The following is a 57,671-nucleotide window of genomic DNA, read 5'->3' as shown; positions in this document are numbered from 1 at the left end:
GCCAGGCGGGGCCGGTCGGCGGCGACCCGGCCGAGGAAGGCCGAGATACCGGCGTACGGCCCGTGGTCGCGGTGGCAGTCGTAGCGCTCCGGCCCGCCGGTCATCGCCGGACCCACCGCCGCAGGGGCGGGCGCCCGGGAGCGCCCGCCGTGCCGGCAGTTACCAGCACCACTCGATCCACAGCCGGCGTGCGCCGGACACCAGGCGGAGCGCAGTCGTGCGACGGACGGTCATCTTCCTCACAAGAACCTCCGATGTGATCCACCTCAGGGCTGACCCAGAGCTTAATGCTCATCGATGAAAATAAGAAAGGTGTTCGCGATTCGCGGCGGACCTCCACCAACCCGCCCGGCAGTGCGCCTAGGTGAGCGCGTGCACCAGCGCGGTCGTCGCTCCGATCAGGAGGGTCACGCCGGTGCCGGCACCGACGACGGCGCTGGGGGTGAGGTCGTACCGCCGGGCGACGGCGACGCCGGCGACCGCGACCAGGGTGACGAGCACGGCCCAGATCGCGAGGGCCGGATACCCGAGCAGTGGCGCCAGGGGGAAGAAGTGCAGGCCGACGATCAGGGCGACCCACGCCGGAACCAGGGACGCGCGGCCGGTCCGCTGGAGCCAGATCGCGCCGGCGGCGCAGAGGACCACCTCGATCAGGACGATCACCCCGAAGACCGGCCCCGTCCTGTCGTCCACGGAGCTGCCCTCGTCCCAGGTGCGTACGGCGACGACGCCGCCGGCGATCGCTGCCGCCAGGGACAACACCGAGCCGACGCCGAGCCACGGACGCCACGCCTTCGGCGGCGCCTCCTGCGCCCAGCCGAACCAGGCCATCCCGAAGACTCCGAAGATCGCGGCGGTGGCGGCGGCGTTGGCCGTGAACTCAGCATCCATCGGCGCAGTCTATGGGCGGACGACAAGTCGCTCCGGAGAGTGCCCGCGCAGGCGTCACGACGCCTGGTCCGGGACGCCGGCCCAGGTCCAGGCGCTGCGCTGCCCGCATCCGGTGAGGCCGTCAGCCGGCCGCCGTCCCGGCGGGACGGATCACCGCGTCGAGCCAGCGCAGCTGCCGCCGGACGTGGACGGCCTCCCCACCCTCGTGGCCGTTGAACGGGTACGTGTGCATCTCCCGTGGCGGAGTGGCCGACGCGGCGGCGGCGTACTGGTTGTAGGCGGCGAAGCCGGTGCTCGGCGGGCAGACCTCGTCCCGCAGGCCGATCCCGAAGTGCGCCGGAGCGGTGGCCCGCCGGGCGAAGGTGACGCCGTCGACATAGGACAGCGTGTGCCGGACCTGCTCCTCCGCCTCGCGGTGCACCGCCAGGTAGCGGGCGATCTCGCCGTAGGGGGAAGCCTCGGTGAGCTCGATGGCGCGCTGGATGTCGCACAGGAACGGGGCGGTGACCAGGAGCGCGGCGAGGCCGTCGACGAGGCCCGCCGCCGCGAGCGCGAGTCCACCACCCTGGCTGTTGCCCACCGCGGCGACGCGGGCCGGGTCCACCCCGGGCAGTTCGCGGACGGCGTCGATCGCGCGGACCGCGTCGGTGATCAGGCGGCGGTAGTGGTAGTCGTCCGGGGCCAGGATCCCCCGTGTGGCGGGGCTGGGCCCGCCGGGCGCGTCGTGCGGGTCCGGGGTGTCCCCGCGGCTGAACAGTCCGGCCTGTCCCCGGTTGTCCACCAGCAGGTGGGCGTAACCGGCCACCGGCCAGGTGAGCCGCTCGCCCGGCAGGCCCCGGCCGCGTCCGTAGCCGGGGTACTCCACCACGGCCGGCAGCGGCGCCTGCACGCCCGCGGGACGGGTGTACCAGGCCCGGACGGGTTCGCCGGCGAAGCCGGCGAACGTCACGTCCCACACGTCGACCAGCCGCAGGTCGGTGGGTTCGGGACGGACGCGGACGAGCGGCGGGGTGGCCGCGGCGGCGGTGAGGGTGGCGCGCCAGAACCGGTCGAAGTCGGCGGGCTCCACGACGGCCGGCGTGTAGCGACCGAGCTGGTCGAGGGAGTTGTCAATCGACGCTCTTGACACGCGATAACGATACCCATAAATTTCCGAAAGGCTTACGGCGTATTACCGGAAAGTTCCGGTCGATGGTCAGGCGGGAGGATGAGCTTGGCATCCCCGATCCCGCGCGGTCGCCGTACGCCCTGGCGGCGGGCCCTGCGCCGGGACTGGCAGCTCTATTCGCTGGCCGTCCTGCCGCTCCTGTTCTTCCTGACGTTCCGCTACCTGCCGATGCTGGGCAACGTGATCGCGTTCCGGCGCTTCCAGCCGGGCGGCAGTCTGTTCGGCGAGTACTGGACCGGGCTGCGGTACTTCCGGCTGTTCTTCACCGACCCCACCTTCTGGAACGTGTTCACCAACACGCTGGTGCTGGGCGCGCTGACCCTGGTGTTCTGCTTCCCGCTGCCGATCGTGCTCGCACTGCTGCTCAACGAGGTGCGCAACCGGGCCCTCAAGCGGTTCGTGCAGTCGGTGTCCTACCTGCCGCACTTCCTGTCGATCGTGATCGTGGCGGCCATGGTCCTCCAGCTGCTGTCGGTGGACGGCGCGGTGAACCAGATGCTGCGCGTCGTGGGCGGCGAGCCGGTCCCGTTCATGCAGCAGGCGGGATGGTTCCGGACGATCTACGTCTCCTCGGAGGTCTGGCAGACAGTCGGCTGGGGCACCATCCTCTACCTCGCCGCGCTCACCACCGTCGACGGCGACCTGTACGAGGCGGCCCGCATCGACGGCGCCAACCGGTGGCGGCAGACGTGGCACGTGACGCTGCCGGGGATCCGGCCGACGATGGTGACCCTGCTGATCCTCAACATCGGCACCTTCATGGCCGTCGGCTTCGAGAAGATCCTGCTGCTGTACAACCCGCTCACCTACCCGACGGCGGACGTGATCTCGACCTACCTGTACCGGGTGGGCATCGTCTCCGGGAACCTCAGCTACGCCGCCGCGATCGGCCTGTTCGAGTCCGTGATCGGGCTGACGCTGGTGCTGTCGGCGAACGCGATCTCCCGGCGCACGGTGGGGACGAGCCTGTGGTGAGCACGCAGGACCGTACCCGGACCCCTACGCGGGAACCGGCGGCCCGGCCGCGTGGCCCCCGGCCCACCCGGGGCTACCGGGTCTTCCAGGTGGTGAACGCCGTCGTGCTGACCGGCGTCGTGGTGGTGACGCTGTACCCGTTCCTCACCATCGTGGCCCGCTCGCTCAGCGACAACGCGTACATCGTCGCGGGCGAGGTGAACCTCGTGCCGCGGGGGTTCAACCTCACCGCGTACCGGGTGGTGACGTCCGACCCGACGTTCTGGGTCAGCTACCGCAACACCGTCTTCTACACGGTGGTCGCCACGCTCATCTCCGTCGTGCTGACCACCTGCTACGCGTACGTGCTGTCGAAGCGGCACCTGCGGGGCCGGACCGCGCTGGTCGGGATCGCCGTGTTCACCATGTTCTTCACCGGCGGCCTGATCCCCAACTACGTCCTGGTCACCGGCCTGGGGTTGAAGAACACCGTGTGGGCGATCGCCCTGCCCAACGCCATCAACGTGTTCAACCTGCTGGTGATGAAGGCGTTCTTCGAGAGCCTGCCGGTCGAGCTGGAGGAGGCCGCCGCAGTCGACGGCCTGAACACGTACGGCACGCTGCTGCGGATCGTGCTGCCGCTGTCGAAGGCCATGGTCGCCACGATGGTGCTGTTCTACGCCGTCTCGTTCTGGAACTCCTGGTTCGCCGCGTTCCTCTACATGGACCGTCAGGACCTGCTCCCGGTGACCGTCTATCTGCGCAACCTCATCGCGGGCGCGACCGACGCCACGCAGACCGGCGGTGGCCTCGGCAGCGCCGGCGACGTCGTGCAGTCCGCCGCCACCATCCAGTCCGTGACGATCGTGCTGACGATCCTGCCGATCCTCGCGGTCTATCCCTTCATCCAGCGCTACTTCGTCTCCGGAGTCATGCTCGGCGCCGTGAAGGGATAGCCGCCCACGCACCCCCACCACCGGAAGGAAGAACTCATGGCCCAGCTGTCCCGGCGCCAGGTGCTGCTCGCCACCGGCGCGGCCGCCGTCGTCTCCCTGGCGGGTTGCGGCGACGACACCCCCGACAAGAAGGACCTCGACCGCAACCGTGCCGGCGCGATGGAGAAGTACGGTGTCGGGGACCAGTTCAAGGCCACCGAGCCGGTCACGTTCTCGATCCTCTACAACAACCACCCGAACTACCCGCTCAAGCCGGAGTGGCTGTTCTGGACCGAGCTGGCCGGGCGGACGAACGTCAAGCTGGACCCGGTAGCCGTGCCGCTGAGCGACTACGAGCAGAAGCGCAGCGTGCTGGTCGGCTCCGGCGACGCCCCGCTGATCATCCCGAAGACCTACCACCCGCAGGAGAACTCGTACGTCTCCTCCGGCGCGATCCTGCCGGTCAGCGACTACCTCGACCTGATGCCGCACTTCAAGGACAAGATCGAGCGGTGGAAGCTCCAGCCGGAGATGGACACGCTCCGGCAGGAGGACGGCAAGTTCTACCTGCTGCCCGGGCTGCACGAGAAGCCCTGGCAGGACTACACGCTCGCGGTCCGCACCGACGTGCTGGAGCAGCTGAAGATCCCGTCCCCGACCACGTGGGACGAGGTGTACGCCATGCTCAAGGCGATGAAGGCGGCCCACCCGGACGTCATCCCGTTCTCCGACCGCTTCGGCAAGCCCAACCCGGCCGGCAACCTGCTGAACATGCTCGCCCTGGCACACGGCCTGCCCGGCGCCGGCTGGAACTACCAGCCGACGGCCTGGGACGCCGGGGCCGGGAAGTACGTCTTCACCGGCGCCTCGGACGGCTACCGGCAGGTGGTGGAGTACCTGCACAAGCTGGTCGCCGAAGGGCTGCTCGACCCGGAGACGTTCACCCAGACCGACGACCAGGCCCGGCAGAAGCTCGCCAGCGGCAAGTCCTTCGTGATCAGCACGAACGCGCAGACGCTGGTGAACGACTACCGCCCGGACATCGCGAAGATCAACCCCAACGCACGGCTCGGCAAGATCCTCTTCCCGGTCGGACCGGCCGGCCCGGTCAACGCGGCGAGCCGGCTGGAGAACGGCGTGATGATCTCCAGCAAGGCCCGCGAGGGCAAGAACTTCGTGGCCATGATGCAGTTCGTCGACTGGCTCTGGTACTCCGACGCCGGCCAGGAGTTCGCCAAGTGGGGCGTCGAGGGCACCACGTACACCAGGGACGCCTCGGGCAAGCGCACCCTCGCCCCGGACGTCAACGTCATCGGGCTCAACCCCAAGGGCACCAAGCACTTGCAGAAGGACTTCGGCTTCTACAACGGCGTCTTCGCGTACGGCGGCAAGCTCGACCTGGTGCAGTCGTTCTTCTCGCCCGAGGAACTGGAGTTCCAGAAGGAGATGAACGCCCGCAAGGCCGCGCCCTGGGTGACTCCGCCACCCGCGCCGCTCAGCGACGAGGAGCGGGAGCAGACGACGCTCTGGGCGACCGCGCTGAAGGACCACGTCACCCAGAACACGCTGAAGTTCGCCCTCGGCCAGCGGCCGCTGAGCGAGTGGGACGCCTACGTCTCGGAGCTGAAGGGCAAGAACGCGCAGGCCTACATCGACCTGGTCAACAAGGCGTACGAGCGGTACCGCAAGAGCCACGGCTGAGCGGCGATGCGCGGCACCGTTCCCGAGCGGCCCGTCGGCCGGCTGACCGACGCCTGGCGTACCTGCGTGGGCACCGGCCGGTTCGACCTGGCCCTGCGACGCGACTATCAGGACTCGCTGGCGCTGGTGCAGCGGGACATCGGTTTCCGGCACATCCGCGGGCACGGGCTGCTCAGCGACGGCGTCGGGGTGCACCGCCCCTACGACTACCGGGGCGAGCGCCGGGTGCGGCACGCCTTCACCTACGTCGACCAGGTCGTCGACGCCTACCTCGAAATGGGCATCCGGCCCTTCGTGGAGCTGGGGTTCATGCCCTCGGCGCTCGCCTCCGGCGACCGGACGGTGTTCTGGTGGCGGGGCAACGTCACGCCGCCGGAGTCGTACACCGAATGGGGTGACCTGGTGCGCGCGACGGTGGCCCACCTGGTCGACAGGTACGGCCTCGACGAGGTGCGCGGCTGGCCCGTCGAGGTGTGGAACGAGCCCAACCTGACGGCGTTCTGGCAGGGCGCCGACCAGGACGCCTACCACCGCCTGTACGAGGTGTCGGCGCACGCCGTGAAGGACGTCGACGCGGCGCTCCAGGTCGGCGGTCCGGCGCTGTCACCGGGGGCCGACGAGTGGCTGAAGCCGTTCGCCGAGTTCGTCACCGACCGGGACGTGCCGGTCGACTTCGTCAGCCGGCACGCCTACACCTCCGGCCCGGCGCGGCACCTGCCGTTCGGCACCCGGCAGACCCTGGCCCCGGCCGCGGACCTGCTGGAGCAGTTCGCCGCGCCCCGCCGGCACCTGGCCGGCACCGCGCTGGCCGACCGCCCGGTGCACATCACCGAGTTCAACTCCTCCTACCGGCCGGACAACCCGATCCACGACACGGCCTTCCACGCCGCCTACCTCGCTCCGGTGCTGGCCGGCGGCGGGGATCTGGTCGACTCCTTCTCCTACTGGACCTTCAGCGACGTGTTCGAGGAGGAGGGGGTGCCGACCGCGCCGCTGCACGGCGGCTTCGGCCTGCTCACCCACCGGCAGATCAAGAAACCCACCTACCATCTGTACACGTTCATGGCCCGGCTCGGCGACGAGGTGCTCGCGCGCGGGCCGGACCACCTCGTCACCCGGCACCCCGACGGCCGGGTCGCGGTGCTGGCCTGGGCGCCGGTGGACGTCACCGGCCGGGAGCCGGCACCCGAGCGGCACACCGTGTCGCTGTCGGTGCCGATCGGCACGCCGGGCACCGCGTCGGCGTTCCTGCTCCGCTCGTCGGTGAGTGAGGACGCCGGCAACGCCTGGGCGGCCTGGCGGGAGATGGGCAGCCCGCACTCGCCCCGGCCCCGGCAGCTCGACGCGTTGCGGGAGGCCGCCGAGCCGGCCCGTACCCATCGGGCCCTGCCGGTCGCGGGCGGGCGGGCGGACCTCGACCTCGTCCTCGCCCGGCACGAGGTGACCCTCGCCGAGCTGACTGCGGTGGTGGACGAGACCCCGCCGTGGTGGGACGGCGACAGGTTGCTCGACCCACCCGGGGAGCGATCATGAGCGCCAGCCCGGCCGGCGGGCTGCGGGAGTTCGGCGACGGGCCGCTGTCGCGGGCCGCCGCGACGGTCCACATCCTGCTCGTGGTCGAACTGCTGCTCCTGGTGAGCATGCTGCCCGGCCTGGCCGTGCTCGTGCTGCTCGAACGCGACAGCAGCAACCTCCCGCTGGTCGCCGCCGCCGCGCTGCCGGTCGGTCCGGCGGTCTCGGCCGCCCTGTACACGCTGCGGCACCAACGCCCCGACCTGACCGATCTGCGTCCCGCGGCCGCGTTCCGCCGGGCCTACCGGGCCAACCTGCCGGGCGTGCTGCGCGTCTGGGCGCCGACGCTGCTGTGGCTCGCAGTCATCGCGGTCAACCTGGCGAACCTGCCCGCCGCCGCCGTCCCCGGCTGGTGGGCGGTGCCGCTCGTGGTGGTCGGTGCGGGGGTGGTCCTGGTCGGCCTCAACGCGCTGGTGATCGTCTCGTTGTTCACCTTCCGCACCCGCGACGTGCTCCGGCTCGCCGTGTACTACGTCGCGTGCAAGCCCGGCGTCACGTTCGGCAACGTCGTGCTGCTGGCCGCCGCCGCCGGTGTCACAGCGGTGTTCTCCGAGGCGGTGCTCGCCCTGCTGGCCGTGCTCCTGGTGCTGGCGCTGCTGCGGGTCGGCGGCCCGATGATCGACGACATCCGGGCGGAGTTCACCGCATGAGCGTTCCGGTCACCGGCCGGGCGTCGGCCGCCGCCGGCGAGTCGACCTGGCACGCCGCCTGGCTGCCGCCCGCGGCGTTCCGCGAACTCGGCTCCCGGCCGGTGCTGGTGCACGGCGACGGCCTGCTGGTCGACACCGTCCTCGACGAGGTGAGCCGGGCCTGCGCCCGGTACGGCGGACGGGTCTGGCACGGTCCACCGTGGCAGGTGGACGCCGACCTGGTGCTGGCCCTGCGCGAGGCCGGCCCGGTGCCGAACGCGGCGGCGGAGGCGGCCCGGCTCGGTGCGACACCGGCGGTGAACGGCGCCGGCGACGGCGGCCTCGGCGACGAGGGGTACCTGCTGGCGCGGACGAACGGCGTGACCGTGGTGCTGGCCGACGCGCCGGCCGGCCTGCTGTACGGGATGTTCCACGTGGTCCGGCTCGGCGCGGCGGCCTTCGACGACGACCTTCCGGCGCGCCGGCACCGGCCGGCGCTGGACCGGCGGATGCTCGACCACTGGGACAACGTGGCCGTACACCCGGTGTCGGGCCAGGTCGAGCGGGGCTACGCCGGCGGCTCCCTGTTCTGGCGCGACGGCGCCGCCCGGCGCGAGCCCGCCCGGCTCCGGGACTACGCCCGTCTGCTCGCCGCCTGCGGCGTCAACGCGATCTGCGTGAACAACGTCAACGTGCACGACACCGAGGCACTGCTGCTGACCGACCGGCTCGGCGACGTCGCGGAGATCGCCGAGGTGCTCCGCCCGTACGGCATCCGGGTGCATCTGTCGGTGACCTTCGCCGCCCCGGTGGTCCTCGGCGGCCTGCCCACCGCCGACCCGCTGGACGACCGGGTCCGGGCGTGGTGGATAGACGCCACCCGGCGGGTCTACCAGCGGATCCCCGACTTCGGCGGCTATCTGGTGAAGGCCGACTCCGAGGGCCGGCCCGGCCCGTTCGCGTACGGGCGTGACCACGCCGACGGCGCGAACCTGCTCGCCGAGGCGCTCGCCCCGCACGGCGGCGTGGTGCGCTGGCGGGCGTTCGTCTACGACCACCACCAGGACTGGCGGGACCGGTCGACCGACCGGGCCCGGGCCGCCCACGACCATTTCGCGCCGCTGGACGGACGATTCGCCGACAACGTGATCCTCCAGGTGAAGTTCGGCCCGATCGACTTCCAGCCACGCGAACCGGTGTCCCCGGTGCTCGCCGCGATGCCGGCCACCCGGCTGGCGGTGGAGGTGCAGGCGACGCAGGAGTACACCGGCCAGCAGCGGCACGTCTGCTACCTCGGGCCCTGGTGGAGCGAGGTGCTGCGGTTCCGCCCCCGGGGCGAGGCCGGCGGCACGATCGCCGACGTGGCGGCCGGGCGGGCGGGCGCCGGTGGCGGTCTGGTCGCCGTGTCCAACGTGGGCGACGACCCGTTCTGGGCCGGGCATCCGCTGGCGCAGGCGAACCTGTACGCCTTCGGCCGGCTCGCCTGGGATCCGCTGCTGGATCCCGCCGCGATCCTCGACGAGTGGATCGACCTGACCTGGCTGCCGGTCACCACGGGCGATCCGGAAGCGGTGCGGCGGACGATGCACGCGATCATGGACGATTCCTGGCGCACCTACGAGCGCTACACCGCCCCGCTCGGCGTGGGCTTCATGGTGCGGCCCGGCCACCACTACGGCCCGGACGTGGACGGGTACGAGTACACCCCGTGGGGCACGTACCACTTCGCCGACCGCGACGGCGTCGGGGTGGACCGGACCCGGGCGACCGGCACCGGCTTCACCGGCCAGTACCCGCCGCCGTGGTCGGAGGTGTACGAGTCACGGGAGCGCTGCCCCGACGAGCTGCTGCTGTTCTTCCATCACGTCCCGTACGGGCACGTGCTGCACAGCGGCCGCACCGTCATCCAGCACATCTACGACACGCACTTCGCCGGGGTCGAGGAGGTGGCGGCGATGCGGGAGCGGTGGCGGCTCGTCGCCGGGGCGGTCGACCCGGCCGTCCACGACCGGGTGGCCGAGCGCCTCGACGAACAGTTCCGCAGCGCCGTCGAGTGGCGGGACCAGATCAACACGTACTTCTTCCGCAAGTCCGGGGTGCCGGACGCGCACGGTCGCCGCATCCACTGAACCGGCACGTTCACCAGGGGTGCACGGTGCCGTCCGCCAGCCGGTTCACCGGCAGGTAGGCCGGCGCGTACGGGTAGCGGGCCGCGGCCTGTTCGTCGATGTCCACCCCGAGCCCAGGGGTCTCGGCCGGGTGCAGGTAGCCGCCGTCATAGTGGTAGCCGTGCGGGAACACCTCGTCCGTCTGCTCGGTGTGCCGCATGTACTCCTGGAGGCCGAAGTTGGGGATGGCGATGTCCAGGTGCAGCGCGGCGGCCATGCAGACCGGGGAGAGGTCGGTGGCGCCGTGCGAGCCGCTGCGGACGTGGTGCAGCGCGGCGAGGTCGAAGATGCGTCGCAGGTGGGTGATCCCGCCGGCGTGGACCACAGTGGTGCGGACGTAGTCGATGAGCTGTTCGCGGATGAGCTGGGCGGCGTCCCAGATGCTGCTGAAGACCTCGCCGACGGCGATCGGCGTGGTGGTGTGCGAGCGGATGAGCCGGAAACCCTCCTGGAGGTCCGCCGGGACGGGATCCTCCATCCAGGTCAACGCGTACGGCTCCAGGCTCCTGCCGAGCCGCGCCGCCTCGATCGGGGTGAGCCGGTGGTGCACGTCGTGCAGCAGGCGGAGGGTGGGGCCGAACTCCTCGCGGACCCGGGCGAACACGCCCGGCACGTGGGCCAGGTAGGCCTCCGTCGACCAGGTCGTCTCGGTCGGCAGCGCGGCGTCGGCGGGCTCGTAGAACATCTTGTCGGCGCTGACGCCGTACGTCCGGGGCAGGCCGGGCACGCCGCACTGCACCCGCACCGCGCGGTAGCCGAGGTCGACGAAGCGGGCGACCTCGGCCAGCACCTCGTCGACGGTCTCGCCGTTGGCGTGGCCGTACACGGTCACGCCGTCGCGGGACCGGCCGCCGAGCAACTGGTAGACCGGCAGCCCGGCGACCTTGCCCTTGATGTCCCACAGCGCGGTGTCCACGGCGGCGACGGCGCTCATCGTGACCGGCCCGCGCCGCCAGTACGACCCCTGGTAGAGGTACTGCCAGGTGTCCTCGATCCGGGCCGGGTCCCGCCCGATCAGCAGCGGCACGACGTGGTCGCGCAGATAGGACGCGACTGCGAGTTCCCGGCCGTTGAGGGTGGCGTCACCGACGCCGGTGACTCCCTCGTCGGTGACGACCTTCAGCGTCACGAAGTTGCGGCCGGGACAGGTCACGATGACCCGGGCATCGACGATTCTCATCCGGTCTCCCCTGCGGTCGGCGCGCCGGTCACCAGAGGATTATCCATCATCGTCGATCGACGAGCGGGCCGGACCGGTCAGGCCGGTTCGGGTACGCCCCCGGGATCCCCGTCGTCGGGCATCGGCTCGACCGGCGCCTCGGGCAGCTCACCGGGCGTGTCCGGGAGGAGCTCGCCGGGGTCGTCCGGCACGTCCTCACGCGGGTCGATCGGCGGGTACACCTCGGGATCGAGGTCGGGGTTGGTCATCGGCCCAGTATCCGACGCCACCGCCCGGACCGCCCGCCGAGCGCACTCGCCGGCGTCTCCCCGGGTGACGCGTCCGCCCGCTTGCGCAACCACAGCCACACCCCCGCCGACAGGCACGCCGCGCCCCCGATCGCGACCGCCGTCTCGGCCGGTTCGGAGAGATCGTCGAGGAACGGGAAGGTGCGGGTGGCCGCCATCGCCAGCAGCCCGATCAGCAACAGGAGGCCGGCGGCAACGCGCTGGACAATCATGTGCTTCATTGGATCATGACCTCGCCACAGGCCGCAGGCGCCGTCGCCCCGGTCGTTGCCGCGCCACCGCGAGCAGGCCGCCGTCCCGGCGTCCGCCGGACACCGGGCCGGCCGGGCGGAGAACGTGCGAGCCCGGCCGGCCCGGCGGTGACCGGGCTCGCGCGCAGGTGATCGACGGCGGTCAGCGAGGGCGGGAGCCGGTCAGCGGCGGAACGGCCCGGTGACGCAGTAGGTGATGCCGCCGGAGGATGAGCCGGTCGTGCCGCGCTGCGACGAGAAGTACAGCCGGTCCCCCGCCGGGGTGAACGCCGGCCCGGTGATCTCCGAACCGCTCTGTCCGGTGATCCGCAGGAAGACGGAGATCTTGTCGTCCGGCGTGATCATGCAGATCTCCATGTTGCCGCCGTCCTCGGCGACGTAGAGGTCACCGGCCGTGGACCCGGTGATGTTGTCGACGCCGGTCAGCGGAGCGGTGCCGGGGCTGACCAGGTTGTCGTCGTAGGCGAGTTCGTACGTGCCGGCGGCCAGGTTGACCTGCCACACGCGGTTGTCGCCCTTCGTGGTGAACCAGACGGTGTCGTCCGCGTAGTGGCAGCCCTCGCCACCGTTGAACGTCTTCGCGCCGGACACCTGCTGCCGGGTCGGGGTGGGCGAGCCGTCCGGGTCGGGCACCGTGGCCCAGGTGAACGTGCCGGAGGTGGCCGTACCGGCGCGGAAGACCTGGAGGGTTCCGGCGGACAGGTCGCCCCAGGTGACCGGCACGAAGCGGTAGAACTTGCCGTCGGTCTCGTCCTCGGTCAGGTAGACGACCCGGCGGACCGGGTCGGCCGCGGCCGCCTCGTGCTTGAACCGGCCCATCGCGGGACGCGCCACGGCGGTCCCGCCGAGGGGGTACGTCTCGAAGACCCGGCCCAGGGACACCTCCTCGCAGGAGAGCCAGGTGTTCCACGGCGTCTTCCCCCCGGCGCAGTTGCTGTTGGTGCCGGAGAGGATCCGCGACGCCCCGACCACGGCACCGCTGGAGTTGAAGACCAGACGTGAGGCGCCGCCGCCCGCGCCGGCCGCCACCTCGGAGTTCGACACGTAGATCCAGCCGGAGCCGTTGGGGAACACGGCGCCGCCGTCCGGAGCGTCGTGCCAGGTGTACGACGTCCCCGGCACCGTCCGGCGGGAACGCGCGACGATCGAGCTGGTGAACCCGGCCGGCAGCTGGATGCCGTTGGCGTCGGCGGCCTGGAGCCCACCGTAGGGCCCCGCCGCGTTCTGCGCCGGGGCTCCGTACGCGGCCGACCACGCCGTGAACGGCAGGGCGACAGCGCCCGCACCGAGAACAGTGGCCCGCAACATCGCTCGACGATCCATGGAACCTCCTCCGTAGGTTCCCCAGATCCGACCGTGCGGAGCTTACGCACACCGATCCGTTGGATGAACGTCGATGGGCGGCTCGGTGTGCGACGTCGTGCCGCGCCGCTACGGACGCAGATCCGTCAGTGCCGCCCCGGTCGAGGGGTCGTACGGGTAGGAGAGGTGCTGGTGGGTCATCAGCCATGCCCCGTCGCGCCGCTGGAAGACCCGGGTGCCCCGGGACCAGCTCTCGATCGGCGGACCACCGCTCGGGCGTACCGAGACGCGGTTGAGGCCCCACGCGACGGCGAGGTCGCCGTCGACCACGATCGTCAGGTCGGGCACGTCCCAGGCGACTGATCCGTCGCCCGACGCCGCCAGACCCGCCGCGCAGACCTCGCGGACCGCGTTCACGCCGACGTATCGCAGCGGCTGGTCGTGCTCGTACGAGACCACGTCGTCGGCTACGGCATCCATCAGGGCATCGAGATCCTTGGCCGCGGTGCCCTCGAACCAGCGCTGGTGGAGCCGGCGTACCTCCGCCTCGGCGGCTGCCGCGTCTGGGGCCGGCTCGGCGGCGGGATCGGCCAGCGGGAAGGAGTGGTGTTCGTGAGTGACGACCCACCGGCCCTCCCGCCTGCGCAGGCCCAGGGTCAGCCGCAGGCGGTTCTCCGGACGTGCGGCGAAGTCGGCCGCCGTGCCGCAGCGCAGCAGCGCGTACGCGAGGGCCACGTCCTCGCCGGCTTCGACGTCCAGCGACTCGACCTCGAACGACGCGCCCTGCGCCTGCCACCTGAAGAACGGCGGCCAGATCTCCCGGTAGGCGTCCAACCCGCGCACGCCCTCGTACGGCGGCGGCACGTCGAACATCACCATGTCCTCGGCGTGGTCGGCCAGGACGCCGCCGAGGTTCCCGTCATGAACCGCGGCGGCCCAGCGCTCGACCAGGGCCCGGATCTGTTCTTCGTTGCTCGGCATGTCGACTCTGCCCTTCGTGGCCGGTGAACCCGTCGGGACTAAAACCCCGGCCGGACCGCGAACTCATCGCCTCCGCGCGAACTTTCCGGCAGCCGATCCGGTAGGTCGAAGGCAGGCAGGCGCGCGTCGAGGAACGAGACGACCTCGGCCACCCGGCGCCCCCGCAGCACGAGCAGGTCCAGCCCCGCCGGCAGGTAGGCGGCGGCCGCGTCGTTCCACAGGTACGTCCCGAACGCGAGCTGCCCGCTGGCACTCGTCGGCAGGAACCGCCACCTCCGCCCTCCCGTCACCTCGGCCAGGAAACCGCGGATCCGCTCATGGCCCTCGTACCAGGCGGTCAGCGGCGGCATCGAGTACCGCGCGTCCTCCGTCAGCATCGCCACGATCGTCTCGACGTCCCCGGACTCCCACGCCGCGGCGTACCGCCCGGCCACCTCCCGCTGCCCCGCGTCGCCCAGGTCGGCGAGGATCCGCTGCTGACTGTCCGACGGCGTCAGCCCGGCGACGATCCGGCGGGCGCGCTGCATCGCGCTGTTGACCGCCGCGACGGTGGTGACCAGCATCCGGGCGGTCTCCTCGGCGGAGTAACCGAGAACGTCGCGCAGCAGCAGAACGGCACGTTGCCGCGGTGGCAGATGCTGCAACGCGGCGACGAACGCGAGTTCCATGGTCTCCCTCGCGATGGCGTGGGTCTCCGGATCCGGTCGGACGGACGGGGCAAGGCGGTCCGGATACGGTTCGAGCCAGGTCACCTCGGCCCGGGACACGCCCGGAGCGGTGAAATCGGTAGGCAGTTCACGCCGCCCGCGCGAGTGGAGAAAGGAAAGCGCGCGGTTGGTGGCGATCCGGTAGAGCCACGGCCGGATCGACCCATGACCCTCGAACCGGTCGACTGCCCGCCATGCCCGGTCCAGGGTGTCCTGGACCGCGTCCTCCGCGTCGTGGAAGGAACCGAGCATCCGGTAGCAGTGCGCGCGCAGCTCGTCCCGCAGCGGCGCGACCAGACGACTGAAGGCCGCGCCGTCGCCCGCACGCGCCGCCGCCAGCAGCGCCGCCGTCACGTCCTCGCCTGACGGACCGGCCTCCGCCGATGGTTCGCCCCGGCTCACCCGTCTCAATCTAGTGCCGGGCACCGTCCCGGGTGCGCGGTCTCTGCGCCCGCCCGGCGCAGGCCGGTGGGCCGGAGCGCAGAGGGAACGACCTTGGTCGATGCCTTGACTCTCCGGATGAGACCGCTAACACTTGTCTGCAACACGCACTTAACAATCAGCACACATCTGCCCGCCTCGTCGTGACTGGCTTGAGCGTGATCCGGCGATGTTAGCGCTAACGAACTCGGACCCGGGGCAGCAGCGGCTTCGGCGATCAGCCTGATGCCCGAACCCAGAGAGGCCAGATCGGTGACTCACCACTTCCTGACGCGGACCACGTCGTCGCGGGGCCACACAGCCGGACCACCACGGAGCACCCGGTCGTTTCGCCGGCTGCTGATCGTGCTGGTGGCCGCGACGACGGCGATGGTCGGCGGCATCGTCATCTCGTCGCCGGCCATCGCCGCCACCAACCAGTTCCGAGGCATGAACTGGGCCGTGCTGGGTGACAACTTCAGCACCGGCCCCCTCGTCGTGCAGGGCCTGAGCACCTCCGACAGCAACGCGACGGTGCGGGCCAAGGCCAACGCCCTCTATGACGACATGGCTTCCACCATGGGGGTCAACACCGTCCGGCTGCCCATCAACACCCACACTGTGGGGACGGCGTGGTGGGAGGCCTACCGAGGTGCCGTCGACGCCGCCACCGCCCGCGGGTTCAAGGTCATCCTCGCCTACTGGGAGGACGGCGCCGCCTCCGGCGGCCGGATCACGAACCTCGCCGCGTGGAACGCGATGTGGTCCACGGTGACCAACACGTACGGCTCGAACCCCGACGTCTACTTCGAACCGATGAACGAGCCCCACGGTTACAGCTCGACGGAGTGGCGCAACGTCGCGGCCGACTGGCTCAGCTACCACTACTCGGCGGTGCCCAGCCGGGTGCTCATCGGGGGCACCGGGTTCAGCCAGGACCTGCGCGACATCTGCAACGACACCCGCTTCGCCTCGACGCTGCTGTCCTTCCACCACTACGCCTTCTTCTACGGCGAGATGACCTACGACGCCTTCCGGAGCCACATCCAGACCCGCCTCGGCAACTGCGCGTCGCGGGCGGTCGCCACCGAGTTCGGCGCGCCCATGAACGACGGCCGCAACTACGCCGACGCGAACAGCACCGACAACTTCGTGCGCCACATCCGCGCCATGGCCCAGGTCATGCGCGACAACCGGATGGGCGGCACGTACTGGCCCGCGCTCGGCGGCAAGCCCGGCACCATCGGCTACGACTGGTACTCGATGTACTCGCTCAGCGGCGGCGGCACCGACCTCGACCTGACCGTCCGCAACACCTCCGGCGCCGACCGGATCCGGTACGCGTGGGGCGACACCATCGGGGGCGGCCCCACGACGCCCCCGCCGTCGACGGGAACGTTCTACCGGATCACCGTGCGGCACAGCGGCAGGGCCATGGACGTCCAGCAACCGAACACCGACAACGGCGCGCGCGTCGGCCAGTACACGTACAACGGCAACACGTGGCAGCAGTGGCAGTTCCAGGACGCCGGCAGCGGCTACTGGCGGCTCGTCAGCCGCAACAGCGGGAAGTGCCTCGACGTGGTGAGCGCGTCCACCGCCGACGGCGCCGAGCTGATCCAGTACACCTGCGGCAGTGGCACCAATCAGCAGTTCCAGATGGTCATGGGCGGCAGTTACTTCCAGCTCCGGGCACGGCACAGCGGCAAGTGCGTGGACGTACCGGCCGCATCGACCGCGGACGGTGTGGTCCTCAAGCAGTACACGTGCAACACCGGTGCCAACCAGCAGTGGTCGCGTACGACCGTCTGACGGGCCCGCCGGCTGTCGATGGCCTTCCGCGATGTCAGATCGCCTGCGGCAGCGGGCGGTGGCGGGTCCGCGGCTGCCGGTGAGGCGTAGCCTCCCCCGGTCCTACCGCCCGCTCGCGGCGCCGGCCGACTCCCACAGCGCGGCAACCGCCGTCCGTACCGCCGGGGTGTGCTCGACCGCGTCGTGCACCACTACGTGTATCGACCGGATCGGCGTCGGGCGGACCACCCGGACGCGGGTCACGTCGTCGGGCAGGTGTACTGCCCCGAGCGCAGGGAGCACCGTGAGGCCGATGCCGGCCGCCACGAAGGCGAGCGCGGTCGGGTAGTCGTGCGCCTCGACGCGGAAGGCGGGGCTGAACCCGGCGGCGGTGCAGGCCTCGATGAGGTTGGCGCGACACCAGCCGCGGGCGAAGTCGTTGTCGATCCAGCGCTCGTCGGCGAGGTCGGCCAGGTCCACTTCCTCCTGCCCGGCGAGGCGGTGCCCGGCAGGAAGGACGGCCACGTAGGGGTCGTCGAGGAGGTGACGGGTGGTGAAACCCGAGCCGGGGTCGAAGCCGTTGCCTGCCACGACCACCTGGACGTCAGCGCGTTCCTCGCGGCTGTCCGGAATGTGTTCGCGCAACTGCAGGTCGAGCCGGACTCCGGGGAGCTCGGTGAGGATGCGCCGCACCACGAAAGGCATCCAGGCGCCGCCCACTGATGCGAAGTACGCGATGGACAGCGCGCCGGTGCGTCCGGTGCGCAGGTCGGCGATCAGCGACTCGGCCGCTCCGATCCGAGCGAGCACCCGGTCTGCTTCGGCGGCGAGGGCATGCCCGGCGGCCGTCGGTCGCAGGCCGCGTCCCACTCGGGCGAGGAGGGTCAGGCCTGTCTCGCGTTGGAGTGCGGTGAGGTGCTGGCTGATCGCGGAGGGGGTGTAGCCCAGGTTGGCGGCGGCGGCCTGGACGGACCCGGAGGCCACGACGGAGCGGAAGACGCGGAGGCGGTGGACGTCGAGCACCTCACGACAGTAAAGCCCCACTGAATGGTTGTGAAGAAATAGTCGCTGGTGCTGAACATTCGGGCGCATGAGGATCGTGACATGAGGAGTGCACCGCTGACCGCCGCCCCGAGCCGGCCGACTGCCACCGAGAGCGACCACGCCGGCACGGCGTACCCCCGGCCCTGGCCGACGGTCGGTGCCGCCGGTGTCACCGTGATCCTGTGGGCGTCGGCGTTCGTCGGCATCCGCTTCGCCGGGCACGACCACTCCCCCGGCGCCATGGCGTTGGGCCGCATGGCAGCGGCGTCCGTCGCGCTGAGCGCGTTCATGGCGGTAAACGCCGGCGTCCGACGCCGCAGCACGCGACCGCAGCACGCTCAGCCCGGGCCGGACGCCACGGCTCCCCGCCGGACGGCTCTGCCCCGTGGCGGAACCCTCGCGCTGATCGCGGTCTGGGGCGCGGCCTGGTTCGGCGGATACAACGTGGCGCTCAACGCCGCCGAGCGGCTGGTGGACGCCGGGACGGCGGCACTGCTGGTGGCGGTCGCGCCCATTCTCGTCGCGGTCGCCGCGGTCCTCGTTCTCAACGAGCGGCTCAGCGGCCGGCTCGGCGTCGGGGTGGCGATCGCTTTCGCCGGCGTCGCCCTGATCGCGGCCGGCGGCTTCACCGGACACGCCGACAAGGCCGGCGTCGCCCTGGCGGTGCTCTCCGCCCTCCTGTACGCCTTCGGCGTACTGCTCCAGAAGCGCCTACTGGCGCGGGTGGACGCCGTGACGATGACCTGGCTCGGCGCGCTGGCCGGGACCGCGGCCCTGCTGCCGTTCGCCCCCACGCTCCTGGCAGAACTCGCCACGGCCCCACCGGCGGCCACCCTGGGCATGCTGTACCTGGGCGTGTTCCCGACCGCTGTCGGCTTCCTCACCTGGGGCTACGTCCTGTCCCGCTGGACCGCGGGTCGCACCACCGCCGCTACCTACCTGGTGCCCCCGGTGACCGTCCTGCTGTCGTGGACGCTGCTCGGCGAGGTGCCGGCACCGCTAGCACTGGCCGGCGGCGCGCTGTGCCTGAGCGGCGTGGTCCTCGCCACCCGCCGCTGACGTCGATGCTCTCGCGCCGATCGGCGGCTGTCGGGAGGCGCCGGCGGGTGCCGTACTGCAGATCGCGTCCCGGAATCGGTGACCCGGCGGTCGGCGTGGTCAGAGGCCGGCGGCGGCGTCGTACCGGCGCCGCAGGTCGGCCATCTCCGATACGGGCAACGCTTCCCTGAGTGCCAGTTCCTCGTACTTGTCGGGGAACATCTCCCGCAGCCGGTCGACGAACCTGACGTCGGCGGTCGCCTCGACCACCTCGATGCCGGGAGGCTGGGTGGTCATGTCCATGATCAGCGGGCCGACGAGTTTGACCGCCCCGTCCCACTGGCGCTTCTGCTCGGCGACGCCGCAGAGGTGGAAGCCGTAGACCGTCCGGACGTCGGCCAGTGTGGCGGCCCCGGTGGGCTCGTGGCCGTAGACGTGGACTCCGCAGACGACCTTCGGCGCGGCCTGCTCTCCGGCCGGCGCCTGTGGGGCGGTGTGCCCGGCGTGACCGTGATGTGTCGGGTCCGCCTGCTCGAGGGTCGTACGCATCCGGGCCAGGATCTCCTGGCGGAGAGCTGCCGGGTCCGTCTTCGGGGTGGTCGAGGTGACCACTGCGGCCGCGCCGATCGACGCGGCCAGCAGGCACACCTCGATCCACACGAACGCGCTCCGGTACCAGCCGCTGAGTACCCGGGGAATCATTGTCGTTCCTCACCTCGTCGCGGTTCCTGATGGTGGCGGAGGGCAGCGGCCGACACACTGCCGGCACGGCGATGCCCCGACGGTGGGGTGGCGCAATTCGCGCCACCCCACCGCAGACGCTGTTACCGGGCGGTGCAGGTGAGGTTGGGTGTGGAGTTGGTGCCGTTCCAGGAGGCGTTGAAGCCGAAGCTGGTGGTGGCGTTGGCGCTCAGCGAACCGTTGTAGGCCACGTTGGACGCGGTGACCGACGAACCGCTGGAGGTGACCGTCGCGTTCCAGGAGTTCGTGATGCTCTGGCCGTTGGGCCAGGTCCATGCCACAGTCCATCCGGAGATGGCGGCGTTGCCGGCCCGGACGGTGACCTCGGCGCCGAATCCACCGGACCACTCGTTCGTCTTGCGGAAGGTGGCGGTGCAGGCACCGTTTCCGGCCGGCGGCGGCGTGGTGGGCGGCGGAGTCGTCGGCGGCGGGGTGGTGGGCGGCGGCGTGGTGGGCGGCGGGGTCGTCGGCGGGGGGTTGCCGCCACCGCCGAAGATCACGTCACTGCACAGGTAGTACGGCTGGTCGAGGTGGGACGCCTGCCAGATGGTGTAGACGACGTGCCGTCCGGTGCGGCTGCCCGCGTTCACCTGCGCCTCGTAGAGCCCGGTGGTCGGGTAGCTGCCGGTACGGAGCACCAGTTCGAGGCTGTTCCAGGTGAGGGGCTGGGTGGTCGGGTCGAAACCCTGCTTGGTGATGTAGATCAACATGTAGTCGGCGCCGTGCTTGGCCCCGTCGGTCAGCGTCAGCGTGAAGTTGTTCGGCATCGGCTTCGCGGTCCACGCGCCGACCGCGTCGAGCGAGGCGTACAGGCCACCCTGGGTGCGGCCGCCGCTGCACAGCTGCCCGTCCGGCACGGCGGCCTGGTGGTTGCCGCCGACGTTCTCGCGGTACAGGCCGTTCCAGTTCCACATGGTGTTCGGGTTGGCCTGCCACGCCTGCCAGCACATCGGGTCGGTCTGGGCCATCGTGGGGTTGAGGTGGTCGGAGCCCCAGCGCTCGTAACATCCGTAGTTGCGTGACGGCGGGTTGGTGACCGATCCGTGCGCCGAGGCCGGACCGGCCTGGTTGACGGCGACCATCGTGAACGAGGCGACGAGAACTGCGACCGCGCCCAGTCCCAGACGGCGTACTGTCCGTGAGATTTTCATGATGCTCCAGTGGATGCGCCGGCGCCCAGTGGCCCTCGCTGGGTGCCCACCCCGGAGAAGGTGACGCCGATCGATTCAAGCCGTCCCAGGGGCGGACGGCACTGCTGCCCAGCAGCGCATGGCGACTCCCAGCCACGATGTTAGTAAAGACGGCTGTCAATGTAAATCGACACCGACGCACCGGATCAGACCGCGAGGGCCGCGCGCACCTCCCGCTCCGCGGTCACTCCCCCGTCGCCGTGCGAGGTGACCCGGCCGGATCGTGGCTCATCCCGGCGGCCGGCTCGTCGAGCAGCAGCAGCCGCGCGCCCTGCACCAGCAGCATGCCGATCTCCAGCCACTGCTTCTGGCCGTGCGCGAGCGTGCCGGCGAGCCGGTTGGCCCGGCCGGTCAGCCCGATGGTCTCCAGCGCGGCGGCCACCTCGTCGGGGATCCCCCGCCGACGTCGGGCCAGGGTGGCCCAGCTCCGGCGGGCACCCGCGGCGATGTCGAGGTTCTGCACGACCGACAGCTCCTCGAAGACCGTCGACGTCTGGAACGTCCGGCCGATGCCGAGCCGGCTGATCCGGCGCACCGGGCGCCCCAGCAGCTCCTGGTCGCCGAAGCACACCGAGCCGGATCACCCGGCCGCATCACCGCAGGGCAAGCCACTCCCTTCCGCGCAGGCTCGGTGAGCGCTTCGGCCGGGTGGCAGGCATGCCTGTGTGACGCCGACGGAGCGGTGCGCGACGATCAACCGATGCAGCGTTTCGACAGCCTCGGCGGTGACCTGGTGGTGGGCGCCGCCGTCCGAGCGACCATCGTCAGCCATGAGCGTTGGGGAGTAATGACCGCTGTCCTCGGACATGAGACTGTGGGCTCGTCGGTCGACGCCGGCTTCATCGACAGCCCGTCAGGCACGTCTCGGGCGCTGCCCGAGGAATACCCGCCGATCGGCGAACAGGTCGACGCAGTCGTCCAGGAAATCAGCAGGTACCACCCGCCCCTCTGGGTACGCCTCACGATGCGTGCCTCGGATCTGCGGGAGTTCAGTTGGCCGTGCGGATGCTGCGGTGAGCTCACCGTACTCAGCCCCGGCGGCGACGGCGTCACCGTGGATGTGCGCAGCAGCGAGGGACCCGGATGCGCGTCGTTCGTCGCGCACCGGTCGTGTCTGGCTGACCGCCTCAACCCGGACTTCCACGGCGACCGGGCACGGGTCCAGGCCGTGGGGCGCGACCAACCGCCCGCCCCAGCGACCGAAGATCCACCACTCTGACAGCGGTGCCCGTTGACGGACCCATCCTGACAGACCCGCCAGATCAGACCACGCACGTCCAACGCCTTGTAGATCGCAGCCTGCCGAAGTAAGCACATCTCGTATGCCGTCGCTCGGCTGCCACCACGTGAACCCGCCGCTCCTGGACCCCGACGCCTACGCGATCGACGATGCCGCCTACGGCCGTGATCAGGTCGCCGGCACCTTCGTCCTCTCACCCGGCGACGTACGCGGGACACGCTTCGTCCATGACCGTGTCCGCACGGGCTGCTGGTCGGTGGTGGGATGGATCCCCTGTGTCGCGTGTCGGGGCTGCGGCGCCGTGGTCGCTTCGCGGGCAGACGACTGCAACGTGGCGCAGGAACTGCGCTTCTACCCAGCGATGGTTGTCCGGGAGCGATGTGACGATGAGCCGGACCGCGCCACCGATCCTTTCGGCCTGGTCGCTGATTGGGACCGCCCGGCGCCCGACACCAGACGACACCGCGGGGTGCCCGAGCCGACCCATCCCCGTCCCGAACTCGTCGCCACCCGCTGGGGCGGTCGAGGTGTGAAGGAAGCCCTCTTCCGAGACGATCCCCCGGCCTGACCCAGCCGCGGGTGAATGCGTCGACTGCCGCACGGTCACCAGGCGTCCGTGGTGGGCGCAGGCGGTTCGGGCGTGTCGGTCACTGAACGGGCGCCGACCGGATCGGCCGGCGGGCTGGATCCCCGGGTGCCCGCTCCGGCCCGGAACGGGCACCCGGGGATCGGTACGAATCAGAAGGCCGTCCGTCGCAGGCCGATGATCTGGAGGGCGGCGAATCCGGCGACCACCACCGCCTGTGCGATCACGAGCGCGACGCCGAGGGTGGTCAACGGGAACCAGCCGGCGACGAGCACCTCGACGCTCGCGGCGACCCAGGCGATGTTGATGGCGATCACGACCGCCACGGCGGGTCGGCTCACCGTGGGCCTCGACGCGAGGAGGAGCAGGGTGGCCGCGAAGACGACCAGGAAGGCGCCAACGGGGTAGAGAAGACCGGCGGGAAGGCCGAACAGCCGGCCGAAGATCGCCGCGGCGGCGAGGTAGACGACGCCGTTGGCGCCGGAGCCGATCGCGTCCTGCTTGAGGGCGAAGCGGAGCAGCTTGGCGTCGTCGGCGGTCCGGACGGTACTGGCGATGGTGGCCATCTCGAAGTCCCTTCGTGGTGCTGACGTGCGTCTGATCACGAAGCTACGGAGCTGGTGGCCATGCCGAATCCGTCATCGTGACGGTAGGTTGCCAGTCGTGCTGTACGGGCGGGTCGAGGAACAGGCGCAGATCGACCGGCTGGTGGACGGCGCCCGGGAAGGTCGCAGCGGCGCCCTGGTTTTCCGGGGTCCGGCGGGAATCGGCAAGTCGGCGCTGCTGGAGTACGCCGCGCTGCGGGCGACCGGCATGCGGGTGGTGCGCGGTGTCGGTATCGAGTCCGAGGCGGCGTTGCCGTTCGCCGCGCTGCACCTGCTCCTGCGAACCGGGCTCGACCGGATCCACGCGCTGCCCGACGGGCAGGCGAGGGCGCTCGGTGCCGCCTTGGGGCTGCGCGACGCGCCACCGGAGAGCCGGTTCCTGGTGGGCCTGGCCACCCTCAGCCTCCTGTCGGAGCTGGCCGGGGACGGCGGACTGCTCTGCCTCGTGGACGACGTGCAATGGTGCGACGAGGCGTCCGTCGACGCCCTGGTGTTCGCGGCGCGGCGGCTCGGCGCCGAGGGTGTCGCCATGATCTTCGCCGCCCGTCCGGATCTCCCGGTCACCGGCCTTCCCGAACACCGTCTCGCCGGGCTCGACGACACGGCCGCCACCGCCCTGCTCCCCGCCGATCTTCCGCCGCAGGTCCGGGAGCGCCTCGTCCAGGAGTCGGCCGGCAACCCGCTGGCGCTCATCGAGCTGCCGGCCGCGCTGACCCCCGAACAGCGGTCCGGGCGGTTGTCGCCGGTGGGGGCGATGCCGGTGGCGGAGCGGATCCAGGAGGCCTTCCTCGCGCAGATGGCCGCGCTGCCCGAAGCCGCGCGCACCGCTCTCCTGGTCGCGGCGGCGGAAGGCTCGGGCGAACTCGCGACGCTGGTCGCCGCCGGCGCTCCGCTCGACGGTCTCGAAGCCGCCGAGCGGAGCCGGCTCATCGGGATCAACGGGACGGCCGTCGGTTTCCGTCATCCCCTCATCCGGGCTGCCGCATACCAGAGCGCGTCGGTGAGCCGCCGCCTCGCCGTACACCGGGCGCTCGCCGACGCGCTGAGCGGCTCGGCCTCGCCCGACGCCGCCGACCGGCGCATCTGGCACCTGGCCGCCGCCGCGCTCGGTCCCGATGAGGACGTCGCGCGGCAGCTGGAGGAGACGGCGGGCCGGGCCCGTACCCGGGGCGGTCACGCCGCGGTGGCGGCTGCCTACCAGCGGGCCGCCGAACTCACCGTCGATCCGCTACGCCGATCCGCTCGGCTGGCCGCGGCGGCGCTGGCCGCGAGCGACGCCGGTCTGACCGACCGCGCCGCCGCGCTCGCCGCAAACGCCACGCCCGACGTGGACGACCCGGCGATGATCGTGGCGTTGACCCAGGTCCGCGCCCACCGCGAGGTCGAGCTGGGGACGCCGCTGGCCGCCGGCCGGATCATCCTCGACGCCGCGCCCCGGGTGGCGGCGCGCGACCCCGAGCAGGCGACCTGGCTGCTGGTGGAGGCGGTTCGCTGCGCCTGGTTCGCCGGCGACGCGCCGCTGGCCGAACAGGCGGCGACGGCGCTCCACGAGCTGCCGGCGACCGGTTCGCCGCTGGTCGGCCAGGCGGTCGGGCTGGCCCGGCTGCTCGTCGGCGACCTCGCGGGTGGGCTGCCGCTCACCGGCGGCGCGCTGGACCCGTCCGGGCTCGCCGGGCTGGGCGTTCCCGGACTGACCTTCACCGCCGGCGCCGCCCTCGCGACGGGCCGCGCGGCCCTCTGCGAGGAACTCACCGGGCGGGTCGTGGCGGACTGCCGGACGAGCGGGATGATCGGCTGGCTGGCGTTCGCCCTCCAGGACCAGGGGTTCGCGCAAGGGCTACAGGGCCGCTACGGGGAGGCGAGGGCGACCCTCGACGAAGGGCTGCGGCTGTCGACCGACCTGGGTCACGAGCACCGGGTCATCCACCTCACCTGCTGTCTCGCCTGGGTGCTCGCTCATCAGGAGGACGTGGCGGGGTGCCGCGCGAGGGCCGAGGACGGCGTCCGGCGGGCCGACGACCGCAACCTGGTCCTCGCGGCGACCCTCGGACGCTGGGCGCTCGGCCGGCTCGAACTCGGCCAGGGGAACGCGGACGCCGCTCTGGAGCAGTTGGAACGGATCCCGCCGACCGGGTTCGGGGCGCTCGCCGCCGCCGATCTCGTCGAGGCGGCGGTCCGCAGTGGCCGGCCGGAGCGGGCCGCCGAGCCGCTGGAGCGCTACGTGACCTGGGCACGGCATGTCCGTCAACCGGCCTCGGACGCGGTCGCCCTGCGCTGCCGGGCCCTGGTGGAGCAGGACGAGGCGCACTTCGTCGCCGCCGTTCGCGCCCACGACGGCGACGACCAGCCGTACGAGCAGGCGAGGACGCGACTCGCCTACGGCGAGTGGCTGCGGCGGGCCCGGAGGCGGGCGGATGCGCGCACCCAGCTCCGCGCCGCGCTGGAGGTCTTCGACCGGCTGGGCGCGGAGTCGTGGGCCCGGCGGGCCCGCGCCGAGCTGCGCGCGACCGGGGACGTCCCGGCCGCGCCGCGCCGGGCCGGCGACCCGCTCAGCGTGCTCACGGCGCAGGAACGCGAGGTCGTGCGGCTGGCCGCCGCCGGCGCCTCCAACCGCGACATCGCCGCCCAACTCTTCCTCAGCCCACGGACCGTGGGCTACCACCTCTACAAGGCGTTCCCCAAGCTGGGCATCACGTCGCGGGCTCAGCTGGCGACGCTGGTCGGGGTCGCGTCCACCGGGTGAGGACGGCCGCCCGCGGGAGGTCACACCGGATTCATCGCCCACATCACCGCAGGCCAAAGCCTTCCGTTATGCCCGGCCTCGGTGACCACTTCGGGCGGGCGACGAGACCCCGTCGCTCCATCGCCCGCTGGCCGCCATCAAGACTTCGAGCTGTGGGACCCGCTCCTCTGGCCTTCATCCTGCGCGCCGCATGGACCTGGCCCCGGATCATTCGAGCCACCGCCGGCCGCGACCTCGCCCAGGCACGGGTGTGACGCTCGAGGCAGGTCCGGTTGCGGGGTCGGTGACAGCGGCTCCGGCAACAGCGACCGCGAGCAGCAGCACGATCCAGAGCGGACGGCGCCGACGTCTCGCGGTTCGGGTCAGGTGGTGCCCCGGACGACGAGCGTCGTCGGCAACACGGTCGGCTTGGGCGGGTCGTCGCCGCCGTGCAGCATGGCGACCAGCGCCTCGGCGGCGGCCGTGCCGAAGCCGGGCTTGTTCTGGGCGACGGTGCTGAGCCCGGGCGGGATCAGCGCGGCCACCTCGATGTCGTCGAAGCCGACAATCGCAATGTCGTCGGGGATCCGTAGGCCGGCCGCCTGGGCCGCGCGCATCGCACCGACAGCCATCTCGTCGCCGGCGACGAACACTGCGGTAGGGCGGTCGTCGAGGGCGAGCAGCCGGTCCATCGCGGCGTGACCGCCGTCGAGATAGAAGTCTGCCTCGACGACGTGGCCGTCGGCGAGCGGCAGGCCGGCCCCGGCCAGCGCGGCCCGGAAGCCGACGAGCCGTTCGGCTCCCGGCCAGGTTCGCAGCGGGCCGGTGATGGTGGCGATGCGCCGGTGGCCGCGTTCGACGAGGTGGCGCACGGCGAGCGCCGCGCCGCCGGCATTGTCCGAGGTGATGTAGGTCGACGTCGGGCCGTCGACCCGCAGGTCGAGAGCGACGCACGGCACCTGGGCTTCGACGAGGGCGAGCACGGCCGGGTCCCGGGTGCCGTTGTCGATGATGACCGCGCCGTCGAGGTTGTGCTGGCGGACGGCGCGCACGTATCGCTGCCCGTCGTCGGGCCCCGCCGCGTCGTGGCCGGCGAGCATGAGCAGGTTCAGCCCGTGCGCGCTGAGCGCCGTCTTGAGCGCGACGAGGATCTCCTGCAGGAATGGGTGGCGCCATCCAGGGCGGCGATGGTCGGTGTCCCACACCAGACCCACCATGTTGGATTTCTTCGTGGCGAGCGTCCGGGCCGACCCGTTCGGCAGGTAGCCGATCTCGGCGGCCAGGTCGAGGATGCGCTGGCGGGTGTGCTGGCTGACGACCTCGGGGGTGTTGAAGACGCGGGACACGGTGGCGACGGACACGCCGGAGCGGCGCGCCAACTCCCTGATAGTGGTCAATGTGGTGCCTTATCTGTAACCGGTTTCACGACCGTAGCGCCAGCGATGTCCGCCGGTCAAGCCGCATCGACCGTTACCGTTTCGTAGCTTGACACCCCCTAGCCGAACCCGTTCACACTTCTCAGGAAAGGCGCTCGTCGGATGCCACCCGCAACTCGGCCGACATCCGATCTTCATCCAACTCCACCCACCCCCACCACCATCGCTTCGCCGACAATGTAACCGGTTTCAGGTAACCGGTTACATCGCACGAAAGGGTTCCCTGGCATGCACCCAAACCGACTGTTGCGACTAGCGGCGGCCACCCTGGCCGCCGGAGTACTGCTGACCGCGTGTGGCACCGGCACTGAGGGAGGCTCCGGCGGCGGCGACGAAAAGATCACCCTGAACGTCAACCTGTTCGGCAACTTCGGGTACCAGGACCTGTACGCCGAGTACCAGAAGTCGCACCCGAACATCACGATCCAGGAGCGCACGGCCGCCTACAACGACCATCATCGCGACCTGATCACCCACCTGGCCACCGGCTCCGGCGCGGGCGACATCGAGGGCGTCGACACGGGCTTCATCGCTCAGATGCGCGAGCGGGGCAACCTCTTCGTCGACCTGGGCAAGGACCGCCAGTCCGAGTACCTCGACTGGAAGTGGGCGGCGTCGCTGGCCAAGGACGGCAAGCAGATCGGGTACGGCACCGACGTCGGCGGCCTGGCCATCTGCTACCGGCGTGACCTGTTCGAGAAGGCCGGCATGCCGTTCGACCGCGACCAGGTGTCGGCCGCCTGGGGCAGCGGCTGGGACCAGTACATCGAGTTCGGCAAGCGGTACGCGGCGAAGGCCCCGGCCGGCAGCGCCTTCTTCGATGGCGGAGGCCAACTGTTCAACGCCATCATCGGCCAGGCCCCGGTCGGGTACTACAACGAGGACAACGCCATCGTCGTGAGCAGCAACCCCGATGTCCGAAAGGCCTGGGACCTGACGGTGAAGGCGATCCAGAGCAACCTGTCGGCCAAGCTGATCGGCAGCTCGCAGGAGTGGAACAACGGCTTCGCGAAGGACCAGTTCGCCACCATCGCGTGCCCGGCCTGGATGATGACCAAGATCAAGGACCAGGCGAAGCACGCCGCCGGCAAGTGGGACGTGGCGAGCGTCCCGGGCGGCGGCGGCAACTGGGGCGGCTCGTACCTCACCGTTCCCAAGCAGGGCAAGCACATCGAGGAGGCCAAGAAGCTCGCGGCGTGGCTGACCGCCCCGGAGCAGCAGGCCAAGGTGTTCACCGCGCGGGGCAACCTGCCGTCCATCCCGGCTCTCTACGACAAGCCCGACATTGCCCAGTACAAGGACGCCTTCTTCAACAACGCCCCGGTGGGCCAGCTCTTCACCACCGCGGCGAAGCAACTCAAGCCCCAGCACCAGGGCCCGCGAGCCGGAGACGTGCAGACCACCATCCGCGACGCCCTCGTCCGCATCGAACAGGGCAAGCAAAGGCCCGACGAGTCCTGGAAGCAGATGGTCAGCGACGTCGAGCGCCTCGCCAAGTAACTCGACCCGCGCCGCCGGCGGTCACCCCTGACCGCCGGCGGCGCCCGGCGACGAAGGATCGACGATGGCCACCTACCTCCACCAGGCCCGGCGGGCCGGCCTGAGCCGGCTTGACACCAAGGGCTCGCCCTACCTCTACATCCTGCCGTTCTTCCTGCTGTTCGGCGCGTTCGGGCTGTTCCCGCTGCTGTACACGGCGTACGTCTCGTTCAATGACTGGGACCTGCTCGACTCCGGGTCGCACCGCTGGGTCGGCCTCGCGAACTACCGCGAGATGCTGCAGGACGCGTACTTCTGGAACGCCCTGGGCAACACACTCAGCATCTGGGTGCTGTCCACCGTGCCGCAACTGCTCGCCGCGCTCTGGATCGCCCACCTGCTCAACCACCGGCTGCGGGCCCGCACCGCGCTACGGATGGGCGTGCTGCTGCCCAACGTCACCTCGATCGTGGCGGTGACGATCGTCTTCACCCAGCTCTTCGGCCGCGACTTCGGCATGGTCAACTGGGCGCTCGGCCTCGTCGGCATCGGCCCGATCGACTGGCAGGCCAACACCTGGAGCTCCCACCTGGCCATCTCGTTCATCGTCGCCTGGCGGTGGACCGGCTACAACGCCCTCATCTACCTCGCCTCGATGCAGGCGATCCCGCACCACCTGTACGAAGCCGCCGACCTCGACGGCGCGTCGCAGGCTCAGCAGTTCAGGCGGATCACCGTCCCGATGCTGCGGCCGACGATCATCTTCACCACGGTGATCTCGACGATCGGCGGCCTGCAGATCATGGCCGAACCCCTGCTGTTCGCCAGCTCCCAGACACCGACCGGCGGCTCCGACCGGCAGTTCCAGACCGTCGCCCTGTTCATGTACGAGCAGGGGTTCCGGGAGTTCCGCTTCGGCTACGCCTCGGCGGTCGCCTGGACGCTCTGTCTGGTCATCGCCATCTTCGCGATCATCAACTTCCTGCTCACCCGGCGCATCGCCAAGGACGAGGACTGAGGAGAACGCCGTGACCACCCTCGCGGACCCCGTACAGACCGGCACCACACCCTCGCCGCCGCAACGCCGGTCCCATCGGCGCCGGAGCTTCGGGTACCCACGCAAGGCCTCGGTCTGGAGCTACGGCGCCTTGCTGGCGGTCGTGGCCGGGTCGGTCTTCCCGCTCTACTGGTCCATCGTCGTGTCCTCGCAGACCAGCGACGCCGTCACGAAGGTGCCGCCGGCCCTGGTGCCCGGCGGGCACCTCTTCGACAACATCGCGCGCGTGTTCGACACGACCGACTTCGGCCGAGCCCTGGTGAACTCCTTCATCGTCAGCGGCTCGATCACCGTCTCCGTGGTGTTCTTCTCGACCCTGGCCGGGTTCGCCTTCGCCAAACTGCGGTTCCGAGGCCGAAAGGCGCTTCTCGTCGTGGCCATCGCGACCTCGATGGTGCCGCACCAGCTCGGCATCATCCCGCTGTACATCCTGATGGCCGATCTCGGCTGGACCGGGCGCCTCACCGCCGTGATCGTGCCCGGGCTGGTAACCGCGTTCGGCGTCTTCTTCATGACCCAGTACCTCGGCCGCGCCGTACCCGACGAACTGCTGGAGGCCGGCCGCGTCGACGGGTCCAGCACATTCGGCCTGTACTGGCACATCGTCCTGCCGGCGGCCCGCCCCGCCGCGGCGGTGCTCGGGCTGTTCACCTTCATGCAGGCGTGGAACGACTTCTTCTGGCCGCTGGTCGTGCTGCAGGACAACGCGACCGTGCAGGTGGCGCTCTCCGCACTGGCCAGCGGCTACACCACCGACTACACCCTGACGCTGACCGGCACGTTGCTCGCCACGCTGCCGATCCTCGTCGTCTTCATGCTCCTCGGCCGGCATCTCGTCGACGGCATCATGCAGGGGGCGGTGAAGGGGTGACCACCACATCCGAAGGCGCCGCCGCGGCCGCAACCCGGCCGGACCTGCCCGAGCTGCCCGAGCTGCCGGACCTGCCGGCCGGCTTCAGCTGGGGCGCGGCCACCGCGGCGTACCAGATCGAGGGGGCGGTCGACGAGGACGGCCGCGGGCCGTCGATCTGGGACACCTTCTGCCGCCGCCCCGGTGCCGTCGACGACGGCACCTCCGGCTCGGTCGCCTGTGACAGCTACCACCGCTGGCGGGAGGACGTGGACCTGCTGGCCGGCCTCGGCGTGGACGCCTACCGTTTCTCCGTCGCCTGGCCGCGGGTCATGCCGGCCGGGCGGGGCGCGGTGAACCGGCGGGGCCTCGACTACTACGACCGGCTCGTCGACGCCCTGTGCGGGCACGGCATCCGGCCGTTCGTCACGCTGTACCACTGGGATCTGCCCCAGGCGCTCGAGGACGAGGGTGGCTGGCGGGTGCGGGACACCGCCGAGTGGTTCGCCGAGTACGCCGCCGTGGTGGCGGGCGTCCTCGGTGACCGGGTCCAGGACTGGATCACGCTGAACGAGCCGTACTGCTCGTCGATGGTCGGCTACGCGGAGGGCCGGCACGCTCCCGGCACCACCGAAGGACATGGTGCCCTGGCCGCCGCCCACCACCTGCTGCTCGGGCACGGCAGGGCGGTCGCCGCAGTCCGGTCCGCCGCCGGGCCGCGGTCGCGCGTCGGCATCACGCTCAACCTCTCCCCCGCCGTGCCGGCCGGCGATACCGAGGCCGACCGGGCGGCGGCGGATCGGCAGGATCTCATGCTCAACCGGCAGTTCACGGATCCGGTGCTGGGCGGCGCGTACCCGCCCGGGTTCGAGCGGCTCTACGCCGGGGTGAGCGATCTGTCGTTCCGCCGGGACGGTGACCTGGCGGTGATCTCCACGCCGCTGGACTTCCTCGGTGTCAACTACTACTACCGGGTGCACGTCGCCGACGCCCCGTACGAGCAGCCCGACCCGGCGCTGCGCAGCGCGTTCGACATCGGGGTCCGGCAGCTACGGCCGGACGGGTTGCCCACCACCGACCTGGGCTGGCCGGTGGAGCCGCAAGGGCTGTTCGACACCCTGACCGGGCTCGCGGACCGTTACCCGGGCCTGCCTGCCGTGTACGTGACGGAGAACGGCTGCGCCGACCTGCGGGACGGACCCGAGCCGGACCCGGAACGGATCTCGTTCGTGGCCGGGCACCTGGCGGCGGCGGCCCGTGCGGCCGCCGTCGACGACCGGCTCGATCTGCGGGGGTACTTCTACTGGTCGCTCATCGACAACTTCGAGTGGGCCCGCGGGTACGGGCCCCGCTTCGGTCTGGCCCACGTCGACTACCGCACCGGATCCCGTACGCCCAAGGCCAGCTACCACTGGCTGCGTGACCGCTTGCGGGCGTGGCGGGAACGCACCTCCCCCTGAAGCGCCGCCCGCGGCTCGTGGCCGGAACAAGCTCTTCGATCATGAAGGCGGGGCGTGGGCGCCGGGCTCGCCTGGCGGGGCGTCGAGGGCCAGCCTCAGCGCCGCCTCGACCGGATAGACCGGGCAGTACAGCGGAGTGTCCGTGGCCGGCGGGGCCGCGTCCTTCGCCTCGAACGCCTTGCGGGCCCGGCCGAGGTCCGCGAGCAGGTCGGCCACTGACGGTTCCTTCTTCGGCTCCGGGGGCGCCGCCTCGACGGGTGCCTCCGTCTTCGGTGCCGTGATCGAGACGCCGAGCGCCGCCGCGGCGGCGTTGAGCCCGTCCTTCGGCATCGCGGCGGCCAGCGCCGAGAGGCGGCCGACGGCCTGGTCGGCGTACGCGGCGTCGACCGGCACCGCCGGCAGCTCGAACCGGGTGCCGGTCTGAGCGCCGAACGGGGCGTCGCGGAACACCCGGTCGCGGTTCTCGGCGTCGACGAGCACGTGGCGGCCGTCGTGGAGGTCGGCGTACAGGTTGGCGGCGAGCACGTTCCCGTCGAGCAGCAGGTTCTGGTCGGGCACGGTCGCGCGGACGGCGATGCTGTCGGCGAAGGCGAGCACGTTGGCCTCGACCCGCATGACACCCCGGCCGGAGATGTCCAGCAGGCAGCCGGTCGTGGACTGCCCGGTCGAGGCCCGGCCGGTGGGGTCGGCGGCGAACAGGACCGTGTTGCCGCGGATGGTCCAGGGGCCCGCGCCGGGTGCCTGGATACGGACGGCGGTGCCGCTCGTGTTGACGACCACGTTGTTCTCGAACGTCCCGTACGCCGCACTGAGCTGCACGGCGCAGTACGCCGCGTTGGCGAAGACGCAGTTGCGCACGGTGATGCCGCCGCTGCCGCCGCGCAGGTCGAGCAGCGCCGCCGACTGGGAATGGCCCGCGTCGAGGGCGCCGCTGTCGGCGTACGCGTTGTAGGTCGCCCCGTCGAACATGAACCCGTCAAGGATGAGGCCCTCCCCCGAGTCCTCGCCGGTGAGCACCGGATCGCCGAAGATGCCCTTCGCCTTGGTCTCCGGAGTGAGCACGAAACGCACGGGGTGTCGCCAGGGGTCGCGCGCGGCGAACTCGGCGTCCCACCCGCCCAGCAGCGTCAGGTTGCGTACGGGGATGCGCCACGTGCCCGACCGCAGGCGGCCCGTGTACTCACCTGCGGCGACGAGGATGCGGTCGCCCTCGGCGGCCTTCTCGAGGGCCTGGAACGGGTCGCGGAACGGCGCCTCGCGGCTGCCGTCCCCGCCGGAGGATCCGGCCCGCACGAACCAGTCGCGGCCGGCCGGCCGGGGCGGCTCGGGGGCCGTGACGTCGAGCACGGGCGCGAGGGAGTCGAGGACGATGGTGGCGCTCTGACGCCCGCCGGGCGGCGTGAGGCGATATGTGCCGCGGAGCAGGTACGTGGACTCGACGTCGAGGCCGCGCGAATACCGTACGGCCTCCTCAGTCTGGTGATGGACGAGGCCGTAGCGCGGGGCGAGCGCCCACCACGGGCTGTTGTCGGTGCCGGGCTCGTAGACGGCGACGCCGATGTGCGTCTCCGCGAGCTCGGGGAGGATCTGCGTGTTCTGGTCGAAGCCGACCCCGGCCCGCACCTGCACCGGGGCTCCGGCGAGCGCCGGGTCGGCCTCGTAGAGCCGCGCCCAGTCGACGGCCTGGTACGCCGGACCGGCCGGGAGCTCGGTGAACGGCTCCGGCGCCGCCAGGTCGGCGGGGTGCGCGCCCGGCGCCGCGCCGACCGCGAGGGCGAGCACCTCGGCCGGGGCGAGCCGGCGCATGACGGGCCGCTGAACATCACTGTCTGATGTGGACGGTAGCTCGCCGAGGCCGGCCGATTTCCGCAGCGCGTTGAGGGCGGCGATCGGCGGGCGCTCGTACGTGACGGCGACGTCCACCGTGTACGTGTCGAGCCACGCCGCCGGGAGCCCGGTCAGCTGTGGGTCGCCGACGGTGTTGCCGGCCGCCGACCGCAGGCCGACGTCTTCGAGCTCCGCGGCGTACTCCTCGGTGAGCTCGGCCTCCGCGCCCGACACCCGGCTGCGCACGATGTCGCGCGGTGTGGCGAAGAACAGGTTGCGGTCGATGGCGATCTGCCCGACGTCGCGCAGGCAGGCGACGGCCGCGTTGCCGCAGCCGACGAACACGTTGTCGACGATCGCGGCGGCGCCGTTGACCCGTACGCCGACGGCCCGGTCGGCGCCGGAGCCGCGCGGCGGGTCGGAGTCGTCGTGGGCGAAGGCGAAGGTGTTGCGGCTGACCGCGGCCGGGGTCTCGGGGGCGCCGTCGCGGACGGTGAGCAGGCTGAGGCCGACGCAGTTGACGACGATGTTGTTCTCGAAGACCACGGAGTCGCCGCCGAGCTCGACGGCGCCGGAGCTGCCGTTGGCGAAGCAGCAGTCGCGGACGGTGATGCGCTCGCCGCGCAGGCTCACCAGCGGGCCGTCCCCGTAGGAGGCGCGCTGCAGGCCGCCCTGCTCGTCGTAGTCGTCGCGTCCGGCCCCGTCGAAGAACAGCCCGTCCAGGACGAGGCCGTCGTGGGCGCCGATGCCCTGGAGCATGTTCGGCTCGTTCGGGACGCGCAGGCCGGTCTTTGCCGCGAAGACCGTCGGTGTCTGCCAGGGGGTACGGCGGGCGAAGTCGGGGCTGTATCCGCCGAGCAGGGTCAGCTCGGGGGTGTCGACGACCCACGAGGAGCGCTCGCCGCGCCCGGTATAGGTGCCCGCCGCGATGTGGATGCGGTCGCCGGGCGCAGCCTGCCGCAGCGCGAGCCACGGGTCGTGGAACGGCCGGGCCCGGGTGCCGTCGCCGACCGGGCCGCCCGCCGCGACGAAGAGGTCGGTCATGACTTCTTCACCTCGTCGTCGGCTTCCTCCGTCTTGTCCGCGAGCAGCTTGAAGCCCACCTTGACCGCGTCTCTGACCTGTGCGAACGCGGCGAGGCCCGTCTGCTTGTAGGGTCCCTCGGCCAGATCCTTGACGTATTCCTCCTCGGTCGCCAGCAGCGACTCCAGGGATTCCGAGGCCTTCTCCAGCTCCTCGTTGAACTTCGCCAGCGTGCCCGGATCATCGGTCAGCTGGGCGAAGGCGTTGGTGCTCTCCTCCACGAGCGTGGGGAAGAGCTCGTCGTAGAGCTTGCTGGACTGCTCCTTGGCCGCCTCGGCCCGCGTGTCGAGCCCTCGGTCGAGGACGTTCTCCTTCATCCAGTCCCAGTCGGTGGCCCGGTAGTCGCCGGACGCGCCGATGCCGCGCCAGTTCCCCGCCGCCTCGGCGCCGCGGGCGAAGAGCTTGTCGATCCAGTCCTCGTCGAGCTGTTCGCGGGCCGCGGTCAGCAGCTTGATGTTGTCGACCACCGTCTGCTTCGCGGCACGCTTCTGCTTGGCCGCCATGAGGTTCTCCGCGGTGAGCTTCTCGAAGTTCTTGATCGCCTCGTTGGCGGCTTCCTTGGACGACGGGTCCTTCATGAAGAGGACGATCAGGCGGGCGCCCGAGGTCGGGAGGTATTTGACGAGCAGGCTCTTGACCGTGTCCTGGATGGAGCCGAAGTTCTTGAGGAGCAGCTGCTCGACGATCGCGTCGTTGCTGCGCGCGTTCTTGAGGTCCTCCTCGCACTTCTTGATGAGCGCGAGGTCGGCCTCCAGGACCTTGCTCATCAGCGTGGCGACCTCGGGGACGTCGAGCCGGGCGACCTGCGCCCAGATCTTGCGCTCCCCGGCGAGGAAGTCACGCGGGCCGACCGCGGTCCACCGTTCGTCGACGGACATCGCGTTGGCCTGGCTGTCCTCCAGCACCGACCGGATGTCCGATTCGAGGCGCTCCATCAGCGCCTCGGCCTGCTCGCAGTTGGTCTCCCACCGGTCGGTCAGGCCGTCATAGCCCGGTTGCTCCAGCTTGGAGAGCATCTCCTCGAACAGCTTCTCCCGATCGGTGTCGAAGCGTTCCAGCAGATCCAAGACCTTGTCGAGGATGTCCTCCTCGAACCCCGTGGCGCGTATCCGCTGCTCAACGAGCTCGCGGGCGTCATCGACATCTTCCACAAATTTCAGCGTAGGAGCCCTCGGTCACCCGAGGCAGTCGTGAACCCGATCCCTGCCAGATCAAGGATCCGACCTATGCCGCCGCTCGGTGAAGACCGGGAGTACTAGCGACACATCCAACCTGCGTGCCGGGTCACGCGGGCATGCCGGGTAACGCGATCATCACCGCGGTCGACGCAGAGATCGTTCGTCTCGTGATCGATCCAATAGGTCTGTCCAGCGCCGATGAACGTAGGCTGTCGCAGGTAGAACCAGTGATTCACCACGTCAACGAGGATCAGCCGGTCCGCAGTCGCACACTCGACCATCTCACGTCCCCTTCAAGCCATCGCGCCGCGCCGGCTCGGGTCAGCGTACGCCGAGCCACGGTCCCCGAGGCAAACGCTCCCTCATCGTCTATCGATCACCGGCATGCCCGTACCCGGCTTCGAGACACTGCCTATTCCCGCAACGCCCTACATGACCTCCGCCTTAGCCTGGGTCAGGCTCTGGCGGTATTCGAGCGCCTCGGGGACCTCTTCGTACTGCAGCAGGCTGCCGGCCAGCTCGAGCAGGTGTTCCTTGGCCTCTTGTGGCGTGGCGTAGAAGAACTCGCGTCGCTGGTTGATGAGGTTGACTCGGCGGTCGGCCAGGCGGGCGTGCATCTTGGCTTCGATGCCGACGGCGTCGTCGGAGAAGAACAGGGCGTGCACGTCGAAGTTGAAAGGTACGGAGGCGTCGCTGAGTTCCTTCACCCGGTCGAGCGGGTCGAGGCGTCGGGTCATGCCGACCTTCACCATCTTCTCCCCGAACGCCCCCAGGTTGGAGATGACGTACACGTAGCCGGCCCGCACGTTGGCCGCGCGGTAGTCCACGTCCTCGATCGCGGTATCGATCTGCGCCAGCCGCTCCTGCATCTGCGCGGCGCCGTCAACATCACCCTTGGCCTGCAGCGCGGCCAGGGCGTTCGCGTAGTGCTGACGCTCCTTGTCCAAACGAGCGCGCTCACGTTCGATCTCCTGCTGAACCCGTCGCTCCTCCCGCAGCCGCGCCTTCTCCCCCCGCTCACGCTCCTTCTCCTCGGCAACTTTCGCCAGATAGTCAGCCGTAAGCTCCAACTCGCGAACCCGCAGCCGGTGGTAGGCCTCCGAGATGCGGATGTGCATCGTCTTGCCCAGCTTGGCGATAATCGCCGCCACCTTACCCAGACGCTCCACGGCCGAGTCGAGCTTGTAGGGCTTCAGACCACGGACCAGGTTGTCCGCCTCCGCGTTGTAGGCCCGCAGCATCAGCTTGGAGAAGTCCCGCACCATCACCCGCCCCTCAGCCTCGGAACCGTTCACCGTCCAGCCAGTCGCGGCCAAGACCGCCCCACCTTCCCGCTTGGTCATGCTCTTGATCTGGCCCTGCAGCCCAGCCAAAGCAGCCTGGTAGGCGACCGCATCCGACAGGGGATGCCGATACTCGTAGACGCCGGCCTCCTGCAGCAGCGCCGTCTCCTCAGTCACCACGACCTGCTGACGGAGCTCACGCAACCGGCGATCCAGATCAGCCTTCTGCCCCTGAGCCGCCGCAGCCTGCTCCGCGGTCTCCCGCTTCAACCGCTCTCGATACTGCTCCAGCTCGACCGCCGGGAGCACACCAAGACGGTTCATCTCCCCACGGAGCCGCTCCAGCTCCGCCCGCAGCTGCGTCACCTCCGCAGCCAACTCCCGCGCCTTGCCACGGGCCCCGAACAGCGGAATCTCAGACTCATCGGCACGTGGAGCCGGGACCGACGCAGGCACGGATGCGGCCACTCCAGGCGCGGCGGGCGGCTGCTGTGGCGCGACCGGAACCGCAGGCGGCGCTTCGGCAACCCACAGCTGCCAACCCGGCGGCGGAGGCCCCCACGCCGGATCCGGCTTCCACCCAGGGCCAGGCACCCAACCCGCCGGCGGCGTCGGCCAATTCGGCGGAGCATTGAAACGGTACGCCACAGATCAATCCCCCACGTGTCACCCATGAACCGCTGACGCTAGCCCCGCAACCGCATCTCAACATCGATCACTCAGCCAACAAGTCCCACCAACAGGACCCACGCAGGCACCCGTCCGCTCACCTACAGTCAGGTACCCGACCCAGAAACGGCGCAACGAACAGGCCCGAACCGGTAGCCGCAGTCGAGCCGGCGATCACCCACGCCAGGTCCCCTGCACAAAGGTCGGCGTCCGGTCGAGCACCGACCAACGCGGCTTCGCTCGACCACTTCAGCCCCGCCGAAGAGGTCACCATTGAAGAAGGCCTGACCATAGGCTTACCGGTGGGATTCGAGTCTCAACCGGCGGGATCAGCACCGACGCGGCCACAACGACGCCAGTGCCTCACATCGATCCAACGCGACCGTCCCGATCGCGGCCGGCGAACCCAGCACGACAGCCGACGCGCCAGCGAAGCGGGGAGCATCAACGCCTGACTACTTCGGTCTTCTCTGGGAGGTCACGCCGCATCGCTCGACCGCATCACCGCAGGTCAAAGCGTTTCGCCCGGCACCGTGCATGTGAGCACTTCGGACTCGTTGATCTCTTCGCCAACGTGCGCCCAATCTGCTCCTACTGGCCAGGCCAGCCCGTCCAGAAGCTCCTTACCGCGGCGACCTGCGCATACACCCCCGCCAGGCAACATAGAGAGCCATCGACTGCCACCCAGAACGGCGGAGCACTCCACATGAAGCAGAACGCTGCACCGACTCTGACCTGCGGAAACGAGAAGCCGCAGGCAGGGGTGGGTGCAGTTGCGCACCGTTGGATGCCGTTCGGTGCGGTTGAGGGCCGTTCAGTGCACCCTTTTGCTCCCAACCTGCTCCCCGATCCCGGGCCCGTGACCGGGTTGCTGCAGCCAGGCTGGAACGGCGTCCTACAAGTCGTTCGTCAGAGATCGTGGCCGCTTACCCGAGCGGCCTTGGCTGGCGTCGGCGCCTGGCCAGCGACCGTGAGGCTCAGTCGCTCCTGACCCCCGCTCCTACGGTCCGCTCGTCAACCGGACGTGCTCAGGAATGCCGCGCCTTATCAGCGGCATGAGCGGATGCGGCGTCGGCTACCTCGGGAGGTGTTCGACCGCAGCCGCAGGCACAGTCGCGACTATATAATCCTCGGTCAGATCCGACTGCACGTCGATCATCGGGCCTCGGCCGGCGTAGCGTACGGTGAAGCTGATCTGCCGGAGCCACGTCTCGTCGTATCTCGAGAGAGCTTCCGGCAGTGCGCCCACGAGTCGGACCTCGTCGCCCGGCTTGAACGGAGCGTCTGCCGGGGCCTCGGTGCGGAGGACGGCCGAGATCGCGTGGATGAGGGACTCCAGCGGTTCAGTGTCTGCGCCGTAGTGGACGAGATGGCCGGCGTGGCCGAAAATTTGCTCGGCCTCGGCTCTGCTCAGATCGGCGAGCGCCTCGGCCGCGCCGCCGGACAGGGCCTGCCCCTCCGACAGGGCAAGTTGCGCAGCCAGCGCTGAAAGCAGCCGATCGATGACACCATCTGTAACGTCGGCCTCTACCACCCGGTGAGGATACGGCGAACAGCGGCACTTCTGTCGACCGGTATACGACGGGGCGCCGACATCCGCTCATCGGCATGAGCGGACGTCGTCGGCCTATGAAGCGGAGCCACCGGTGCTGACGCTTTCGGGCGCGCCGAAGATGTCACCGCCCAGGAAGCCCTGGTCAGATGGCTGCCAGTGGGATTCGAGTCTCAACTGCGGGAAGCCCCACCAACTCCGCTATGGCGGGTCTAGAGCCGCACGCCGATGCTGGTTCGTCGCGGCGACTGGCTTCGGCGGGGCGGGCGGCGGGCCCGGGACGACAAGACGGCAGTAGGCAGGCGGAGAGCAGCCAAGGCTGACCACTTCGGTGTTCTCTGGGAAGTCACGCCTATCCAGTCGTCTGTACCGCCGCAGGTCAGAGCACCCGACTCGGCGCGATCTCGATGAGCACTTCGGGCGCGGTGACCACTTCGCCAACGTGCACCCAATCTGCACCCACCTGCAAGGCATCAACGCTTCCGAGGGCCTTACTGATTTGACCTGCAGACACTCTCCTACCAGGAGACATAGAGTGCCGTTGACTGCTGTTCAGTGCCGTTGAGTGCAGTTGTGTGAAGCAGGACGCCGCACCGACTCTGACCTGCGGAAACGAGAAGCCGCAGGCAGGGGTGGGTGCAGTTGCGCACCGTTGGGTGCCGTTCGGTGCGGTTGAGGGCCGTTCAGTGCACCCTGTTGCTCCCAACCTGCTCCCCCAATCCCGGGCCCGTGACCGGGTTGCTGCAGCCAGGCTGGAACGGGCGTCCTACAGGTCGTTCGTCAGACATCGTGGCCGCTTGCCCGAGCGGCCTTCTGGCGTCGGCGCCGGTTAGCCGCGCCCCGCGTACCGCTCAGACCAACGCCGGCTGGGCTTCGGTCGCCACCCTGCCGACCAGCACGATCCGCTGCGGGTCGAGCAGGAGGCAGCACGTGACGAGCCAACGGGCCAGTTCGTCGACGCGCTGGCGAAACTGCTCGCCGGGCGTCCAGATCGCCTCGGTCGTGACCAGCGAGCCGTACACCGGTAACCGGATCGAGGTCAAGATCCCGTTCAGCGTGCTGCCCGACAACATCTACTCCGGAGGACGGGGGCGCGCCGGTCAGAGCGTCGCAAGCACCCCGGCCAGAACGACCAGGCAGCAACCGATCTCGATCATCCCGACCTGCACAGGGCGGAGCCGGCGTGCCGGCAGCAGCGCGGCCCGGAGCAGGAGCAGCAGGAAGACCGGACCGAGCAGCACATCCAGCAGCCAGACCACGGCGGCCAGGGCGAGCACGTGGTATCCGACGGAGAGACGGAGGAAGCGGCTGTCACCGCGTTGGCGGATCATCGTCTTGACATAGAGGACAGTGCCGAACAAGTAGAGCAGGAGCACTGCGAAGGCCGGGGCGACCCGGGTGACGGACACACCGGCGATGGTCGCCGCGACGAAGACCAGCAGGCAGCTCTGCGCCACCGAGGCCAAGTCGTTGAGCAGGGCCCGTTCCCGGCGACGCCAGGCGTATCCGGCGTTGACCGCCAGCAGCGCGGCGTAGCCCGGGGCGTACCAGAGGACAGCGGGCCGGGCGAGCGCCACAGTCGCCGCGAGCGGCGCCGCCAACAGGCCGTACACCAGCAGCTGGGGGGTGAAGCGGCTCGGCCGACGGCTCTTGATCGCCTGGAAGGCGTAATACGACAGCAGGTAGCCGGTCAGCCAGGCGCCGAGCAGCGGCAGGTGCGGCCAGCGCGGGCCGGCCAAGGCCACCCCCACGGTGTACGGCAGCAGGAGCATCGCCCACGCGCCGTGCTGGGGTGGGACGAACTGCCGCACGCGGCGGCGGCGCGTTACCGGGCGGTCGGCTACGACAGCGGTGTTCATGGTGGTCACCGGACCTCGAACAGGCCACGGGCGCCGCGCTCGGCGTCGACCATGGCGTGACTGACGAACGGGTAGTGCCCGGCTGCGGGGAAGACCGTCTCCACGAAGCCGCCGCCGGCCGGGGTGAGGGACAGCACCTGTGCTCCACCGGGGTCGGTCGGCCGGTTCTCCCAGTGCCCCTCCCGGTAGACGGTGTCGAACTGGGCGCCGACGATGTGGAACGAGCTGTCTCGGTTGGGGCCGGCGTCGAGCAGCCAGACCCGGACCCGTTCACCGGCCCGGGCGGGCAGCGGACGGTGCGCGTACTGGGCGGGGTAGCCGTTGAAGACGACGGCGTCGGGGCGCTCCGCCTGCATCGCGGCCAGGTCGCCGGGCTCGCCGTCCGGGCCGAGGTAGAACTCGGACTGGACGAGCACGAACTCGCGATCGACGCGGGGCAGGTCGGGCGGGTCGACGATGACCGCACCGTACATCCCGTTGCCGATGTGGTGCAGCATCGGCATGGTCGAGCAGTGGTACATCCAGATGCCGGCGCGGGTCGCGGTGAACCGGTAGGTCAGCCGCTGCCCGGGGTCGATCGGGCGCATCACCTCGTCCGGGGCGACGGCACCGGCGTGGAAGTCGATGCCGTGGTCCAGGGTGCCGTCGTTGACCAGGGTGATCTCGAAGGTGTCGCCGACCCGGCCGCGCAACACCGGGCCGGGCACGGTTCCGTCGAAGGTCCACAGCCGCTGCCGTACCCCGGGCGCGACCTCCCGGACGACTTCCCGGACGTGCAGCTCACGCCGGTGCAGCCGGCCGGGCGGCGCGGGCGGCGCGGTGGCGTCCCGGGCGACGAAGGCCGCGCCAGGGTCGGCCATGGCATCGAGGCGCGGCCTCGTTCCCTCCGTCGCCGCGGCCGTCCCTGTCGGAGCGGCCACAGTGGCCCCCGTCGGGACGATCCGCAGTGTCATGCCGGCCTGCCGGTGGGCGGGCAGGGAGCACCAGCCCTCCACCGTCGCCCCGATCACGCCGGCGTCCAGCCGGGCGTCGCCGCCCCGCGTCAGCAGCGGTGTCTTCGCCCCGGAGGCCAGGACGAGGTCGTGGCGGCGGTTGTCCCGGTTGGTCAGCTCGATGACCAGTCGATCACCCCGGGGCACGTCGATCCGGTCGGGGTGGAAACGCATGCCGTCGGCGACCACGGTGACCGTGGTGGTGTGCCCGGTCGGGGTGACGGCGGTGGCGGCGGCGGGGACGGGCGCGTCACCGGAGACGCGTTGGGCGGCGACCCCGACGAGGACGGCGACGAGGACGAGGGCGAGACCCGCGGCTGCTCCGCCGAGCGGGCGGGGCACGGGGGCGTCGGTGCGCGCGGACACGGGTTACCTCCGGGCGGTGAGCAGGACCCGCACGGCCGGCACGAGGAACTGCACCAGCGCGGCGAGGATCAGCAGTGAGGTGGTGATGCGGACGAACGGCGGGGTGGGCAGGACGAGGACCAGCAGGGCGGCGTTGGTCATCGCGACGCGCTGCGGGCCGTGCCGCTCCAGCAGCGCGGCGCGGCGGCGCACCGGCGCGGGTCCGCCGCCGAGCACCACGGGCAGCAGGTGGGTCAGGGCTCCGACGAGGACCTGGGCGACGAAGCCGACCAGCAGCGGGAGCAGCACCGCACCGAAGCGGTCGGCCGCGCCGGCCGGGTCCGCAGCGGGCAGCAGCGTCGCGGCGTCCACAGCGAGAGCGACCATCAGCCAGCCGCCGGCCGCGGCGAGCGACCAGGACGCGAACGCGTACGGGGGGCGAGTGCGCGCGACGGCCAGCGCGGGGCGCAGGGCGACCAGCGCGCCGAGGGCGAACAGGCTCAGCCCGGCCGCGGTGACGAGCCGCCACCAGGCGAGCAGGCCGACGCCCAGCAGGACCAGTCCGGTCGTCGCCACCGGCAGCGCGACGGTGGCGGCTCGGACCGCACCGTCGGCCATCCGGGTACGCAGCACGGTGGGCCAGAGTGTCAGCAGTGTCCCGAGGACGGTCAGCGTCACCCAACCGAGCAGGTTCACGTGGGCGTGGAACAGCAGCAGCCGGGGGCGCAGCGGGTCGTCGATCACCAGCATCCCGGCGCCGACCGGCACGCCGGCGAGCAGGGCCACGGTCGCCGCCAGGTAGTAGCGGACCGTGACGGAGAACCGGGCCGGCAGGGCGCGGCGCAGCCGGCGGGTGAGCGCGACGAGGTGGGCGGTCACCGCGACGAAGACCAGCGTGGCGCCCGCCACGCCCAGCCAGGGGCGGTCGGCCGTGCCGCCGGTCAGGACCGCCAGGACGCCCACGTTGAGCGCGGCCAGCCGGGCCGCCTCGGCGCGGCGGCGGTCCGGGGCGGGAGCACGCAGCACGGCGGCGGCGAAGTGGGCGCTCCACACCACGACGGCGTTGCTGACCGCACCGAGCAGCAGCAGGTGGATGGCCGTCCAGTGCCACGCGGGGAGGAACGGATGGACGAAGGCGAACACGACCAGCCCGGCCAGGTAGGCCAACGGCAGCGCAGCGACCCGGCGGTGCCAGCCGGCCCGCCGAAGGCCCGCCGCCACGGCCGGAGCGGTCACCGGGCCGGGGGCCGGGGCGGCGGGACCGGCCGACGCGACTGCCGAGACGGTCGGCCCGGGCCTCGGGCCCGAGGGCGCGGTCGGGGCGGAGTCGCCGCGGGTGCCGGCCATCACCGCACCGCCGGCACGACCGGCGGGACGACCGCCGTCCGGGTCCGCCGCCGGGCGGCGCGGACCAACGCGGCCACCACTCCGCCGACGAAACCGAGCACCGCCAGGACGTTGCCGACGCCGCCCCAGCGCCACCCGGCCGGCACGCCGAGCACGTCGCCGACCAGGACCCGGATCGTCAGGGTGGTGTGCAGCAGGGCGAGCGGGGCGTACAGCCACGGTCCGTAGGGCAGTGGGCGGCGAAGCACAGCCGGCAGGATCACTGGAGCGTGCGCGAAGATCATCGACATGGTGAAGCCCAGGAAGACCAGGTGCAGGGTGGCGTCGTAACGGGAGCCGCCGGTGACCGGCCCGGCGCCGGCCCACAGCAGGCCGGCCAGCGCCAGCCAGGCGTACCCGGTGAGCAGGCCGACCGCGACGTAGCGGGGGAGGCCGACGGCGCGCACCGTGCGGCGGGCGACGTCGCAGACCACCAGCCAGGCCACCGTCGCGAGCAGGCCGACCCCGAAGAGGTACGCCCCGACGGCCGGCCAGAGCGCGGCGGCGGTGGCGCCGGCGGTCAGCGTGCCGAGGGCGGCGAGGAACCAGCCGACGCCGTGCCGGGGCAGCGTGAGGTGAGCGAGTTCCAGACGCTCCCCGGCGATGGTGGCCACCACGAAGGTGGCCAGCCAGGGCACGATCTCCGGCACGCTGAGGCCGGCGAGCCAGAGCAGGGTAGCGGCGTACCAGCTCAGCGCGCCGGTGACCTGGGCCAGCAGCGCCGGGCCGGGCTGCCGCCACCACAGCCGCTGGTAGATCAGCAGCAGCAGCACCGAGGCGAGCATGAGCAGCAGCCGGCCGGGCAGGCTCGGCCCGGTCAGCACCAGCAGCACCGCCCCGGCGCCGGAGCAGGCGGGTGCGAGCAGGGCCCACCGGGTGCCGAGGGCCACCGCGCGTTCCAGCGCCACCAGGGTGCCGACGAAGCCCAGCACCATCAGCGGGCCGTGCACCTGCTCCAGTGGGACGTGAGGCGCGGGCATCGGCAGGCCGAGCAGCAGCAGGGCGGCGTAGAGACCGCTCACCAGGGCGAAGCCGCCCGCGGCGAGGACGGGGAGACGCCATCGTACGGCGACCGGCCGTGGGTTCATGCCGGCTCTTCGGTGATGTTCGGCAGGGCCAGCCGCACCACGCAGGCGTCGGGTGCGCCGAAGGGTTCGAGCACGGCGCCGGCCGGTGAGGCACCGGCGTGTTCGAGCGTGCCGCGGACCACGCCGACGTGCAGGGCGCAGATCGCGTCGGGGTTGCGGTTGACCAGTTCCAGGAAGGGACAGGTGTGCAGGTGGATCTCGGTCGCCCCGTCGGCCGTCCGGTGTCGGCGGGGATTGAAGCCCAGCCCGCGCAGGACGTCGAGCAGCGTCTCGACGGGCTCCCTGCCGGGCGGGGTGGCGGCGGCGAGGTGGCGTCCCCAGGCCTGGCCGGCGCGGGTGGCCTCCGCCCGGACGTCTCCGTGGCCACGCCGCGACAGGTGGTCGAGCAGGGCGGCGGCGAGTGCCCGGTAGGGCGCGGGGGCCGGGGCCTCCGCGACGGCCCGGTAGCGCCACGCCGGCCGTCCGGGCTGGCCCCCACTGGCCCGCGCCTTGACCAACAGTCCGGCGTCGACCAGGCGGTCGAGGTGGGCGCGGGCGGTGGACAGGTGCAGGCCCGTCCGTTCCCCCACCTCGGCGATCGTCATGCCGACGCCGGCGGCGCGCACGAACTCCAGGATCGAGGCCCGGCTGGCGGTGCCGAGGGCCCGGTGGCGTTGCGGGTCGATGGTCTCGCCGGCCGGCCCTGTTCTCGGGGTTTCCACGTTAGATAACGTTACAACGTCGTTCACCCGCAAAACCCTGGAGGGCTCCATGTCCGCCTCACGCTCCCCGGCCGACCACGAGGCCGCGCAGGCCGTCGTCCGGCACCACGCCCAGCTCGCCGCCGACCTCGACCGGCACGTCGGAAACCTGCTGACCGCGGCCGACCAGGGTGACGCCGCCGGGGCGCTCCGGCACCGCGACGAACTGCTCCGATGGCTCCGCGACGAACTGCTGCCGCACGCGCACGCCGAGGAGGAATCCCTCTACGCCGCCGCCGGTGAGCGGGCCGAGGGTGAGCTGCTGGTCCGGGGCATGCTCGACGAGCACCAGGCGATCACCGGCCTGGTCGCCGAGCTGGAGACCGGCAACCGGCCGGTACGCCTCGCCGGCACCGCGCGCGCCCTCGCCGCGCTCCTCGCCGTCCACCTGGCCAAGGAGAACGACCTGGTCGTCCCGCTGCTGGTGGACGCGGCCGACGTCTCGCTGGCGAAGTTGCTGGAGGGGATGCATGATCTGCTCGGCTCCTCGGAAGGCTCGAAAGGCGGCGGTTGCGGCGGGGGTGGCTGCGGCTGCGGTGGTGACCGGGCACCGGCCGACGCGGCGGCACCGACCCTGACCATCGATCCCCGGCTGGACGTCCGGCAGCTCCCGCACGACCAGCGCCACGCGCGGGTGCAGGCGGCGCTGGAGGCGCTGCCGGCCGGTGGAGCGCTGGTGCTGGTCGCCCCGCACGCACCCCGCCCGCTGCTGGCCGAGGTCGCAGCCCGCTACGGCGACGGCATGACCAGCGAGTGGCTGCAGGACGGGCCGGACGTGTGGCAGATCCGGCTCTCCCGCCGGCCGTTGACGGTCTGAGCAGTCTGTCGGTGCCCGGGCGGCGGGGGTCAGGGCCCGCCGTCCCGGCGTACCGGGCCGTCCGGCCCTGCTGACGGAGGTTGCCGGTACGCACGATGGAGTCGCCCACCCTCGTGGTCAGGAGACGAAGTGTGCAACTACTGCGGCTGTCGGGAGTTCCCGCTGATCGGCCGGCTCTCGGCCGAGCACGAGGCGATCGCGAACGCGGCCGGCCTGCTGCGCGGCGCGGTGCGGGCCGGCGGCCCGGACGCTCTGGTGGCGCTGGACGCGCTGCTGGCGCTGCTGATGCCGCACACCGCCACCGAGGAGGACGGCCTCTTCGAGGAGCTGCGGGCCGAGGGCAGCCTGGCCGAGGCGGTGGCGAAGCTCTGCGCGGAGCACGACGACATCCACGGCGTGCTCGGCGGCGTCGACCGGGCCGCCCCGGACTGGCCCGCGGTGCTGGCCGCCCTGGACCGGCTCCACCGGCACATCGACAACGAGGAGCACGGTCTCTTCCCGGCCGCGGTGATCGCGCTGCCGATCCCGGCCTGGGACCGGATCACCCCGGCGGAGGCGGCGGCCGGGTGAGCCGGCCCGGATGCCGGCCGCTGCCGACGCCGCCCCGCGGCTACCGGCGGTGCGCCTCGGTGGTCTTGACCGGCACGGTCTCGCGGAGGTCGTAGAGGGCGTCGAGCACGTCCTCGGTCTGCCCGCGTCGAGGCCGCCCAGCGCGGCGCCCCACCCGACCGGCACCAGGAAGAACACGCTCCACAGTGGCCCCCGGTCCCGGACCTGCCCGGCGAGCGCCTCGCGGGTGAGGGTGGGCGTCCCGGACGGTGACGCCGAGACGGCCGGGCCCCGCTCCGTGCCCTGCCGGTGACCGCCCGACCGGGCCCGAAGTCCCGCCGCGAACCCGCAGATTCAAAGCCGATGATCTCGGGACCTTCGGCCCGGTTTCCCGAGGTTGTACGTCGGCACCATGGCCATTACGCCCTCGCTCGGGGTTGCACTCCGGCGCATCTGTCGAGAACGTGGGGCAGTACGGCCATCTATCGAAGGAATGAGGCGTATGTCGCGAGCCACCGATAGTGCGGGGCGGGCGCTGCTGGCGGTGGGCGGCCTGGTACGCCGGGCCGAGGTCTCCGCCGACGGCAGGACATTGCACCAGATCGGCGGCCGGGAGGCGGACGCCTTCTACCGGGATCGCTGGTCCTACGACAAGGTGGTGCGCTCCACACACGGAGTGAACTGCACCGGCTCGTGCTCCTGGAAGGTGTACGTCAAGGACGGCATCATCACCTGGGAGCAGCAGCAGACCGACTACCCGAGCGTCGGACCGGACCGGCCTGAGTACGAGCCTCGGGGCTGCCCCCGGGGTGCCGCCTTCTCCTGGTACACCTACTCCCCCACCCGGGTCCGCTACCCGTACGCGCGGGGCGTGCTGGTGGAGATGTACCGGGAGGCCAGGGGCCGCCTCGGTGATCCGGTGGCCGCGTGGGCGGACATCCAGGCCGACCCGGAACGACGCCGCCGCTACCAGAAGGCCCGCGGCAAGGGCGGCCTGGTGCGGATCACCTGGGACGAGGCCCAGGAGATGGTCGCCGCCGCGCACGTGCACGCGATCGCCGAGTACGGCCCGGACCGGGTCGCCGGCTTCTCCCCCATCCCGGCCATGTCGATGGTGTCGCACGCCGTCGGCGCCCGGTTCCTGTCCCTGCTCGGCGGCTCGATGCTGTCGTTCTACGACTGGTACGCCGACCTGCCGGTGGCCTCCCCGCAGGTCTTCGGCGACCAGACCGACGTGCCCGAGTCCGGGGACTGGTGGGACGCCTCCTACTTCGTCATGTGGGGCTCCAACGTCCCGGTGACCCGCACGCCGGACGCACACTGGATGGCCGAGGCGCGCTACCGGGGGCAGAAGGTCGTGGTGGTCAGCCCCGACTTCGCCGACAACGTCAAGTTCGCCGACGAGTGGATGCCCGCCCAGCCGGGCACCGACGGCGCCCTGGCGATGGCGATGGGGCACGTCATCCTCAAGGAGTTCTTCGTCGACCAGCGCACCCCGCGCTTCGTCGACTACGTCCGCAGGTTCACCGACCTGCCGTTCCTGGTCACCCTGGAGCCGGGTGCCGACGGGGCGTACCGGCCGGGCAAGTTCCTCACCGCCGACGACCTGGGCGAGACGGACAAGGAGGCGGCCTTCCGGACGGTGCTCTGGGACTCGGCCACCGACGCTCCCGCCGTGCCGCGGGGCAGCCTCGGCCACCGTTGGGGCGAGCAGCAGGGCCAGTGGAACCTGGACCTGGGCGACCTGGAGCCGGCGCTGACCTGCCTCGGGGCGGGCGACGCGGTGGAGGTGGAGCTGCCTCGGTTCGACACCGACACCCCGCAGACGCTGCGCCGGGGCGTGCCGACCCGCACGGTGCGGGGCCAGTTGGTGACCAGCGTCTTCGACCTGGTGCTGGCCCAGTACGGGGTGGGCCGCGACGGCCTGCCGGGCCAGTGGCCGACCGGGTACGACGACGTCGAGGCGCCGTACACGCCGGCGTGGCAGGAGCCGGTCACCGGCGTGCCGGCGGCGCAGGTGGCCCGGGTGGCGCGGGAGTTCGCCGACAACGCGGACCGCTCCGGCGGACGGTCGATGATCCTGCTCGGCGCCGGCACGAACCACTGGTTCCACTCCGACGCCACCTACCGGGCGATTCTGGCGCTGGTCACCCTCACCGGCTGCCAGGGGGTCAACGGCGGCGGTTGGGCGCACTACGTGGGGCAGGAGAAGTGCCGCCCGGCGACCGGCTGGGCGCAGCTCGCGTTCGGCCTGGACTGGGTCCGCCCGCCCCGGCAGATGATCGGCACCGCCTTCTGGTACGTGCACACCGACCAGTGGCGCTACGACACCTACTCCGCCGATGTGGTCTCCTCCCCCACCGGTACCGGCGCGTTCGCCGGCAAGCACACCATGGACCTGCTGGCCCAGTCGGCCCGCTCGGGGTGGATGCCGTCGATGCCCACCTTCGACCGCAGCCCGCTCGACCTGGCCGACGAGGCCCTCGCCGCCCGGCCGGACGACCCGGCGGGCTGGGTGGCCGAGCGGCTCGGCGAGGGCGACATGACGTTCGCCTGCACCGACCCGGACGCGCCGGAGAACTGGCCACGGGTGCTGACCGTATGGCGGGCCAACCTGCTCGGCTCGTCGGCCAAGGGCAATGAGTACTTCCTGCGGCACCTGCTCGGCACCGACGCGAACCTGCGCGCCGAGGAGGCGCCGGAGGAGTTGCGGCCCAAGGACGTGACCTGGCGGGAGGAGGCCCCGGAGGGCAAGCTCGACCTGCTGCTGAGCCTGGACTTCCGGATGACCTCCACGACGCTCTTCTCCGACATCGTGCTGCCCGCTGCCACCTGGTACGAGAAGCACGACTTGAGCAGTACCGACATGCACCCGTTCGTGCACGCCTTCACCCCGGCGATCAACCCGCCGTGGCAGACCCGGACCGACTTCGACGCCTTCCACGGCATCGCGAAGGCGTTCTCCACTCTCGCCGGGCCGCGGCTGGGCGTACGCAAGGACCTGGTCGCGGCGCCGCTGCTGCACGACACCCCGGACGCGATGGCGACCCCGCACGGCCGGGTCCGCGACTGGGCGGCGACCGGGGAGACCCCGGTGCCGGGCCGGACCATGCCGAAACTGGTGGTGGTCGAGCGGGACTACGGCGCGATCGCCGACAAGATGGCCGCGCTCGGGCCGCTGATGGACACCCTCGGCACCACCGGCAAGGGCTTCTCGGTCGACGTGCGGCCGGAGGTCGAGTATCTGCGCCGCAAGAACGGTGAGGTGCGCGGCGGCGCCGCGGACGGGCGGCCGTCGCTGGCGAAGGACACGCACGCCTGCGAGGCGATCCTGGCGCTGTCGGGCACCACCAACGGGCGGGTCGCCACCGCGGGCTTCCGGGACGTGGAGAAGCGCACCGGGGTACGCCTGGCGGACCTGGCGGCCGAGCACGAGGGCAAGCAGATCACCTTCGCCGACACCCAGTCCCGCCCGGTGCCGGTGATCACCAGCCCGGAGTGGTCGGGCAGCGAGCACGGCGGCCGCCGCTACTCCCCGTTCACCATCAACACCGAGCGGCTCAAGCCCTGGCACACGCTCACCGGCCGGCAGCACTTCTTCCTCGACCACGACTGGATGCACGAGGCCGGCGAGGCGCTGCCGATCTTCCGGCCGCCGTTGGACATGCACAAGCTCTTCGGCGAACCGCGACTCGGCCGCAACGGGGAGCTGGAGATCACCGTCCGCTACCTCACCCCGCACTCGAAATGGTCCATCCACTCCGAGTACCAGGACAACCTGATCATGCTCACGCTGTCCCGGGGCGGACCGACGATGTGGATGAGCGAGGCCGACGCGGCGAAGATCGGCGTCCGGGACAACGAGTGGATCGAGGCGGTCAACCGCAACGGCGTGGTGGTCTGCCGGGCCGTGGTGACGCACAAGATGCCCGAGGGCACGGTCTACATGTACCACGCCCAGGAACGGGTGATCGACGTGCCCAAGTCGGAGACCAACGGCCGGCGCGGCGGCATCCACAACTCGCTGACCCGGCTGCTGGTCAAGCCCACCCACCTCATCGGCGGGTACGCGCAGCTGTCCTTCGCGTTCAACTACCTCGGCCCGACCGGCAACCAACGCGACGAGGTCACCGTGATCCGCCGCCGTTCCCAGGAGGTGCAGTACTGATGCGGGTCATGGCACAGATGGCGATGGTGATGAACCTCGACAAGTGCATCGGCTGCCACACCTGCTCGGTCACCTGCAAGCAGGCGTGGACCAACCGCTCCGGCGTCGAGTACGTCTGGTTCAACAACGTGGAGACCCGCCCCGGGCAGGGCTACCCGCGCACCTACGAGAACCAGGAGCGCTGGCAGGGCGGCTGGGTGCGGACCCGCTCCGGCAAGCTCAAGCCACGCTCCGGTGGCCGGATGAAGAAGATGTTCAGCATCTTCGCCAACCCGAAGCTGCCATCCATGCAGGACTACTACGAGCCGTGGACGTACGACTACGAGCACCTGATCAACGCGCCGGCCGGCGAGGACACCCCGGTAGCCCGGCCGAAGTCGCTGCTCACCGGCCAGAACACGAAGATCACCTGGAGCGCCAACTGGGACGACTCGCTCGCCGGCGGCAACGAGATCGCCGCCGGTGACCCGGTGCTGGCGAAGGTCTCCGGCCAGGTGAAGCAGGAGTTCGAGAAGACCTTCATGTTCTTCCTGCCGCGCATCTGCGAGCACTGCCTCAACCCGTCCTGCGCTGCCTCCTGCCCGTCGGGGGCGATCTACAAGCGGGCCGAGGACGGCATCGTGCTGGTCGACCAGGACCGCTGCCGGGGCTGGCGGATGTGCGTGACCGGCTGCCCCTACAAGAAGGTCTACTTCAACCACCGCACCGGCAAAGCCGAGAAGTGCACCTTCTGCTTCCCGCGCATCGAGATCGGCCAGCCCACCATCTGCTCCGAGACCTGCGTGGGGCGGCTGCGCTACCTCGGGCTGATGCTCTACGACGCCGACCGCGTCGCCGAGGCCGCCGCCATCGCCGACGAACACGACCTGTACGACGCGCAGCGGTCGGTCTTCCTCGACCCGCACGACCCGGCCGTGGTCGACGCCGCCCGCGAGGCCGGCATCCCGGACGACTGGATCGACTCCGCGCAGCGCTCGCCGATCTGGGACCTGATCATGCGCTACGAGGTGGCGCTGCCGCTGCACCCGGAGTACCGGACCATGCCGATGGTCTGGTACATCCCGCCGCTGTCGCCGGTGGCCGACGTGCTGCGCGAGACCGGCCACGACGCGGAGGAGGCCGGCAACCTCTTCGGGGCCATCGACGCGCTGCGGATCCCGGTGGAGTACCTCGCCGAGCTCTTCACCGCCGGCGACCCGGAGCCGGTGCGCGGGGCGCTGAACCGGCTCGCCGCGATGCGCGCCTACCAGCGCCGGATCAACCTGGGCGAGGAGCGCGACGAGTCCATCGCCGCCGCGGTCGGCATGACCGGCGCGGAGATGGACGAGATGTACCGGCTGCTCGCCATCGCCAAGTACGAGCAGCGGTACGTCATCCCCGCCGCGCACGCCGAGGACGCGCACCGGCTGGAGAAGATCGCCACCGAGTGCAGCCTCGATTACGAGGGCGGCCCCGGGATGGGCGGCGGCGGCCCGTACGGCCAGGGGCCCTTCGGGGAGTCCTCCGGCACGCCGGTGCCGGTCCAGGTGGAGACCTTCCACATGCTGCGCGACCGGCAGACCGCGGAGGGCTTCACCGACCCGGGCGACGAACCCCGCCGGGTCAACCTGCTCAACTGGGACGGCAAAGGCAGCCCGAAGGGCCTCTTCCCGCCCCGCAGCCACGAATCCGCACCCGTCGACGGAGGTAACCGGTGAGCCAGCCGACCTGGCGGGCGGTGGCCGCCCGCGCGGCGTCCCTGCTGCTGCGCTATCCCGAAGAGGAAGTCCTCGCCGCGCTGCCCACCGTGCGGGCCGCGCTCGCCGGCCTGCCGGCCGAAGTCGCCCGGCCGCTGCGCGAGGTGGTCGCCCACCGGGAAGCCGCCGCGCCGGTCGACCTGCGGACCGCCTACGTGGAGGTGTTCGACTTCCGGCGCCGCTGCTGCCTGCACCTGACCTACTACACCTGCGGCGACACCCGTCGCCGGGGTGAGGCGCTGGTCGACTTCGCCGCCGCATACAAGGCGGCCGGACTGACCGTCGTCGACGGCGAGCTGCCCGACTTCCTGCCCGCTGTCCTCGACCTGGCCGCCGCCGACGACGACGGGTGGCGGCTGCTGCGGGAGAACCGCGTCGGCCTCGACCTGCTGGTCGAGGCGCTGGCGCGGGAGAAGTCGGTGTACCGGCAGGCCGTCGCCGCCGTCCGGGAGATGCTGCCGCCCGCCCAGCCCGGGGACATCGCCGCCGCCGCCCGGCTGGCCCGCACCGGGCCGCCGGTGGAGCAGGTCGGACTCGAACCATTCGGACTGGTCGACACGACTGGAGGACGCCGATGAACATCCTGCTGTGGGTGGTGTACCCGTACCTGTCGATCGCGATCCTCGTCGGCGGCCTGATCTGGCGCCACCGCTACGACAAGTTCGGCTGGACGACCCGATCCTCCCAGCTCTACGAGAGCAGCATCCTGCGGTGGGGCAGCCCACTGTTCCACTTCGGAGTACTCATGGTCCTGATCGGACACATCGGTGGCCTGTTGGTCCCGAAGTCCTGGACCGAGGCGGTCGGCGTCACCGAGCACACCTACCACCTCATGGCCGTGTTCATCGGCACGGTAGCCGGCTTCTGCACCCTGATCGGGCTGGGCATCCTGATCGCCCGCCGCCGGTTGACCGGGCCGATCTTCGCCGCCACCACCCGCAACGACAAGGCGATGTACGTGGTGCTGGCGGGGGTGATCGTGCTGGGCCTCTGGGCCACGGTGCAGGCCAACGTCGCCGGCCCCGGCTACGACTACCGGGAGACCATCTCCCCGTGGTTCCGGTCGCTGTTCTACCTCCGCCCGGATCCGGAGATCATGGCCGACGTCCCGGTGGGCTTCCAGATCCACATCCTGGCCGCCTTCGCGCTCTTCGCGTTCTGGCCGTTCACCCGCCTCGTCCATGCGTTCAGCGCCCCGGTCGGCTACGCCACCCGCCCCTACGTCGTCTATCGCAGCCGCGACGACCGGCCCGGACTGCGGCCGACCCGCCCCGGATGGGAAGGGCCGCCCCGGCTGCCCACCCCGCGCGGCGGTCGGACCCGCTCGCGCCGGTGACCACCGCCGCCTCGACCGCCCGGAGACCACCACCGGCTGCCTCCGGGCGGACGGCAGCCCGACGTCCCGGCAGGGAGGAACCACCGGTGACCATCGCACCGCACCACACCGACAGTCACCATTCGTCCCGACCCGCGACGGAGTGGGCCGCGGCGCGGGCGCTAGCCCACCGGCTCCCCGCTCCCCTGCCCGCGGAGTCGGTACCGCTGGCCTCCGCCGCCGGCCGGACCCTCGCGGCGCCACTGGTCGCGGCGGTCCCGCTGCCCGGGTTCGACAACTCCGCGATGGACGGATACGCGGTGCGCGGTCCGGGCCCATGGCGGGTGGTAGGCCGGATCCTGGCCGGACGCACCCACGCCGTCGCGCCCCTGGTCGAGGGGACCGCCGTAGAGGTGGCCACCGGCGCTCCCGTCCCGGCCCGGGCGGACCGGGTCGTGCCCTACGAGATCGCCGACCGCATCGGTGACGTCCTGCGGGCGGCGCCGGGCGACCGTCGGCACATCCGGAGCGCGGGCGAGTACGCCGCCCGCGGTCAGGAACTGGTGCCGACGGGTTCGCCGGTCACGCCGGCGGTGCTGGGGCTGGCCGCGAGCGTCGGCCTCGACCACCTCACCGTCCGGGCCCGACCCCGGGCCCGCCTGGTGATCAGCGGCGACGAGGTGATCCACGCCGGCCGTCCCCCGTGGGGCAGGGTCCGGGACGCGATCGGCCCGATGCTGACCCCGCTGCTGTCCGCCTGGGGAGCGGACCTCCTGGGTCCTCGAATGATCGGCGACCAGCCCGACTGGTTCGCCGAGGCGATCGCGGACAGCACGCGAGAGGCAGACGTGACGGTCGTCTGCGGGGCGTCCTCCGTCGGCCCGGCGGACGGGCTGCACGCGTCGCTGCGGCACCTCGGGGCCGTGGCGCACGTGGACGGGGTGCGGTGCCGGCCCGGGCACCCACAGGTCCTGGCCCAGGCCGGGGCCCACTGGATCGTCGGCCTGCCGGGCAACCCGTACGCGGCGCTGGTCGCCGCGCTCACCCTGATCGACCCGCTGCTCACCGGGCTGGCCGGACGGCCGCCGGCCGATCTGGACACCGCCGTCCTCACCGATCCGTTGCGCCTCGACGAGCGGAACACCCGGATCGTGCCGGTCCGGCGCGGCGCGCGGGGCGTGCGGCTGGTCGACGGGGCGCACCCGGGATACCTGGGCGCGGCGGCGGACGCCGACGCGCTGGCCGTGGTGCCGCCCGGTTGGCGTCCCGGCACCCCGGTCGGTCTGCTCACCCTGCCGTGACAGGTGGGGACGTCCTCCTGGCCGGGTCTTCCGGCCCTGCCGGGGTGGGTTGGCTCGAGCGAGGCTCGTACCGGTGAAGCGGACCGCCGCATTCCCCTTTGACGCCGCGACAGCAGCACGACGATCCTGACGGAGTTGAACGATGACCAGCATCCGTGACCAAGCCGGGTCCACCGCCCCGGTCGGGCGTCCCGAGGCCACCTCCGGCGCCGCCCTCCAGCTAGCCGTGGCCACCCTCGGCTTCCTGGTGAACTTCTGGGCATGGGCCCTGCTCGGTCCGCTGGGCCCCGGCATCAAGGAACAGCTGGGGCTCGGCTTCGCCGCGCAGTCCCTGCTCGTCGCCGTACCGGTGATCGTGGGCTCGCTGGGCCGCATCCCGGTCGGCGCGCTCACCGACCGGTACGGGGCCCGAGTAGTCTTCCCGCTGGTCACCGTCGCCACCATCGTGCCGGTGCTGACCCTCACCACGGTCTCCTCCTACCCGGCGCTGATCGTGACCGGCTTCTTCCTCGGCATCGGCGGCACCGCCTTCGCCGTCGGCGTCCCGCTGGTGTCCGGCTGGTACCCGCCGGCCCGGCGCGGCTTCGCCATCGGCGTGTTCGGTGTCGGCATGGGTGGCACCGCGATCGCCAACTTCACCACCGTCCGGCTGGCCGACACCTACGGGGAACGGGCCCCGTTCCTGCTGGTCGCGGCGATCCTGGCGGCGTACGCGGTGCTGTCGTTCCTGCTGCTGCGCGACGCGCCGGGCCCGGCCCGGCCCACCGGGTCGGCCTGGCAGCGGCTCGCCGGCGTCGCCCGGCTGACCGTCACCTGGCAGCTGTGCTTCCTGTACGCGGTCGGGTTCGGCGGATTCGTGGCCTTCAGCGTGTACCTGCCGGCGTACCTGCGCACCGCCTACGGGCTCAATGCCGCGGACGGTGCGCTCCGGACCGCCGGGTTCGTCGTGCTCGCCGTGCTGGCCCGCCCGGCGGGCGGCTGGCTCTCCGACCGGCTACACCCCGTGCCGGTGCTGGTGTGGTGCTTCGCCGGGGTGGCCGGGTTCGCCGTCCTGCAGGCCTTCCAGCCGGCCCTGATGCCGGTCGCCACGGTCGCGCTGCTCGGCATGGCGGGGCTGCTCGGCGCAGCCAGCGGCGCGGTGTTCGCCTTGGTCGGCAGGGTCGCCCCCGCCGACCAGGTGGGCGCGGTCACCGGGCTAGTCGGGGCGGCCGGCGGGCTCGGCGGGTTCGTGCCTCCGCTGGTGATGGGTTGGGTGTACGGATCGCAGGGCTCCTACGCTATCGGGCTGATGCTGCTCTCCGACGTCGCGCTGGCTGCCGCGGTGTTCACCGCGGTGAAGATGGGAGGCTTGGCCCGCCGCGCCGCCTGAATTGTCGTTCCGGACCCGGTCGGTCCGGC

The 57,671-nt window shown here is 71.4% G+C and carries 48 protein-coding genes and 1 pseudogene (1 of these 49 cut by a window edge); 23 read left to right on the top strand and 26 right to left on the bottom strand.

Annotation, left to right across the window (positions count from 1 at the left end):
• The 3 genes from ACN27C_RS20740 to ACN27C_RS20730 form a co-directional block, all read right to left on the bottom strand.
• A protein-coding gene (locus ACN27C_RS20740; RefSeq protein WP_422747493.1) for a tetratricopeptide repeat protein crosses the window boundary here: on the bottom strand, nucleotides 1-104 show its 5' portion. It extends 1,600 nt beyond the left edge of the window; the window shows 104 of its 1,704 coding nt (coding positions 1-104); the start codon lies at nucleotides 102-104; its stop codon lies off the left edge, out of view.
• A 256-nt stretch (nucleotides 105-360) separates the two neighbouring features.
• Entirely contained in the window at nucleotides 361-891 is a 531-nt protein-coding gene (locus tag ACN27C_RS20735; protein ID WP_358171479.1) for a hypothetical protein, read from the bottom strand.
• 121 nt (nucleotides 892-1,012) lie between these two features.
• Complete coding sequence (locus ACN27C_RS20730) at nucleotides 1,013-2,020, bottom strand: acetylxylan esterase (RefSeq protein WP_422747491.1); 1,008 nt, start codon at nucleotides 2,018-2,020, stop codon at nucleotides 1,013-1,015.
• 78 nt (nucleotides 2,021-2,098) lie between these two features.
• Here ACN27C_RS20730 and ACN27C_RS20725 point away from each other — a divergent pair, with 78 nt between their 5' ends.
• The 6 genes from ACN27C_RS20725 to ACN27C_RS20700 are packed head-to-tail and all read left to right on the top strand — an operon-like array spanning nucleotide 2,099 to nucleotide 9,979.
• Entirely contained in the window at nucleotides 2,099-3,034 is a 936-nt protein-coding gene (locus tag ACN27C_RS20725) for an ABC transporter permease (RefSeq protein ID WP_233585868.1), read from the top strand.
• Entirely contained in the window at nucleotides 3,031-3,969 is a 939-nt protein-coding gene (locus ACN27C_RS20720; protein ID WP_422747488.1) for a carbohydrate ABC transporter permease, read from the top strand. Before ACN27C_RS20725 ends, ACN27C_RS20720 begins: the two co-directional genes overlap by 4 nt.
• Before the next feature lie 36 nt (nucleotides 3,970-4,005).
• Nucleotides 4,006-5,649: an extracellular solute-binding protein gene (locus tag ACN27C_RS20715; protein ID WP_121684900.1), complete on the top strand. Its 1,644-nt coding sequence runs from the start codon at nucleotides 4,006-4,008 to the stop codon at nucleotides 5,647-5,649.
• Between the two features lie 6 nt (nucleotides 5,650-5,655).
• Nucleotides 5,656-7,182 (top strand): GH39 family glycosyl hydrolase, encoded by a 1,527-nt coding sequence (locus ACN27C_RS20710; protein WP_422747486.1) that lies wholly within the window; start codon nucleotides 5,656-5,658, stop codon nucleotides 7,180-7,182.
• On the top strand, nucleotides 7,179-7,871 hold the full coding sequence (locus ACN27C_RS20705; RefSeq protein WP_422747484.1) for a hypothetical protein: 693 nt from the start codon (nucleotides 7,179-7,181) through the stop codon (nucleotides 7,869-7,871). Before ACN27C_RS20710 ends, ACN27C_RS20705 begins: the two co-directional genes overlap by 4 nt.
• Nucleotides 7,868-9,979, top strand: coding sequence for an alpha-glucuronidase (locus tag ACN27C_RS20700; protein ID WP_422747482.1), 2,112 nt, complete (start codon nucleotides 7,868-7,870; stop codon nucleotides 9,977-9,979). The genes ACN27C_RS20705 and ACN27C_RS20700 overlap by 4 nt, the downstream gene beginning before the upstream one ends.
• 10 nt (nucleotides 9,980-9,989) lie before the next feature.
• Here ACN27C_RS20700 and manD read toward each other — a convergent pair whose 3' ends face one another.
• The 6 genes from manD to ACN27C_RS20670 all read right to left on the bottom strand — a co-directional run bounded on the left by manD (nucleotide 9,990) and on the right by ACN27C_RS20670 (nucleotide 15,080).
• Complete coding sequence (manD, locus tag ACN27C_RS20695; RefSeq protein ID WP_350814812.1) at nucleotides 9,990-11,198, bottom strand: D-mannonate dehydratase ManD; 1,209 nt, start codon at nucleotides 11,196-11,198, stop codon at nucleotides 9,990-9,992.
• Between the two features lie 77 nt (nucleotides 11,199-11,275).
• Entirely contained in the window at nucleotides 11,276-11,446 is a 171-nt protein-coding gene (locus ACN27C_RS20690) for a hypothetical protein (protein ID WP_181726501.1), read from the bottom strand.
• Nucleotides 11,443-11,697 carry a hypothetical protein gene (locus ACN27C_RS20685; protein WP_422747479.1) on the bottom strand — a complete coding sequence of 85 codons (255 nt, stop codon included), beginning with the start codon at nucleotides 11,695-11,697 and terminating at the stop codon, nucleotides 11,443-11,445. The genes ACN27C_RS20690 and ACN27C_RS20685 overlap by 4 nt, the downstream gene beginning before the upstream one ends.
• A 201-nt stretch (nucleotides 11,698-11,898) precedes the next feature.
• On the bottom strand, nucleotides 11,899-13,059 hold the full coding sequence (locus ACN27C_RS20680; protein ID WP_422747477.1) for an alkaline phosphatase PhoX: 1,161 nt from the start codon (nucleotides 13,057-13,059) through the stop codon (nucleotides 11,899-11,901).
• A gap of 108 nt (nucleotides 13,060-13,167) precedes the next feature.
• The gene (locus ACN27C_RS20675) at nucleotides 13,168-14,019 is read right to left on the bottom strand and encodes a YybH family protein (RefSeq protein ID WP_422747476.1); all 852 of its coding nucleotides are present in this window, start codon (nucleotides 14,017-14,019) and stop codon (nucleotides 13,168-13,170) included.
• A gap of 38 nt (nucleotides 14,020-14,057) precedes the next feature.
• Nucleotides 14,058-15,080, bottom strand: a complete 1,023-nt coding sequence (locus ACN27C_RS20670; protein ID WP_422751662.1) for a sigma-70 family RNA polymerase sigma factor — start codon at nucleotides 15,078-15,080, stop codon at nucleotides 14,058-14,060.
• 438 nt (nucleotides 15,081-15,518) lie between these two features.
• Here ACN27C_RS20670 and ACN27C_RS20665 point away from each other — a divergent pair, with 438 nt between their 5' ends.
• The gene (locus ACN27C_RS20665; RefSeq protein ID WP_422747474.1) at nucleotides 15,519-16,958 is read left to right on the top strand and encodes an RICIN domain-containing protein; all 1,440 of its coding nucleotides are present in this window, start codon (nucleotides 15,519-15,521) and stop codon (nucleotides 16,956-16,958) included.
• 102 nt (nucleotides 16,959-17,060) lie between these two features.
• Here ACN27C_RS20665 and ACN27C_RS20660 read toward each other — a convergent pair whose 3' ends face one another.
• Nucleotides 17,061-17,960: a LysR family transcriptional regulator gene (locus ACN27C_RS20660; RefSeq protein WP_120569375.1), complete on the bottom strand. Its 900-nt coding sequence runs from the start codon at nucleotides 17,958-17,960 to the stop codon at nucleotides 17,061-17,063.
• Between the two features lie 81 nt (nucleotides 17,961-18,041).
• On the opposite strand from ACN27C_RS20660, the gene ACN27C_RS20655 reads away from it, so the two are divergent.
• Nucleotides 18,042-19,040, top strand: coding sequence for a DMT family transporter (locus ACN27C_RS20655; protein ID WP_422747471.1), 999 nt, complete (start codon nucleotides 18,042-18,044; stop codon nucleotides 19,038-19,040).
• Between the two features lie 99 nt (nucleotides 19,041-19,139).
• Here ACN27C_RS20655 and ACN27C_RS20650 read toward each other — a convergent pair whose 3' ends face one another.
• The 3 genes from ACN27C_RS20650 to ACN27C_RS20640 all read right to left on the bottom strand — a co-directional run bounded on the left by ACN27C_RS20650 (nucleotide 19,140) and on the right by ACN27C_RS20640 (nucleotide 21,521).
• Nucleotides 19,140-19,721, bottom strand: a complete 582-nt coding sequence (locus ACN27C_RS20650; protein ID WP_422747469.1) for a hypothetical protein — start codon at nucleotides 19,719-19,721, stop codon at nucleotides 19,140-19,142.
• A 122-nt stretch (nucleotides 19,722-19,843) separates the two neighbouring features.
• The gene (locus ACN27C_RS20645; protein ID WP_422747467.1) at nucleotides 19,844-20,911 is read right to left on the bottom strand and encodes a lytic polysaccharide monooxygenase auxiliary activity family 9 protein; all 1,068 of its coding nucleotides are present in this window, start codon (nucleotides 20,909-20,911) and stop codon (nucleotides 19,844-19,846) included.
• 223 nt (nucleotides 20,912-21,134) lie between these two features.
• Nucleotides 21,135-21,521: an ATP-binding cassette domain-containing protein gene (locus ACN27C_RS20640; RefSeq protein ID WP_422747465.1), complete on the bottom strand. Its 387-nt coding sequence runs from the start codon at nucleotides 21,519-21,521 to the stop codon at nucleotides 21,135-21,137.
• A 129-nt stretch (nucleotides 21,522-21,650) separates the two neighbouring features.
• Between ACN27C_RS20640 and ACN27C_RS20635 the strand changes: the two genes are divergently transcribed.
• The gene (locus ACN27C_RS20635) at nucleotides 21,651-22,169 is read left to right on the top strand and encodes a hypothetical protein (protein ID WP_121684877.1); all 519 of its coding nucleotides are present in this window, start codon (nucleotides 21,651-21,653) and stop codon (nucleotides 22,167-22,169) included.
• 103 nt (nucleotides 22,170-22,272) lie between these two features.
• Complete coding sequence (locus ACN27C_RS20630) at nucleotides 22,273-22,758, top strand: hypothetical protein (RefSeq protein ID WP_422747463.1); 486 nt, start codon at nucleotides 22,273-22,275, stop codon at nucleotides 22,756-22,758.
• 170 nt (nucleotides 22,759-22,928) lie between these two features.
• Here the strand turns inward: ACN27C_RS20630 and ACN27C_RS20625 are convergent, their stop codons facing one another.
• Entirely contained in the window at nucleotides 22,929-23,342 is a 414-nt protein-coding gene (locus ACN27C_RS20625; RefSeq protein WP_121684875.1) for a hypothetical protein, read from the bottom strand.
• A gap of 97 nt (nucleotides 23,343-23,439) precedes the next feature.
• Here ACN27C_RS20625 and ACN27C_RS20620 point away from each other — a divergent pair, with 97 nt between their 5' ends.
• Nucleotides 23,440-26,124: a helix-turn-helix transcriptional regulator gene (locus ACN27C_RS20620; RefSeq protein WP_422747461.1), complete on the top strand. Its 2,685-nt coding sequence runs from the start codon at nucleotides 23,440-23,442 to the stop codon at nucleotides 26,122-26,124.
• 362 nt (nucleotides 26,125-26,486) lie between these two features.
• Here the strand turns inward: ACN27C_RS20620 and ACN27C_RS20615 are convergent, their stop codons facing one another.
• The gene (locus ACN27C_RS20615; protein ID WP_121684873.1) at nucleotides 26,487-27,500 is read right to left on the bottom strand and encodes a LacI family DNA-binding transcriptional regulator; all 1,014 of its coding nucleotides are present in this window, start codon (nucleotides 27,498-27,500) and stop codon (nucleotides 26,487-26,489) included.
• A gap of 267 nt (nucleotides 27,501-27,767) precedes the next feature.
• Here ACN27C_RS20615 and ACN27C_RS20610 point away from each other — a divergent pair, with 267 nt between their 5' ends.
• From ACN27C_RS20610 to ACN27C_RS20595, 4 genes are all read left to right on the top strand, one after another.
• Nucleotides 27,768-29,039, top strand: a complete 1,272-nt coding sequence (locus tag ACN27C_RS20610) for an extracellular solute-binding protein (protein ID WP_422747459.1) — start codon at nucleotides 27,768-27,770, stop codon at nucleotides 29,037-29,039.
• Between the two features lie 64 nt (nucleotides 29,040-29,103).
• On the top strand, nucleotides 29,104-30,036 hold the full coding sequence (locus ACN27C_RS20605) for a carbohydrate ABC transporter permease (RefSeq protein WP_030500465.1): 933 nt from the start codon (nucleotides 29,104-29,106) through the stop codon (nucleotides 30,034-30,036).
• 10 nt (nucleotides 30,037-30,046) lie between these two features.
• Nucleotides 30,047-30,946, top strand: a complete 900-nt coding sequence (locus ACN27C_RS20600; protein ID WP_104115718.1) for a carbohydrate ABC transporter permease — start codon at nucleotides 30,047-30,049, stop codon at nucleotides 30,944-30,946.
• A gap of 44 nt (nucleotides 30,947-30,990) precedes the next feature.
• Nucleotides 30,991-32,385, top strand: coding sequence for a GH1 family beta-glucosidase (locus ACN27C_RS20595; protein WP_422751661.1), 1,395 nt, complete (start codon nucleotides 30,991-30,993; stop codon nucleotides 32,383-32,385).
• Between the two features lie 39 nt (nucleotides 32,386-32,424).
• Here ACN27C_RS20595 and ACN27C_RS20590 read toward each other — a convergent pair whose 3' ends face one another.
• The 10 genes from ACN27C_RS20590 to ACN27C_RS20545 all read right to left on the bottom strand — a co-directional run bounded on the left by ACN27C_RS20590 (nucleotide 32,425) and on the right by ACN27C_RS20545 (nucleotide 46,399).
• Nucleotides 32,425-35,256, bottom strand: coding sequence for a hypothetical protein (locus tag ACN27C_RS20590; protein ID WP_422747456.1), 2,832 nt, complete (start codon nucleotides 35,254-35,256; stop codon nucleotides 32,425-32,427).
• A complete protein-coding gene (locus ACN27C_RS20585) occupies nucleotides 35,253-36,446 on the bottom strand; it encodes a hypothetical protein (protein ID WP_355511459.1) in 1,194 nt (397 codons plus the stop codon). Before ACN27C_RS20585 ends, ACN27C_RS20590 begins: the two co-directional genes overlap by 4 nt.
• 455 nt (nucleotides 36,447-36,901) lie before the next feature.
• On the bottom strand, nucleotides 36,902-38,122 hold the full coding sequence (locus ACN27C_RS20580; RefSeq protein WP_422747454.1) for a DUF4041 domain-containing protein: 1,221 nt from the start codon (nucleotides 38,120-38,122) through the stop codon (nucleotides 36,902-36,904).
• A 1,378-nt stretch (nucleotides 38,123-39,500) separates the two neighbouring features.
• Nucleotides 39,501-39,959, bottom strand: coding sequence for a hypothetical protein (locus tag ACN27C_RS20575; RefSeq protein WP_280841877.1), 459 nt, complete (start codon nucleotides 39,957-39,959; stop codon nucleotides 39,501-39,503).
• An 869-nt stretch (nucleotides 39,960-40,828) separates the two neighbouring features.
• A complete protein-coding gene (locus ACN27C_RS20570; RefSeq protein ID WP_422747451.1) occupies nucleotides 40,829-41,047 on the bottom strand; it encodes a hypothetical protein in 219 nt (72 codons plus the stop codon).
• A 30-nt stretch (nucleotides 41,048-41,077) separates the two neighbouring features.
• Nucleotides 41,078-41,836, bottom strand: a complete 759-nt coding sequence (locus tag ACN27C_RS20565; RefSeq protein WP_422751660.1) for a YwiC-like family protein — start codon at nucleotides 41,834-41,836, stop codon at nucleotides 41,078-41,080.
• A gap of 5 nt (nucleotides 41,837-41,841) precedes the next feature.
• Nucleotides 41,842-43,194: a multicopper oxidase domain-containing protein gene (locus ACN27C_RS20560; RefSeq protein ID WP_422747449.1), complete on the bottom strand. Its 1,353-nt coding sequence runs from the start codon at nucleotides 43,192-43,194 to the stop codon at nucleotides 41,842-41,844.
• Between the two features lie 3 nt (nucleotides 43,195-43,197).
• Entirely contained in the window at nucleotides 43,198-44,520 is a 1,323-nt protein-coding gene (locus tag ACN27C_RS20555) for a hypothetical protein (RefSeq protein ID WP_355513415.1), read from the bottom strand.
• Nucleotides 44,520-45,647: a hypothetical protein gene (locus ACN27C_RS20550; protein ID WP_209960727.1), complete on the bottom strand. Its 1,128-nt coding sequence runs from the start codon at nucleotides 45,645-45,647 to the stop codon at nucleotides 44,520-44,522. The genes ACN27C_RS20555 and ACN27C_RS20550 overlap by 1 nt, the downstream gene beginning before the upstream one ends.
• A complete protein-coding gene (locus tag ACN27C_RS20545) occupies nucleotides 45,644-46,399 on the bottom strand; it encodes a helix-turn-helix transcriptional regulator (protein WP_245254704.1) in 756 nt (251 codons plus the stop codon). The genes ACN27C_RS20550 and ACN27C_RS20545 overlap by 4 nt, the downstream gene beginning before the upstream one ends.
• Here ACN27C_RS20545 and ACN27C_RS20540 point away from each other — a divergent pair.
• Both ACN27C_RS20540 and ACN27C_RS20535 read left to right on the top strand, forming a co-directional pair.
• The gene (locus tag ACN27C_RS20540) at nucleotides 46,398-47,204 is read left to right on the top strand and encodes a DUF2249 domain-containing protein (RefSeq protein WP_209960726.1); all 807 of its coding nucleotides are present in this window, start codon (nucleotides 46,398-46,400) and stop codon (nucleotides 47,202-47,204) included. The two genes, ACN27C_RS20545 and ACN27C_RS20540, sit on opposite strands and share 2 nt — an antisense overlap.
• Before the next feature lie 129 nt (nucleotides 47,205-47,333).
• Nucleotides 47,334-47,774, top strand: coding sequence for a hemerythrin domain-containing protein (locus ACN27C_RS20535; protein WP_064447300.1), 441 nt, complete (start codon nucleotides 47,334-47,336; stop codon nucleotides 47,772-47,774).
• Nucleotides 47,775-47,823: 49 nt separating this feature from the next.
• On the opposite strand, the pseudogene ACN27C_RS20530 reads toward ACN27C_RS20535, so the two are convergent.
• Nucleotides 47,824-48,062, bottom strand: a pseudogene (locus tag ACN27C_RS20530) (radical SAM/SPASM domain-containing protein); the annotation flags it as partial.
• A 193-nt stretch (nucleotides 48,063-48,255) separates the two neighbouring features.
• On the opposite strand from ACN27C_RS20530, the gene ACN27C_RS20525 reads away from it, so the two are divergent.
• From ACN27C_RS20525 to ACN27C_RS20500, 6 genes are all read left to right on the top strand, one after another.
• A complete protein-coding gene (locus ACN27C_RS20525) occupies nucleotides 48,256-51,921 on the top strand; it encodes a nitrate reductase subunit alpha (RefSeq protein ID WP_422747445.1) in 3,666 nt (1,221 codons plus the stop codon).
• The gene (gene narH / locus ACN27C_RS20520; RefSeq protein WP_422747443.1) at nucleotides 51,921-53,618 is read left to right on the top strand and encodes a nitrate reductase subunit beta; all 1,698 of its coding nucleotides are present in this window, start codon (nucleotides 51,921-51,923) and stop codon (nucleotides 53,616-53,618) included. Before ACN27C_RS20525 ends, narH begins: the two co-directional genes overlap by 1 nt.
• Nucleotides 53,615-54,235 (top strand): nitrate reductase molybdenum cofactor assembly chaperone, encoded by a 621-nt coding sequence (narJ, locus tag ACN27C_RS20515; RefSeq protein ID WP_422747441.1) that lies wholly within the window; start codon nucleotides 53,615-53,617, stop codon nucleotides 54,233-54,235. Before narH ends, narJ begins: the two co-directional genes overlap by 4 nt.
• The gene (gene narI, locus ACN27C_RS20510) at nucleotides 54,232-54,993 is read left to right on the top strand and encodes a respiratory nitrate reductase subunit gamma (protein WP_422747439.1); all 762 of its coding nucleotides are present in this window, start codon (nucleotides 54,232-54,234) and stop codon (nucleotides 54,991-54,993) included. The genes narJ and narI overlap by 4 nt, the downstream gene beginning before the upstream one ends.
• Nucleotides 54,994-55,079: 86 nt before the next feature.
• The gene (locus ACN27C_RS20505) at nucleotides 55,080-56,273 is read left to right on the top strand and encodes a molybdopterin molybdotransferase MoeA (protein WP_422747437.1); all 1,194 of its coding nucleotides are present in this window, start codon (nucleotides 55,080-55,082) and stop codon (nucleotides 56,271-56,273) included.
• A gap of 142 nt (nucleotides 56,274-56,415) precedes the next feature.
• Nucleotides 56,416-57,642 (top strand): MFS transporter, encoded by a 1,227-nt coding sequence (locus ACN27C_RS20500; RefSeq protein WP_422747435.1) that lies wholly within the window; start codon nucleotides 56,416-56,418, stop codon nucleotides 57,640-57,642.
• Nucleotides 57,643-57,671 lie beyond the last annotated feature (29 nt).

Source organism: Micromonospora sp. WMMD1219 (genome assembly GCF_049315215.1).
In the GTDB taxonomy this organism is placed as follows: domain Bacteria; phylum Actinomycetota; class Actinomycetes; order Mycobacteriales; family Micromonosporaceae; genus Micromonospora; species Micromonospora tulbaghiae.
The sequence above is the reverse complement of the archived record's forward strand: the minus strand, read 5'-3'. Positions and strand labels throughout refer to the sequence as shown.

Coding starts and splice junctions, on each gene's coding strand:
- ACN27C_RS20735 (WP_358171479.1), bottom strand. CDS start 891: ATGGATGCTGAGTTCACGGCCAACGCCGCCGCCACCGCCGCGATCTTC.
- ACN27C_RS20725 (WP_233585868.1), top strand. CDS start 2,099: ATGAGCTTGGCATCCCCGATCCCGCGCGGTCGCCGTACGCCCTGGCGG.
- ACN27C_RS20715 (WP_121684900.1), top strand. CDS start 4,006: ATGGCCCAGCTGTCCCGGCGCCAGGTGCTGCTCGCCACCGGCGCGGCC.
- ACN27C_RS20710 (WP_422747486.1), top strand. CDS start 5,656: ATGCGCGGCACCGTTCCCGAGCGGCCCGTCGGCCGGCTGACCGACGCC.
- ACN27C_RS20705 (WP_422747484.1), top strand. CDS start 7,179: ATGAGCGCCAGCCCGGCCGGCGGGCTGCGGGAGTTCGGCGACGGGCCG.
- ACN27C_RS20700 (WP_422747482.1), top strand. CDS start 7,868: ATGAGCGTTCCGGTCACCGGCCGGGCGTCGGCCGCCGCCGGCGAGTCG.
- manD (WP_350814812.1), bottom strand. CDS start 11,198: ATGAGAATCGTCGATGCCCGGGTCATCGTGACCTGTCCCGGCCGCAAC.
- ACN27C_RS20690 (WP_181726501.1), bottom strand. CDS start 11,446: ATGACCAACCCCGACCTCGATCCCGAGGTGTACCCGCCGATCGACCCG.
- ACN27C_RS20685 (WP_422747479.1), bottom strand. CDS start 11,697: ATGATTGTCCAGCGCGTTGCCGCCGGCCTCCTGTTGCTGATCGGGCTG.
- ACN27C_RS20680 (WP_422747477.1), bottom strand. CDS start 13,059: ATGGATCGTCGAGCGATGTTGCGGGCCACTGTTCTCGGTGCGGGCGCT.
- ACN27C_RS20675 (WP_422747476.1), bottom strand. CDS start 14,019: ATGCCGAGCAACGAAGAACAGATCCGGGCCCTGGTCGAGCGCTGGGCC.
- ACN27C_RS20655 (WP_422747471.1), top strand. CDS start 18,042: ATGAGGAGTGCACCGCTGACCGCCGCCCCGAGCCGGCCGACTGCCACC.
- ACN27C_RS20650 (WP_422747469.1), bottom strand. CDS start 19,721: ATGATTCCCCGGGTACTCAGCGGCTGGTACCGGAGCGCGTTCGTGTGG.
- ACN27C_RS20645 (WP_422747467.1), bottom strand. CDS start 20,911: ATGAAAATCTCACGGACAGTACGCCGTCTGGGACTGGGCGCGGTCGCA.
- ACN27C_RS20635 (WP_121684877.1), top strand. CDS start 21,651: ATGCAGCGTTTCGACAGCCTCGGCGGTGACCTGGTGGTGGGCGCCGCC.
- ACN27C_RS20630 (WP_422747463.1), top strand. CDS start 22,273: ATGCCGTCGCTCGGCTGCCACCACGTGAACCCGCCGCTCCTGGACCCC.
- ACN27C_RS20625 (WP_121684875.1), bottom strand. CDS start 23,342: ATGGCCACCATCGCCAGTACCGTCCGGACCGCCGACGACGCCAAGCTG.
- ACN27C_RS20610 (WP_422747459.1), top strand. CDS start 27,768: ATGCACCCAAACCGACTGTTGCGACTAGCGGCGGCCACCCTGGCCGCC.
- ACN27C_RS20605 (WP_030500465.1), top strand. CDS start 29,104: ATGGCCACCTACCTCCACCAGGCCCGGCGGGCCGGCCTGAGCCGGCTT.
- ACN27C_RS20590 (WP_422747456.1), bottom strand. CDS start 35,256: ATGACCGACCTCTTCGTCGCGGCGGGCGGCCCGGTCGGCGACGGCACC.
- ACN27C_RS20565 (WP_422751660.1), bottom strand. CDS start 41,836: ATGAACACCGCTGTCGTAGCCGACCGCCCGGTAACGCGCCGCCGCCGC.
- ACN27C_RS20555 (WP_355513415.1), bottom strand. CDS start 44,520: ATGGCCGGCACCCGCGGCGACTCCGCCCCGACCGCGCCCTCGGGCCCG.
- ACN27C_RS20550 (WP_209960727.1), bottom strand. CDS start 45,647: ATGAACCCACGGCCGGTCGCCGTACGATGGCGTCTCCCCGTCCTCGCC.
- ACN27C_RS20540 (WP_209960726.1), top strand. CDS start 46,398: ATGTCCGCCTCACGCTCCCCGGCCGACCACGAGGCCGCGCAGGCCGTC.
- ACN27C_RS20545 (WP_245254704.1), bottom strand. CDS start 46,399: ATGGAGCCCTCCAGGGTTTTGCGGGTGAACGACGTTGTAACGTTATCT.
- ACN27C_RS20525 (WP_422747445.1), top strand. CDS start 48,256: ATGTCGCGAGCCACCGATAGTGCGGGGCGGGCGCTGCTGGCGGTGGGC.
- narH (WP_422747443.1), top strand. CDS start 51,921: ATGCGGGTCATGGCACAGATGGCGATGGTGATGAACCTCGACAAGTGC.
- narI (WP_422747439.1), top strand. CDS start 54,232: ATGAACATCCTGCTGTGGGTGGTGTACCCGTACCTGTCGATCGCGATC.
- ACN27C_RS20500 (WP_422747435.1), top strand. CDS start 56,416: ATGACCAGCATCCGTGACCAAGCCGGGTCCACCGCCCCGGTCGGGCGT.